This is a genomic window from Undibacterium sp. Di27W (assembly GCF_049340345.1).
In the GTDB taxonomy this organism is placed as follows: Bacteria; Pseudomonadota; Gammaproteobacteria; order Burkholderiales; family Burkholderiaceae_D; genus Undibacterium.
In genome coordinates, this window is sequence record NZ_JBMPOS010000002.1 from 576716 (window position 1) to 634072 (window position 57357).

Sequence of the window (57357 nt, forward strand, 5' to 3'; positions counted from 1 at the left end):
CCACTTTTGGCTCATGGAATACCAGAATGCTGGGCGTTCAGCTGGACAGCGGCATCAGCTCTTATTTTGGTGATACCCGCTTCATGTTCAATGGCTCGCGTCTGACCACAGATGGCTATCTGACGTATAGCGGTGTGAATGAAGATAATTATCAATTCAAATTGCAGCGCAGCCTGGGCAAGGATACGACATTGACCGTGTTCTCTACCTTCAACAAGATCACCAGTTATGTCTCTGACAAAGGTGGTGTGACCTTGAGCCAGGCGGCGCAGTTTGGCAAAAACTATGCATTGAATAATGATCCGAAAAGCCAGAATTTCTATGGCTATAACTTCAATAATAAAAACACGGATTTTGACTATATACGCCTGCAGTCGAAACTGGCGGACTGGGCCATCGACAATACCCTCTACACTTACTCCTATACCAATGATACTTATGCCGGTCAGGATACCAGCGGCGCGACTGCCAATGGTACCAAGTCAGGCGCGGCTGGCAATTTGAATGTTCCCGGTTATAACAAGCTCAATGCCTACCGTGTGAATGGCGATATCCTGAAGGCAAGCAGTCAACTCGATGCTGGCTTGTTGCGCGTCGGCATCTGGCTGGAAAATGCCAGTACCAATCGCCATACCTATGATCTTGACTGGACCCTGGGCACAGCCAATCCCAAGGAAGCCACGGCCCCCAAGAATGTCGCTTATGAGCAGGGTTCCAACTGGAGGCAATACCAGCCATTTGTCGAATTTGAATGGGCCGCCACGCCAGAGCTGACGATTACGCCTGGATTGAAATATGTGAGCTTCCAGCGTTCACTCGATGCCAAGGTCAATCAGACTACCCGCATCCCCACGACGACCGAGCAAACCTATACGACTACCTTGCCTTTCCTGACTGCCAATTACAGCGTCAACAAGGAATTATCTGCCTATGCACAAATTGCCCGTGGTTTCCTGGTGCCTGACTTGTCCATGTTCTATGTCAACACGCCCAGCCTGAGCACACCCAAGCCGCAGACTTCCACCAATTATCAATTCGGCGTGGTTCATCAATCCAGAGACCTGAGCCTGGATGCTGATGTGTATTACATAGACTTCAATAACAAGATTGCTTCTACCGGCACTGGCAATGATGTGGTGTATTACAACCAGGGTGGCGTCGTCTATAAAGGCATAGAAGCTGCGGCCACGTATTACCTGGGCAGCGGTTTCTCCCTGCATGCAAATGCTTCACTGAATAGTGCCAAGGCAAAAGATACAGGCTTGCAAGTTGCCAAAGCGCCTGAGTCCACCTCTGCTGTCGGGGTTTTGTACAAGGCAAATGGCTTGTATGGCTCCTTGATTGCAAAAACCACAGGCCAGCAATATGCCAAGGATGGTGAACCAGCTGCCTACAAAATAGCGGCTTACACAACCGCAGATTTGACTATTGGCTATCGCCTCAAAACAGATGGTCTGATGCTGAAAAATGTGAAAACGCAGTTCGGTATCAATAATTTGTTCGATAAGCAAGACGCTACATCCATCGCGCCGAATAGCAAGGGTGCAGCCTTTGATCAATATACTTTTGTACCTGCACGCAGCTGGAGTTTTTCTGTGACAGCGGATTTCTAGAGCTCATTCATCTGCACAGTTTTGGTGATGGCAGGCCTTGATGGCCTGCCATTTTTTCTTTTGCGGTATGAAAATTGTCTGCATTTCGCCACGAAATATGCAAGAAATGGTGAAATGACTTTTTGTAAGTCTGACCATCATCTAACTTGAAAAGACTGGCTGGAATTTCTATTTCTATCAGGCATCTCCTAGGAGCCATCAAAAACTTCGGTATTTTATTGTTATCTGTTTACTTGCTATTGCATCATTGTTTTTTTGATTTCCCTGAGGAAATAGTCTAAGTCTGGCTGTTTAATAAAACTTACAATGAAGAAACTTTCAAGGAGATAGCATGAAATTGAAACCTTTTATCACTTTATTGGCGATGACTTCCGCAGTATCGGCCGCCTGGGCCGAAGACACGTCGAATATCACTGTCAGCGGATTTGGCACTGCCGCACTGACGCGCAGCAATACTTCCGATGCAGAATTTGCCCGCCCCAATCAACTCGCCGGTGTCACCAGCGGTGCCAAAACCGGGGTGGATTCCAATCTCGGTTTGCAGGTGACGGCCAAAATGAATGACTGGTTGTCTTTCACTGGCCAGGGCCTGGTGCGCAAAAACGTCACGGACAATTTTGGTGCAGAACTGGCCTGGGCCTTTGCCAAAGCCAAGGTCTCTGAAAACCTGAACATACGCGTGGGTCGTGTTGGCTTGCCGGTGTACATGATTTCTGATTACCGCAATGTAGGTTATGCCAATACCATGTTGCGCCCTCCGGTAGAAATGTATACTCAGGTCACGCTGGAAAGCCTGGATGGTGCCGATGTACTCTACCAGACCAATCTGGGCGACACCGCATTCACCGCGCAAGTAGCCTATGGTGTGACTGATTCTGACAATCGTGGTGGCTTTACTGCCAAGTTCAAGAAAGTATCGAGCATCAATATCGTTGCTGAAAACGGTCCTTTCACTTTCCGTTTTGGCCGCGTCGATGCCAATGTGACCGTCGACAATTCGACTAACCTGACTACCCTGGTGACCGGCTTGACGAAGTTTGGTTTTGTTTCCGGTGCGAATGCGATTGCCGTGAATGATACCAAGGCCTCGTTCACTTCTGTCGGGTTGGGTGTGGACTGGAAGAGCATGGTCGTGCAGGCTGAATATGGCAAACGTAAATCTGCCAGCCTGTCTATCGCTGATACAACCTCCTGGTACACCATGTTTGGCTACCGTATGGGGGCCTTCCTGCCGTATGTGGTGCATGCTTCAGCCACCCAGGATAGTCCGCGTACTGTGGCTGGTCTGCCAACTGCTGGCCCCTTGCTGCCTTACACCCTGGGTGCAAATTCACTGGCATCCTCTTCACCTATACAAAGCAGTAATAGCATAGGTGTGCGCTGGGATTTCCATAAGTCGGCTGCTCTGAAATTGCAACTCGACAGAATGTCACCTGACAATGGCCCAGGCGTTTTCATTAATGCCAAGCCTGGTTTCAAAGGCCCGGTCACGGTCTTTGCAGCAGCTGTTGATTTTGTATTTTGATGGGGAGGCGTGATGAATAAGCTATTGACACATTTATTATTGGCCGCCACTGTCATGACGGGGGCCAGCATGGCAAATGCCGCGGAACTGGTGGTTATCGTCAATGCAGCAAATCCGGCAACAGCCATGACAGCTGCGCAGGCATCCCAGTTTTTCCTGGGTAAATCCCCCATGTTTACCCCGGTGGACTTGCCAGAAAGTTCTCCTTTACGCGCTGAGTTTTATAAAAAGGTGGCAGACAAAGATTTGTCTGAAGTAAAGACTATCTGGTCCAAGCTGGTGTTTACCGGCAAGGGCACTGCACCAAAAGAAATGCACAATAATGCGGAAGTAAAAAAAGCTGTAGCAGCCAATCCTACTGGCATCGGTTATATAGAACGCACTGCGGTGGATGCCACAGTCAAGGTAGTAACCGTATTACCCTGATTTTTGCCTGAATTGTTACTCCAAAGAAAGCTGCTGCCCAGCTTTCTTTTTTTTTGCCACGCTTTTTCTGCATATATATGAATTACTTGTGAGAAATTTGCAATCTGCAACAAATGCAACTAAAACTAGATATATATTCATAGTACCCCCTCACTATTTGTCTGCCTCCGCAATTCTGTTGTTCCTTTTAATAAAGGACTTACCATGAAATTGTTTTACAACCTGAGGATTTCGGCCAAGCTCTTCGTTGGTTTCATCTTACTGTTATCACTCACTGTATTTCTCGGTGGTTTTTCAGTCTATCAACTATCCAGAGTCAATAGTACTGCACTCGAATTGGGCACCAACTGGATGCCCAGCGTGAATGCTGCCATGGGAATGAAAGAAAGAATATCTCGACTCCGTACCCAGGAAATGCAAATCGTTTTATCTGCCGGCGATGAAGCTGCCCTGAAAAAATATGAAAAACGCTGGCAAGACTATACTGCCGAGCTGAAAAAATATGAGGTCGACTATGTCAAACTCATCAGTACGGAAATAGAAAAAAAGTATTTTGCCGAATACAGCAAACTATGGGAGCTGTATGTAGTCGAGGCAAAAAAACTGACAGCCCAGGCAACTGCCGGCAATATGGAAGAAGCACGCACGACCTTACGTGGCGAGTCATCAAAACTGAATGCCGACATGCTGGCGCTGGCCGACAAGATGGTACAGGTGAACGCCGATGGCGGTATCGCCGAATATCGTATGGGTGAGCAGATCTATGCCAATTCCAGAAATCTGATACTGGGCCTGATCATTGTCACCATCGCCCTGGGCTTGCTCCTGGCCTATTTTATCGCCAGAGTGGTATCCCGTCCTTTGCAAGAAGCCGTCAGGGTTGCAAAGACCGTGGCTTCGGGTGATTTGACCAGCGATATCGAAGTCAATACTTCGGATGAAACGGGTGAACTCCTGCAGGCCCTGAAAGAAATGAATGCCAGCCTGTTATCAGTCGTCAGTGAAGTCAGAACGGGTACAGACTTGATTGCCACGGCATCGACAGAAATTGCCAATGGCAATATGGATTTGTCAGCACGTACGGAAAGCCAGGCAGGTTCGCTGGAAGAAACTGCATCCTCGATGGAAGAGCTGACTTCCACCGTCAAGCACAATAGTGATAATGCACGCCAGGCTAATCAGTTATCGCATTCTGCCTCTGCTGTGGCACAAAAAGGCGGTAGCGTGGTCTCGCAAGTGGTTGATACCATGGGCTCGATCAGCGAATCGTCGAAAAAGATCGTTGATATCATTGCCGTCATCGATGGCATTGCTTTCCAGACCAATATCCTGGCCTTGAATGCAGCGGTAGAAGCGGCGCGTGCTGGTGAGCAGGGACGCGGTTTTGCCGTGGTGGCATCCGAGGTGCGCAATCTGGCGCAGCGCTCCGCCAGTGCTGCCAAAGAAATCAAGGCACTCATCAATGATTCGGTAGAAAAAGTCGATCTCGGTACACGTCTGGTGGATCAGGCGGGTGCCACCATGCAGGAAGTGGTTGAAAGCGTCAAACGTGTCAGCGATATCATCTCTGAAATTACTGCTGCTGGTACTGAACAAAGCTCAGGCATAGACCAGATCAATACCGCCATCATACAGATGGACCATGTCACTCAGCAAAATGCGGCCCTGGTGGAAGAAGCTGCTGCCGCCGCTGGCGCTCTGCAAGAGCAGGCCGCTAATCTGAGTCGTGTGGTGGGTGTGTTCAAGCTGATACATGGACATGCTGCCCCAGTTACAGCCAGTAAACCAGTCAGGACTGTCAGCAAGCAACTGGCCAAACCTGCTGCTACTGGTGCTGGCGCTAATATACGCAAAGCGCCGCCTGCAAAAGCCGCTACCAAAGAACGCGAGCTGAGCAAGGCTACTGATGACTGGGAAGAATTTTAAAACGATGCTTGCCAGGCCAGTTTGAATTTTCGTTTTTGCATTTTGTCAGCCTTTTTCAAGGAACTGTCATGAGAATGTTTTATAACTTAAGAATTTCAGCCAAGCTGTTTGTGGGGTTTGGTTTGCTTTTACTGCTGACGGTTTTCCTGGGTGTGTTTTCCATCACCATGCTGGCCAAGGTCAATCAAAATGCCTATGAACTGGGCACTAACTGGATGCCCAGCGTGAATGCTGCCATGTCAATCAAAGAGCGGGTCTCGCGCATACGTTCACAGGAAGCACAGATGGTATCTGCCGAAAATGTCGAAGAGGCAGATAAATATGCGGGTCGCGTCAAGGAAGCAGTCAAGGGGCTGAAAGAACACGAGGTAGAGTATGCTCGCCTGATTACTGAGTCCGAAGAGAAAAAACTGTTTGATGACTACAATAAATCCATGGCGGAGTATTTGCAGATTAGCGACAAAATGGCGGCGATGTCCCATGACGGTAATGGCAAAGACGCGATGGCAATGATGCGCACAGATTCTTCCAAACTCAATTCCAAAATTCGTGACATGGTCGACAAGATGGTCAAGATCAATGTGGATGGTGGTGTTGATGCCTATACCAAAGGCATGGAGTCTTATCAAACTTCACGTACGCTGATTATTACTATCCTCATCATTAGCATTTCCCTGGGCATGTTGCTGGCCTATACCATTGCCCGTATTGTTTCTGGTCCCCTGCAAGACGCCGTCAAGGTAGCGCAAACCGTGGCTGCTGGTGACTTGACCAGTGATATTCAGTCGAATACCCGTGACGAAACAGGTATGTTATTACAAGCCTTGAAAGAAATGAACCAGAGCCTGTTGCAAGTGGTAACCGAAGTGCGGCAAGGGACGGATGAAATTGCCACCGCCACGAGCGAGATTGCCAATGGGAATATGGACTTGTCCAGACGCACAGAAAACCAGGCCAGCTCGCTGGAAGAAACTGCTTCTTCCATGGAGGAGATCACCGCTACCATCAAGCACAATAGTGACAATGCGCGCCAGGCTAACCAGTTATCTCATTCTGCTTCTGCCGTGGCGCAAAAAGGAGGTGATGTGGTCTCGCAAGTGGTCGATACCATGGGATCTATCAATGAATCTTCCAAAAAGATTGTCGATATCATTGCCGTTATTGATGGTATTGCCTTCCAGACCAATATCCTGGCCCTGAATGCGGCGGTGGAAGCTGCCCGTGCTGGTGAACAGGGCCGCGGCTTTGCTGTAGTGGCATCCGAAGTACGCAACCTGGCGCAACGCTCGGCCAGTGCCGCCAAGGAAATCAAGGAACTCATCAATGATTCTGTGGACAAGGTAGGGCAGGGCACACGCCTGGTTGATCAGGCGGGCGAAACCATGAAGGAAGTGGTCGACAGTGTCAAACGTGTCAGCGACATCATCAGTGAAATCACCGCTGCCGGCACGGAGCAAAGTGCTGGCATAGAGCAGATCAATGTGGCGGTCACGCAGATGGATGAGATGACACAGCAAAATGCTGCTTTGGTAGAAGAGGCTGCGGCGGCTGCGGGCGCTTTGCAGGACCAGGCACAAAATTTGAGCCGTATCGTCAGTGTCTTCAAACTGGACCAGGTTCAGCGTGGCACTAGCAAACCAGTAGCTGCGGCCAGATCAGCACCGGTAAAAAGCGCGCATGAAAAACCGGTAGTACGCAGCTTGCCCAAGCCCGCTGCCAAAACCGTCAAACCTTCAGGAGCGAAAAAAGAGCCAGTGGCAGCAGCTGCCGATGACTGGGAAGAGTTTTAATGTATAAAAAAATGCCACAGTTTGCTGTGGCATTTTTTTTGCTGCAAGCTTGAGCTTTAAAGGCTTAAGATCGTAAATACGTTCTAAGACAGTTCGCTTTGTTTGACAATAATGCGGGAAACCAGGCCATATTCCAGGGCTTCGCTTGCACTCATCCAGTAGTCACGGTCTATATCTGCAGTGACTTTTTCCAGCGTCTGGCCAGATTCTCTGGCGATCAGGGCTGCGATACGCTCACGTATCTTGACGATTTCACGTGCCTGGATAGCGATATCCGATGCCTGGCCACCAAAACCACCGCTAGGCTGATGGATCAAAAAGCGGGTATTTTGCAGGCAGACGCGACGCTCCTTCGGTACTGACAGGAACACGTTCACAGCAGCACTGCCTACCCAGCCCGTGCCAACGATATTCACCGGCGCATCAATGAACTTGATGATGTCATGGATGACATCGCCAGATTCCACATGGCCGCCAGGGGATGAGACCAGGATAGTGATAGGTTCTTTGGACTCTGCCGATAAGGCAATCAGACGCTGGGAGATTTCTGATGCCAGTTTGTCGTTGATCGTGCCAAAAACCAGCACAGTACGGGATTTAAAGGCCTTTTCTTCGAGGAAAGGGCTGCGTGCTGGTGATGCGTTATTGTCTTTTTCGTCGGCCATGAAAGTCTTCTTATCTGATCTGGTTGAATTTTGGTAATTTTTTGGTAAATATGGGGAATGATTCTAAGGCATTCCAGGCTGTCTAGATGGCTGCTCAGGCAGTTTTTTTCAAGTAGGCTTCCGCCAGCCTGACCCAATAAGTTGCGCCTATGGGTAGCAAATCATCATTAAAGTCATAGCTGGGGTTGTGCAAGTTGCAAGGGCCGAGTCCATGACCCATGTCGCGGTGGCCACCGTCGCCATTGCCCAGGAAGGCATAGCAACCCGGTTTGGCTTGCAGCATGAAGGAAAAATCCTCCGCGCCCATGGTGGGCTCTACCTGATCATCGACCTTGTCTGCACCGACCACGCTACGCATGACTTCCGCCGCAAAGGCGGTTTCTTTGGCGTGATTGATCAGGGGTGGGTAATTGCGCTTGAAGCGGAAATCTACCTGGGCATCAAAAGCCGCAGCCGTATGTTCGGCGATGGTACGCATGCGTTTTTCTATGAGGTCTATCATTTGTGTGCTGAAGGCACGTACCGTGCCTATCAGGGTCGCTTCGTCCGGGATGACATTGGTGGCACTACCTGAGTGGATTTGCGTGACCGACAGTACGGCTGACTCCAGCGGGCTGGCATTGCGGCTGACGATGGTTTGCCAACTTTGCGCCATTTGTATTGCCACGATGATAGGGTCTATGCCTTTGTGCGGTTGCGCCGCATGGGCACCCTTGCCTCTGACGATGACTTCAAATTCATTCGACGATGCCATCATGGGCCCTGGCGTAACGCCAAAAGTGCCTACCGCTGCTCCCGGCCAGTTATGCATGCCAAATACCGCATCCATGGGGTATTTCTCAAACATGCCGTCTTCTATCATGCGCCGCGCACCGCCGCCGCCTTCTTCGGCGGGCTGGAAGATCAGGTAAACCGTGCCGTCAAATTCCTTGTATTTGGACAGGTAATGCGCCGCCCCCAGCAACATGGCGGTGTGGCCATCATGGCCGCAGGCATGCATTTTTCCGTCATGCCTGGAGGTATGGGCAAAGGTGTTGATTTCCTGCATGGGCAGGGCATCCATGTCGGCCCGCAAGCCTATGGCCCGTTCGCTGGTGCCATTCTTGAGTACACCGACGATGCCAGTGCCTGCCAGGCCACGGATGATGGGTATGCCCCAGGCTTCCAGCTTTTGCGCAACGACTTCAGAAGTACGGTGTTCTTCAAAGCAAAGCTCCGGGTGGGCATGGATATCACGCCGGATTTGCTGGATCTCAGCCTGGAATTGGACAATAGGGTCGATCAGGTTCATTTTTTGTCTCCGGATTGCTTTGCATCATGGCGCTGGCAATAAGCTACTGGCAGATATGTGCAAGCCATTCTTTTTGGGATGTTATCCTGTTGATAAGAAAAATGGTAGTCAGCATGCTATCTTTACCAAATCAAGCTCAAGACCTGAATGCCAGCTGACGACTTGTTTCTTCAGTATAGAGAAAGATACCAGATTCCGGGCAAACTGGTAGTAGTCAGCCTGTGCCAGGATCGTATATACATACTACAAAAACTGCTTTGACTAAATGCCTGGCCCAGCTTAGCTTACCAGCGCATGCCAGACATGGCACTCATGCCCATGCTATAGATGATCAGCAGACTGAGAACCAGGCCTATGAACCCTGAAACCAGACTGCTGAAGAGACAGGTAGTCGCCAGTGCTTGTTGTTGGCGCTGTTTGGCAATAGCCGCCATGGGCAATGTGATCAAGCCCAGTATGGCTGGTAACAAGGCCACGGTCAGTGGCGTGGAGCGACCACTAGCCTCAAGGATAAAGAAAGAGATAGTCAGCAAGGCGATCAGGTGCAGCCAGATAAAGCGTGCACGTGCGCTCTGCAAACCTGTTACCAGGTAGGAAAAATACGCCGGGTAACTGAGCCCACCGAGCATCAGCATCCCTGGTACAGAGCCCAGCCTAGTATGACTGAGAGTGTCGTAAACCAAAGGTGGCAGTATCAGCACGACTGATATCAGGAAAGCATGCAGGGCAATACGCTTGATGACGGACATGAAAGTTCAGATAAGCCAGGTGATTTGCAGACACAGTCCGCTGATGAGCTAGTGTAGCAGACCAACAGCCTGCACGAGTCCGTGGCAAAGCCTGTAAAATTCGCTGAAACTTCAACAAACCCATGTAAAAGCACGCAATGAAGATACTCATGAAACTTTCATGTTGGAAAACCAGCCGCGGGCCAGCCCAGGCGGATTCCCTGTATCTGCAGATAATCTCAAGGCAGGCCTGATACATGCCAGGGTTCATCTTGCGCCGCCTGCTGCAAAGCCTGGCAGTTTTGCTGCTCATGTCACTGCTGGTATTTGCTGGCGTGTATGCAATAGGCAATCCCATCGATATCCTGATTAGCCCTGAGGCAGATCAGGCGGAGCGCCTGCGTATCATCGCTGCCTTTGGCCTGGACCAGAGCCTGCCGCAGCAATACTGGCTATTCCTCAAAAATGCCCTGGCTGGTGACATGGGGCGCTCCTTTGCGTATGCGACACCGGCACTGGGCTTGATTCTGGAACGCATGCCAGCTACGCTGGAACTGGCGGTATTTGCCATCTTGATTGCGATAGCTCTGGGCATACCGCTGGGTTTGCTGGCTGGATTGCGGCCTGACAGCATTGCTGCAAAAAGCATCATGGCGGTATCGATACTGGGCTTCTCCCTGCCTACTTTCTGGGTAGGGCTGATGCTGATCATGGTGTTTGCCGTGCAACTCGGCTGGTTGCCTTCCAGCGGGCGTGGTGAGACTACACTCTTACTGGGCATACCTGTGAGTTTCTTGAGTACCGATGGCCTCAAGCATTTGCTCTTGCCTGCGTTGAACCTGGCACTTTTCAATATCGCCATGGTGATACGCCTGACACGTTCAGGTGCGCAAGAAGCCCTGCTGCAAGACTATGTGCGTTTTGCCCGTGCCAAGGGTTTGCGCAATAGCCGTATCATCGGCGTGCATGTACTCAAGAATATCCTTATCCCTATCGTCACTGTAATTGCCTTGCAATTTGGTTCCATCATCGCCTTTGCGATTGTCACTGAATCGGTGTTTGCCTGGCCGGGCATGGGCAAGCTCATCATCGATTCGATACGGGTGCTGGACAGGCCGGTCATCGTTGCCTATTTGCTGTTGATCGTCAGCCTGTTTATTCTCATCAACCTGGTGGTGGATGTGGTGTATTCATTGCTGGACCCGCGCGTACGTTTGTCAGAAAGCCGGGGCTGATTTTTATGACCGCGATGACTGAAACGATCACTACAAAAATTGAAACGCCCCTGCAGCGTTTCTTGCGCGACTTCTTTGCCAGCCGCATCGCCAGCCTGGGCAGCGTGATTTTATTGCTACTGATCTTGCTGGCGATATTTGCACCCTTGATCTCGCCACAAAATCCTTACGATCTGATGGCGCTGGATGTCATGGATTCACGTCTGGAACCCGGCAAACTGTCTGCCGATGGCAAGCACAGTTTTTTGCTAGGCACTGATGAGCAGGGCCGCGACATGTTGTCGGCCATCTTCTATGGCTTGCGTATCTCCCTCATCGTCGGTTTTTCCAGCACTGTGATTGCGTTGGCAATCGGCCTCAGTCTGGGGTTACTCGCTGGTTATCTGGGTGGTCGCGCCGAAGCCATCATCATGCGTATTGCCGACATACAGTTATCTTTCCCCGCCATCCTGATCGCCATGATCTTGCTGGCGCTGACAGGGCAGGGCGTGGGCAAGATCATCATCGCACTGGTGCTGGTGCAATGGGCTTACTATGCGCGCACGGCCCGTAGTGCGGCGCTGGTGGAAAGACAAAAGGAATATATAGAAGCGGCAGTCGGCCTGGGCTTGTCACCGGCACGCATAATCTGGCGTCACTTGCTGCCCAACTGTCTGCCGCCGTTGATCGTCATCGCAGCCTTGCAGGTGGCATCGGCGATTTCGCTGGAAGCGACCCTGTCATTTTTGGGACTGGGTCTGCCAGTGACTGAACCCTCACTGGGTTTGCTGATCGCCAATGGCTATCAATACCTGTTGTCCGGTAAGTACTGGATCAGTTTTTACCCCGGCCTGGCCTTGTTGCTGACGGTGGTGTCCATCAACCTGGTGGCTGACCATTTGCGCGATGTGCTTAACCCGCGCTTGCAGACGCAATAGGCAGAATAGGTGGAACAGATATCATGACGATTGCGACTCTGGAAGTACAAAACCTGCAGACTGAATTTGCCAGCCGCGCCGGTACTGTGCGCGCGGTGAATAATGTCAGTTTCAGCGTGCAGCCAGGTCAAATCATGGGCCTGGTGGGTGAATCCGGTTCTGGCAAATCCATGACGGCTTACTCCATCATGGGCCTGATCGATCCTCCCGGCAAAGTCACGGCAGGCAAGGTCTTGTTCAAGGGCCAGGACTTGCGCAGCCTGTCGGCAGAAGCCATGCGGCAAATTCGCGGCAACCGTATCGCCATGATATTCCAGGACCCGATGATGACCTTGAACCCGGTCTTGCGCATAGCTACGCAAATGATGGAAACCATCTTTGCTCATCAGCAGGTCAGCCGTGAAAAAGCACGCGACATGGCACGCACCGCCCTGGTCAAGGTTGGCATATCCTCGCCAGATGAAAGACTGCTGGCTTATCCGCACCAGTTTTCTGGCGGCATGCGACAAAGGGTGGCGATCGCCATTGCTCTCCTGAATGAGCCTGAGCTGATTATCTGCGATGAACCTACTACCGCACTCGACGTGACCATACAAGGCCAGATCCTGTATGAAATGCAAAAGCTTTGCCGCGAATCTGGCACAGCACTGATCTGGATTACCCATGACCTGTCCGTGGTGGCTGGCCTGGCTGATACTGTTGCCGTCATGTATGCCGGCAAGATAGTCGAGAGCGGCAGCGTGCAACAAGTACTGGAACAGGCCTGGCATCCCTACACTCATGGCCTGATCGCTTCATCACCATCACGCAATCTGCATGGGCAAAGCCTGCGCCAGATACCGGGGACTACACCGTCCTTGTTGAACTTGCCGCGAGGTTGCGCATTCCGCCTGCGCTGTGAACGTGCGACCTCTGTTTGTGAACAAGACCCGATGGCAGAAAATCTGCAAGGCCACAGCGTATTGTGTTTCCATCCCATGCAGGCAGTGGCAGAGGTGAGGCATGACTGATATTCACCTGCCAGCCTTGCTGGAATTGCGTCAGGTCAGCAAGCGTTTTGCCAAACCTGTGGCACTGACTGACAAGCTGACGCAGCTATTTGGTGCTGATAGCAAACAGCAAATCGTCCACGCCGTTGATCAAGTCGATGTGAACCTGCAAGCAGGTGAAGTCGTCGGCCTGGTCGGTGAATCAGGCTGCGGCAAATCTACACTAGGGCGCATGGCCGTGGGTCTGCACAGTTTGTCGGATGGTACTCGCTGGTGGCGTGGTGAAAACCTGGCAGACATGGATAATGCCAAACGCAGGCAAATGCAACTGGCCGTACAAATGATATTCCAGGACCCGTATGCCTCACTGAACCCGCGCCTGCGTGTGCAAGACATCGTCGGCGAAGCACCGGTTGTGCATGGCATCATCAAGGCCGCAGAGCAGCAGGAATATGTAGAACACCTGCTGCAAAAAGTAGGGCTGGACCCGGCTGTGCTGAAACGTTTCCCGCACCAGTTTTCTGGCGGCCAGCGAGCCCGTGTCGGCATCGCCAGGGCACTGGCCGTCAAGCCAGAACTGCTGGTGTGCGATGAGGCAGTCGCGGCGCTGGATGTGTCGATACAGGCACAAGTTTTGAACCTGTTTATCAAACTGCGTGATGAACTGAAGCTGACTTACCTGTTCATCAGCCATGACCTTGGTGTGGTCAGGCATGTATCTGACCGCGTACTCATCATGTACCTGGGCCGCGTGGTGGAATCTGCTGCGACTACAGAAATTTTTGAACGGCCTAACCATCCCTATACGCAAGCCTTGCTGGCATCTGCTCCCAGGCTGGAAGTGCGCAAGATGGAGTACATCGCCATCAAGGGTGAAATTCCTTCCCCGCTTAATCCGCCGACCGGCTGCCATTTTCATCCACGCTGCCCGCATGCGATGCCCAGGTGTGTTGCAGAGCAGCCAGTCTTCAAAGAAGTTGCTCCTTTGCACTTTTCAGCTTGCCATTTAAATACTTGATAGTTATCTTGCTACTCTTTAAGCAGTGAATGGAATGCAAGTGAAGCAGCAAAGAATCCTGGGTTACGATCTGGCGCGTGCTCTTGCCATCCTCGGCATGATCATCGTGAATTTCAAAGTCGTCATGCATGCGCAAGCTGCAAAAGAAGGGCAAGAACCGTGGTGGATCAGCATCTTCGCCCATCTCGATGGCCGTGCCTCGGCATTGTTTGTCATACTGGCTGGGGTTGGTATCAGCCTCATGACGAGTACCGCCAGGCTGGCAAGGGATGCGGTCGCTCTGCATCAGCATAGAATAAGCTTGTTGAAACGCGCTGCTTTTTTGTTTGGCTTTGGCTTGCTGTATATCTGGATATGGCCTGCCGATATCCTGCATTATTATGGGCTGTATATCGCATTGGCAGCGGCCTTGCTGACAGTCTCATCCCGCCTGTTATTGATGTTGGCGGCAGCTTTTTGCCTGATTTTCACGGCCCTGTTTTTCAGCTTTAACTATAGCCAGAACTGGAATTGGGATTTGCTGCATTATTCAAATTTCTGGACTGCTCCCGGGTTTTTGTTGAATCTGTTTTTTAATGGTTTCCACCCTTTCTTTCCCTGGGCTGGCTACTTGCTGGTGGGGATGGTGATAGGGCGTCTGGATATGCATGTTCCTGTTGTACGGCAGCGGGTTCTGCTGGCTGGCGCGACAGCGATGATTCTTGCCCAAGTATTGGCCTGGGCCTTGTTTTATTTTCTCGGCAATTGGGAGTTGACTGCCAGTCTGCGCTATCTGTTCAGCAAAACAGATCCCATGCCACCCTTGCCCGTGTATATGATTTCTGCCACTGGCAGTGCCTGTATAGTCATTATCCTGAGCATTTACCTCGCTGAAAAATTTGCGGATACTCTGAGCTTGCGTGCCCTGGTGCATACCGGGCAACTGGCCTTGAGTATTTATCTGGCCCATGTGCTGATAGGCATGGTCGCGCTGGAAGAATTGGGTTATCTGGAAGGCCAGACTTTGGGCATGGCGGTCGCTGCCGCGAGCAGCTTCTTTTTTATTGCGCTAATATGCTCTCACTTATGGCGGCTCAAGTTCCGGCAAGGGCCGCTGGAGCGGCTGCTGCGTCGTCTTAGCAGCAGTAAAAATTAGTGTGGTCTATCTTTATACGGGGTTTATTCATGTCACTACAAAAGCCCGCTGTTTGTCCAGAATGTGGTTTTGGTATTTTTAACCGGCGTTATCCCAAGTGTGAAAAATGTGGCATCGCGCTGCCTGATACCTTGGTCATGCCCAAGCCGGAATTGCTCGCCATCCAGAAGCGCGAGCGTCAGGAAGAGGAATTGACGGCTGAGCTTAAAAAACAGTTGGCCAGACGTGAATCCCGTCCACAAAGTGGTGATAGTGACTACTTTTATTTTGATGGCGGTAGCGCGGCTGGTTCTGCGGATTATGGTTCAGGCGGTGGTGATTGCTCTGCCTGAGACCTCGTTTTTAATCTCATGTTCAATCTCATTTCCAATACTCTGAAGGCGTGACAGTATCGATATAGATTACAGCATCATAGGCTTTTGCGGGGACGATGACTTCCGGGTTCCTGCCCCAGAACCGGGCATTGATGGGGGCAAACATCCAGCTATTTGCTGCACTGGGCTTTGCCTGTGAAAAATCGACAAAGCTCATTTTGAGACCGCCATTGGCCAGTATACTTTCCATGCTGCCTGCGGGTGGCGCATCGATGTCTGAATAGACATCTTTGCCATAGCTACCCAGGGTGCCTCGCCCCATATATAAACCTATGGTGTACATTTCTTTACGGCGTTTCTCTGCCATCCAGACACCCATGGTTTTAGGGCTCTCTTGATCTACCCAGGCATTGGCGATGTGGGTATTGTGTGCCCAAACCATGATTTTCTTTTGTGGATAGATAGTATCAAGCAGGAAATTGAGATTATCTGCCATCGCCAGATCACGGATTTCCATACCTGTTTTATTCATTCCTGGAGTCACCAGTTGCTGGCAGAGTTTCACCCTGGCCCTGGCTTCCTGTATGCTCATCAAGACTTCGGCTTGCTTGCTTGTATCATGGGCCAGGAGTTTTGCACGCTCACTATCGAGTTTGTCAGCCACGGTCTTATAACGCTTCGCCAACTCTTCTGCTGACATACTCATTTTTTTGTTATTGCTTAGATTTTCCAGTTCTTTTTCCATGCCATCAATTTGTCCTGCCAGATCAGTATCTATCAGACTCAGCAAGGATTTGAATCTGGCAGTAATAGCGATGCTGGATTTCCAGCCAGAGTTTTGATTATCAAAGCCCGCCAGTATCAAGCCATGCTTGCCTGCCTGGCTTTGTTTGACATACTCAAACAAGTCCAGGGTTTCCAGCGTGCCTATGGTGGCGAACTGGCTGCTGGTCATGGCCTCGCCCGCTGAAATCTGAGCGACATTTTGATTCATTGCATCCGAGGTCGTCATTGATGCTTCCATGGCGATGACATCAAAGCCCATTTCCTGATGCAGGAACTTGACCAGCCGCACTTTCATCCAGTTGAATTCAGCAATGCCGTGGCCACTTTCACCAAGTTGCACGAGCCGTTTGCCTTTTAATAGCGGTTTCAGAAATTGCAGGTCACTGAAATCTTCACTGAACAGCGAACGCAGGCCATGCACGTCTTGCCGTATACCAGCTTGCCACTCAGTGTTGATGTGCGGTATCAGCTTGGCAGCTAAAGCCATGCTCTGGTCATCATCAAGTTGCATATTTTTTTGTGGTCGCACTGGTCGTTTCACTTCTGGCAGGTCGGCTACTTTAGTGCTTTCATCTACTTCCAGTGTCATGCCATCGAACCAGGCCGTACCTTTACCTTTAAGGCCGATACCAATATGTACAACGGTGGCATTGGCTGCAACCGGCACTCTGATACTAAAACGCTGCCAGTCCTGGTTAGCTCTAGGTGCCAGTTTATTGAGTGAGGACTCTGCTACTGCACTCTTTGCTTTGCTATCAACCTGGAGAAAAATTTCAGCCTGGCCTTTGACATCCTGGGTTTTAATCCATCCAGACAAGATCAGCGGATGGCCGTATATCGTACTGGCGATCAGGGTTTGCGCCAGCGCCGTCGTGCTGTCTTTTGATGTTTGTGCCTGACTTTCAAGCCTGACTGAGCATTTGCCTTCTTTGGCGATTTGGCAATCAGCGCTGACGGTATGCGCAGTCGCTATTACTTTCCAGCCCGTGGGTAGAGTCTGATCTGCTGGCCATTCTTCAAAACCAAGATTTTTGACAGCCAGCTCATGCGCGCAAGCAGGAGATGCAAGACCGTATACAGTCAGCGCCAGGCCACTGTAAAAAAATGGTTTGCAGATTTTCTGAAACCACAAACTTGAAACACGAAACGATCTCGATGACATAGGGGCAGGTTTCCTGAGTGGCGGAAAAATCTTTCATGAAAGAAAAATTTCAATCTTGTCATTGTAAACAGATACGCCCTGCTGCGCATGTAGGGGATGCGTGGGAAGCGAAACCTGCTGTATGCGAAAACAGCAGGGGGAGATATGAAAAGAAGTCAGTGAGAGTTGCAAAGATATGCGTCTTGGTAATAACTGGTATACCAAAAATAAAGGAGATTTATTTGCTGCACTGCGATAAAGTAGCACCTGTCTCCTCCAACACCTCCTAAGGTTTGGATTTAACCCGCAACCGCAAGGTCGCGGGTTTTTTTTTGCCTTCATTCACAATGTTAATGTGATTTCGATATTTATTTTTCTATAAGGAAATATTTTATTGAAATTGATATGTGATTTATGAATAATTGATATGCAAAAATAGATCTTGGTGAATTTGTTGCGCTGCGATATAGTTACACCTGTCTCCTCCAACACCTCCTAAGGTTTGGATTTAAACCCGCAAATTTTGCGGGTTTTTTTTTGCCAGTCTCGGCCAGGCTTATATCAGATCTGCCCTGCCTAAATCCAAACTTCGCTCAGCTTGTAAAAAAAGCTGGTGTGCGTGAATATCTGGCTTTGCTTATTGCCTGGCTACCCGTCTTTATGCGTTTGATAACTAGACCCATTTACCGTACCTGTCTGTTGAGCCTGCTTACTTCTCTTTGCTTTCACGCAAGTGTGATTGCAGGTTCAGGCGAGGCTAGTGTGCCGACGACTATGCATGACTTACAGATCAACAAAGATATGCGGGCTGCTTTGCAGCAGTTTGTCATGCGTTATGCCAGGCATCCCAAAAGTGCGTCGCAGCATATTCATATCGCTAACGTAAAAATGGAGAATGGCGAAATGGCCTTATATGCTTACTGGAAAGAAGACCAATCCATATTATTACTGCAGTTTTTTGAACATCCATCTGATGAACCAGGATTGTCCTGGTTGCATCATAAAGCCAGGATAGATTTAAAGACCGGTGTAGTCGCTACAGAAGAGCAGATGAATGGCAGTAATTATCTGGTGACCCGCGCCTGGGCGCAGCATATAGTCCACAGCTGCATTAGTCTGGGGAAATTATTGGTCTTGAAGGGCGTACCTGGCTTTAAATAAGGCGAGCGCTGTTGAGCATCAATGCAAAAAAACTGCATGCGACATAAGTGAGGTACTGGCGAATTTTGCTCACATGCATATTTGAGTATTTGTTCTAATCATGATTAAAACATTACTGGTATTTAAGTTTCCTGCTTGTGATAGAGGAAGTTAAACGGAGTGGTCTGTATGCTCGATCAGATATTCATGATATGTATACCTGATATTTGCATAATAAAGCATACAGATATGTTGCAGCGCATTAAAGTAACACCTGTCTCCTCCAACACCTCCTAAGGTTTGGATTTAAGCCCGCGAATAGCGGGCTATTTTTTTGCCTGGAAACTTTAAAAAAAGCGCCATGACTTATTCAGCGATATGGATATGCCGCTTGATATGCTTGAGATGGGCAATAATGGTGAAGGTCATGATGACCAGTAAAGACCAGGAACTCCATTTACCCAGATGCACGGTAGACCAGGCACCCAGTTGATTTGGGTAGCGCCAGATACCAAAGAAAGTCCCCATATTTTCTGCCAGCCAGATAAAGAAACCTATCAGCACGAAAGACAGTATTAGCGGCATGCTGCGATCACGGTCCAGCGGGCGGAATATCACGGATGAACGTGCATATAAACCTAAAGCGCAGGCTGCCAGATACCAGCGATAGTCACCAATATAGTGGTGAGTGAAAAAATTCAGATAGATCAGTATACCTATCAGTCCAGCCATCCAGTAAGGCGGATGATGGCGTATGCGCAAATCAAACAGGCGCCATGCCTGGATGATGTAACTGCCTATGCTGGCATACATGAAACCGCTGAACAGCGGCACGCCCCATAACTTGGTATACCCAAATTCAGGATAAGCCCAGCTTTGTATCTGGCCCGATACCTTGAACACTTCCAGCGCAAAACCTACCATGTGGAACAGGGTTACGGCCTTCAATTCATCCATGGTTTCCAGCTTGCTCCACACCATGCCAGCCTGTATCAGCAAGGCAATCAAAAACAGCACATCGTAACGCGGCAAACCAAACAACCCAGCCTTGGGCACGATCAGGATCGATGCAAAAAACAGGCCGACGAACAGGCACGCACGCACTTCCTTGATACCGAAGTACCAGAATTCCAGTAAAAAACGACGAAAACCCGCCAGGTTTTGAGGATGAGGAGGCTGGATGAGAAATTGGTCTATGGATTGCAGGCGCATGGGCTGCATTGTAACAAGCTTGCCGTGCCAGGCGTTACCAAGGTGATACGGTTGCCTTTGTTACAGGGTGCTTACACAGCATTTATTGACCAAACTTCACTTGTTGCGAAAAAGACTATGTTGTTTAATTGATGCGTAATAGAACATATACTAAAAACAGTATATCTATCGTCGAAAAAATGCTGACAATCGTAGACGAATTTGGAAAATGATTTAGCGCAAATGCAAAGGTGGCACGTCACTTGCATTCGCGATCTACTTCAAGCAGAACGATGAAAGCCAGGGCCTGTATGTCCTGAGCAGCATGTACCCGGAGAATAAAAAGTATGACTCAGTCCAACAAGCAATTTAGTGACTACCCGCGCGACCTTATAGGCTATGGCCGCCATGTTCCACATGCGCAATGGCCAGGTCAGGCCAGGATAGCGCTGCAATTTGTCCTGAATTATGAAGAAGGTGGCGAAAACTGTGTATTGCATGGTGACCGTGCGTCCGAGCAGTTTTTATCCGAGATCGTAGGCGCGGCAGCTTATGAAGCGCGCCATATGTCGATGGAATCTATATACGAGTATGGTTCCCGTGCCGGGGTCTGGCGCATCTTGCGTGAATTTGAAAAGCGCCAGTTACCACTGACTGTGTTTGGTGTCGCCATGGCTTTGCAGCGCCATCCCGAGCTGACCCAGGCTTTTGGCGAGCTGGGTCATGAAATCGCCTGCCATGGCTTGCGCTGGATACATTATCAAGGCCTGGATGAAGCCATAGAGCGTGAACACATGCAGCAAGCCGTGCAAATCATGCGCGAGCTGACAGGCAAAGCGCCGCTGGGCTGGTACACCGGGCGCGATTCACCGAATACCCGCAAGCTGGTGGTCGAGCATGGTGGCTTTGCCTATGATGCTGATTATTATGGTGATGACCTGCCGTTCTGGACGCAAGTCACGACCAGCGATGGTCAGCAGCATCCTCATCTGGTGGTGCCCTATACCCTCGACAGCAATGACATGCGCTTTGCCACGCCGCAGGGGTTTAATACCGGTGAGCATTTCTATGATTACCTCAAAGACAGTTTCGACCTGCTGTATGCCGAAGGTGACCCAGAAGGTGACAATGCACCAAAAATGCTGTCCATAGGCATGCATTGCCGCTTGCTGGGGCGACCCGGGCGCTTCCGTGCGTTCCAGCGCTTTCTGGATTATGTGCAATCGCATGACAAGGTCTGGGTCTGCCGCCGCATCGATATCGCAGAACACTGGAAACAAGTCCATCCCTATGTAGTTAAATAAATGCAGCGCCTGCTGATCAGGCTGGGTGCATCCAAACCCTGCCTGCCCAAGATTAAGCTGACAAAGTTTGATTTGCCACCACGCTGAAAAAAATCGTTGTTAAACCTGAGAGAAGGAAAAAAAAGATGAAAATGCAGATGAAATTCATGGTTTTTGCAGTCGCTTCTTGTTTGTGCGCAGGTACTGCGCTGGCGCAATCCAGTGTCACCGTGCAAGGCCTGGTGGATTTGTCGGTAGGCTCGGTCAAAATGAGTGGTGACAAGGCCAGCACGGCGGCCATCACGCCTGGTGGCATGACGACCTCCTGGTTTGGTTTCAAAGGGGTAGAAGATCTTGGTGGTGGCCTTAAGGCAGAATTTGCGCTGACTGCTTTCCTGCGCCCTGATACCGGTGAGTCTGGTCGCTTTGGCGGCGATACCCTGTTTTCTCGCGATGCCAATGTTGCCTTGTCTGGCAGCTTTGGCCGCGTTTCGCTGGGGCGTGACCTGGCACCGAGCTTCTTGCCTGTGGTGATTTTCAATCCCTTTGGTGATTCTTTTGATGTTTCACCTCTGGTGCTGCACTGGTATGTGCCTTCTGGTGGCTTTGCTTCGCGCACCTGGGCCAATTCAGCCGCTGGGGATTCGGGCTGGAGTAATGAAATCATTTACAGCACACCCAATTTCGATGGTTTCAGTGCCAATATGCATTATCAGTTTGGTGAAAAAGCCGGTGATACAGGCACGCGCAACATCGGCTTGAATGCCCTGTACTTCAATGGCCCGCTGGCCCTGAGCGCCTTCTTTCAAAAAGTCCAGGTATCAAATCCTCTTGGTGGTTCTGCAATCGTTGATGCCACATCCGCGCCTGTGAATTTTGCCTCCATCAATAACCAGACCGCTTATTTTGTCGGTGCCAGCTATGACCTGACAGCCGCCAAGTTGTATGCCACTTATACCTCCAGCAAAAATGACAATGCGGCTGGCAAGCAGATGGATGACAAGATTTATAGCCTGGGTGCCAAGATCCCGGCGGGCGGCGGCGATATCCTGCTGGCCTATGCGAATACCAAACGCAATGGCACGTTGACCGCCAACACAGAATACAAACGCGATACCCTGTCTGCTGGCTATGACTACAACCTGTCCAAGCGTACCGACGTCTATGCAGTGCTGATGAGTGACAAAATCAGTACAGCGGATCGTGCGACCAGCGTGATTGCTGGCTTACGTCACAGATTCTGATTGAATTGAGTTTGAAAAAAACCGCAAGTTGAGAAATTTGCGGTTTTTTTCTATCCTGCTGTCACAAATTGACGGGCTGTTTCGTCTTATCATCATGAACTTAGTGGACTGCAACAGTGAAAAACGAAGTGCCTGCCATGTGCGCACCGACCATGGCTGCGTCACAAATACTCGCGATAGGCTTACTATCGCTGCGTTTTGTTCCTTGCCCTGGTTCGCTGGGCACACGTCCTTCACTTCACTTTTCACTATTACAGTCCACTGGACACCACCACGATGAATCGCCTGCAAAGCTTTACTGACCATAGACCCCGCTTGTTTGGCATTGCTTATCGCATGCTGGCTTCGCGCGCCGAAGCAGAAGACCTGGTGCAAAACACTTATCTGCGCTGGCATGCGCTCAGCGATGAAGAGTTACTGCAAATCCGTGAACCCCAGGCCTGGCTGGTGACTGTCATCAGCCGTCTTTGCGTGGACAGACTACGCGTACTCAAGCGCGAGCGCGAAAACTATACCGGCCCCTGGTTGCCAGAACCCATGATAGAAGTCGATGAGCAGACGCCAGAACTGATGGTGGAATTCAGTAGCGATGTCTCGCTGGCGTTTTTGACCATGCTGGAGCGCTTATCGGCAGAAGAACGCGCCGCCTTTCTCTTACACCAGGTATTCGACGTCGATTACCCGGAAGTCGCAGGCATGCTGGGCAAGACCGCAGCAGCCTGCCGCCAACTGGTACATCGTGCAAAGGAAAGGGTACTGCAAGAAAAGCCGCGCTTTGCGGTCAGCCGCGATCATCACAGGCAATTGCTGCAGCGTTTTAGTCTGGCGGCACAAAGCGGCAATTTAAAAGAACTCAGTGCCTTGTTTGCCGACGATGCGCAAATGATAGGCGATGGCGGCGGCAAGATTGCCTCTGTCAACCGCATCCTGCATGGCGCAGCACGCATAGCCCGCCTCTACCATGTCGTCGCCAGAACTTATCCGCAACGCATGCAGTTTGTTGAAGTCAGTATCAATGGCGAACCTGGCTTGCTGCGCTTTATTGACGGCAAGCTGGATGCAACTATCTCCATCGTCAGCGATGGTGAAAAAATCCTTGATCTGTACACCATACGCAATCCAGATAAATTGCGGGCTTATCAGGGCATGAGTATCAAGCTTTTGTAGGAGCGGCTTTAGCCGCGAACAGCAGGCCGTGTCGGTCATCTTGCCAGTGTTGAGGGTTCGCGGCTGAAGCCGCTCCTACAGAGGAGGCAATGAGTAGCAGGATTTTTTTCAATCACCTGTCACAAACCGATTTCCTCCAGCGTCTTATAGATGAAGAAAGCAATTTCGCTGACTCATTCAAAAACTGGAGCATTCTCATGACACTCAAACTCAATTTCCCTGGCCTGGCACCTGCTGCTTATCAAGCCCTTGCTGGCGTGAACACGGTGCTGGATGCCAGCAGCCTTGGCAAATCCCTTATCGACCTGGTGTTCTTGCGGGTATCTCAAATCAATGGCTGTGCCTTTTGCGTAGACAAGCATGCGCATGATTTGCTGGAGCATGGCGATAATTTCCAGCGCCTCAATAGTCTGGTGTGCTGGCGCGAAGCCCCTTGTTTCAGTGAAAAAGAAAGGGTAGCCCTGGCCTGGAGCGAAGCCCTGACCGGCATCGCTGGCAAACATGTTGATGAGGCCTTGCAACAAGAATTGCCTAAGCACTTTAATGAGAAAGAACTGGTAGATCTGGCATTTGTCATCGGTCTCATGAATGCCTGGAACAGGGTGGCGATTGCTTGTGGAAAAAGTTTCAGCATGCGCGGGTGATTTGTCATTGCGCGGTCAGGCAATTGCTCAGTCTGAAGCCGGGGATAAATATTGACATTTTTATAAATTTATTTATCCTTGGCGAGCTTGCGTGTGGCAAGTTATAGCCTGACAGGATGATTTCCCATGACGACTGCGCCTGAGCTGCAATTTCTGCAGATACTGCCTTATCTTTTTCTTTACGCAGCCATTGCGGCGGCCTGGTTACCCAACATCACTGTGTCCGGGCCACTCAAGCTTCTGGTACCCAGCCATTTGCTGGCGGTACTTGCTGGTATATCTGCTTTGCTCAGTGGCCTCATCACACCTGTGGCAATGGCGGTTTTGCTGTTGCTGGCAGTTTTGTTATGGGCAAGCATCAGGAACACACTGCCACTTGCCTTGCGTATATTGACAGGCGTGCTGGCACTGGTGGTGGCCCTGGTGCTGGCTATGCACAAAGCGCCAGGTTTTCACAATATTCTATTGTTAGACAAAGTCAGGTTTAGTGATGATGCCATCCCCTTCACTCTATATGCCAACTTTGATAAGGGCATGGCCGGCTATTTGCTGCTGAGCCTGTTTTGTGCCCGCGCAGCTAGCTTCAGGCAATTTCTGGATGATGGTAAACGCAGCGCACTACCAGCTTTGCTCACTATTGCAGTTCTGATAGGCCTGGGACTATTCACGCATTTCTTTAACTTCCTTCCCAAATTGCCGGAAGCGACTCTGCTCTTCTTCGCAGTCAATCTGTTTTTAACTTGTGTGGCAGAAGAAGCTTTTTTCCGTGGCTTGATACAGGAAGCCATCTACCGCCTGGGCAACAAGCCAGTCTTAGGCTATCTGGCGATAGCCGTATCTGCCGTTTTGTTTGGCCTGGCCCACCTGGGAGGGGGGACGCAGTATGCAGCCCTGGCCACAGTTGCCGGGCTGGGATATGCCATCGTCTATCACCGCACCCGCAGGCTGGAGTGGGTGATACTGACGCATGCAGCTTTTAATTTGTGTCACTTTGTCTTGTTCACTTATCCGCGGCTGGCCTGATTTTTTTGCTGGCCATGACGTGTCAGTACAAATCCGTCGCACTGGTACAAGTATGAATTAATTGTCATGGCTAGACTGCCCCTGTCGCTAATACAGGGAGTCAACGATGGAAGAACTGGAAATACTCAAAGAAGACAATGTTTTGCTGACACGTCTGGATGATGTGAGCAGGCTGATACAAACCAATAGCCTGTGGTATCTGACTTTTGGCCTGGCCTGCTGTGCCGTGGAAATGATACAGGCTGCTGCATCACGTTATGACATGGAAAGATTCGGCATGATACCGCGGGCCAGTCCCAGGCAGGCCGACCTGATGATCGTTGCCGGTACGCTGACCAACAAAATGGCCCCTGCCTTGCGCCGCATCTATGACCAGATGGCAGAACCACGCTATGTCATCTCCATGGGGTCGTGTGCGAATGGTGGTGGCTACTATCACTATTCATATTCAGTGGTGCGCGGCTGTGATCGTATCGTGCCGGTGGATGTCTACATCCCCGGTTGCCCACCAACAGCCGAGGCCCTGATTTACGGCATCATCCAGTTACAAAGAAAAATTCGGACCAACAAGCTGATAGAGCGCTAGCCTGCTTTTCCTGCTACTGGATCATTTTTTTTGAAAGCTCGATGACAATATCACTAACAAGATCAAGCCAACCAGGAAAGTCCAGCCGTAGCGCGTCATGAAAGGGATAGGATTTTTTTCCAGTTTGGACTCAACCTTGGCGGTGTCGAGTTCCCAGCCACGTCGACAAATGTCACAGGCCATATGGTATTTCTTTTCGGTTACCCATCTCAGGTAATACAGATGGGAATACCTGTAATTGAGTAAAAGTTTAAATGGTCGCTCTTTTTCACAGGTGGAACAGTGTTTAAGTTCCATTTGACCAAGATCTTCACTACCACCACCAGAGCCCCAGATTATCATGCAAGTCCTTCATCAATAAAATTTAGCGAACACGTGTCAATTACACACAGTTAAATCCAGCGGATGACCCCGCACGACTTTATTGGATAGTGTGAAATGAAAAGGAGGACTATTTTATCTGATCAATAGAAAAAAGACGACAATTTCTGCTATCGTCTTTCATGTGTGGCTATTTCATGGCAGAAATATGTGTGAATTCCATTTCTACAGTATGCATCGGGCTATAAGTTCTCTCAGCCCATTTCAGCAAAGCTATATTCCTTGCTGCCTGGCTCCCGACTATCTTCCATCACCATACTTACTGCCTGCAACATGGCAAGCAAACGGCGACAGACATTCAGCCGTATTCACTATGCGAGCTATCGCACATAAAATTTTTGATGGATTTATTACAATCTGCAATTTCTCATTGCTCTCTGATGAATGGAATTCTGATTGTAAAACAACTATATAATCAAAATTGAAAGAAATTTGACATTCCCAATCATTCCCGACAGTCACCTGGATACACATAGGGTGCCTGTTTCGGTGTCGTATTCAGGAATGGTAAATCCCCACTGCCGTCAGCATCAATCAGGAAACACATGAGTATTCAAGGACATTGTTTTGCACCCTATGTAGCTAATTTCTTTTCCATTCAAACTCAGGAAAAAGCATGAAGACAGCCGCTGCTCATACTGAACAGGATGATTTCAAGCGCATTCTTTTTCGTAATATTTCGCTTCCCCTGGTTGTAGGCGTCGTCAGTGCTGCCATTTTTGTCGGCATGATTTTCTATCTATTATCTGTGCTGAAATGGGTGGAACATACGGTACAGGTCATTGCCAATATCAATGAGGTGTCGCAATTGTCTGTCAATATGCAAAGCGGCATGCGTGGCTACCTGGTGACTGGTGATGAGAGTGGTTTGGCTACCTATGATGTCGATAAATCCCAGGTGACCAACCGTCTGCGTAGCTTGACAGAACTGGTCGCCGATAATCCTATACAGGTAGACCGCTTCAAACGTATACAAAGCCTGCAGGCAGAGTGGGAAAAGTATTCTCTCGGCATCATAGACATGAAGCGCAACAAGCAGGACTACCTGGCGGCCATAGGCGGGGGGCGTGGCAAGGCCTTGTTTGCACAGATACGCAATGAATTTGATGATGCCATCACCATGGAGAGAAGTTTGTTATGGGAGCGCAATAATGCGTCCAAACAAACGGTGACCATGATCATCGGTATTTATCTGACAGTTTCACTGATACTGGCAGCTTTACTGGCCATGCTGGGCAGACGCGATTTGCTTGGGCTCTCGACTTCCTATGGCAATGCCCTAAAAAAACATGCTGACCATGCGCTGGTATTGCAGCAACAGGCGTGGCTGAAGTCAGGCCAGACTGAACTGACGGAGCAAGTCATAGGGCAACTGGCAGCTTCTGCTGTAGGCGATAAGGTGCTGGAGTTTTTAGCAAAATATCTGAATGTGAGTGTTGCTGCGTTTTATGTCCGCGAAGGCGCGAATGTATTGCACAGGGTTGCATCTTATGGCTTTAGCAATGATGAAAATCTGGGGCGCTCATTCAGTCTGGGGGAGAGCCTGGTCGGGCAGGCAGCCAGTGAGAACCGCATGTTGAGCTTGCATGATGTACCAGATAACTACCTCAAAGTGGCTACTGGCCTGGGCAGTAGCAAGCCCAAAATGCTGGTGTTATTGCCTTTCTCGAATGAAGCGAAAGTAAATGGCGTAGTTGAACTGGGTTTCATGGAAAGTGTGCAAGAACGTGATATCGATTTGCTCAAATTAATCGCAGACAATATAGGCACATCCATAGGTGCGGCCCTGTATCGGCAGCAATTGCAGGACGTGCTGGCAGAAACCCAGCAACTGAATGAAGAACTGCAGGTACAGCAAGAAGAATTGCGTACCGCAAATGAAGAGCTGGAAGAACAGTCACGTGTGCTGGAAGAATCGCAAGCCAATCTGGAAAATCAAAAAGCTGAACTTGAGCAAATCAATGATCAACTGACAGAACAGGCAGGGATACTTGATCGTAAAAATGCTGCCTTGAATACCGCGCAAGTCGAGCTGGAAAAAAATGCCCAGGATTTGCAAAGAGCGAGCAAATACAAATCAGAATTCCTGGCGAATATGTCGCATGAATTGCGCACGCCTTTGAATAGCTCTTTGATACTGGCCAAGCTATTGTCGGATAATAAAAAGGGTAACCTTGATAATGAACAGATCAAGTTTGCCCAAACTATTTATTCTGCTGGCAATGACTTGCTGAATCTGATCAATGACATTCTCGATATTTCCAAGGTAGAGGCTGGCAAGCTGGAACTGAGCCCGCAGCAGATAGTCTTGCGCAGGATGGCAGAAGAATTAAGCAGGACTTTCCAGCCTCTGGCAAATCAGAAAAAATTGACATTCTCAGTTGAAATCGAAGCTGGTGCACCAGAGTTGATCGTCTCTGACCCTGCACGGGTAGATCAGATATTAAAGAACCTGCTATCAAATGCCATCAAGTTCACCGAAACCGGGACCGTGACTTTGCGTATTGCTGCTGATCAGAATCACATGATCAGTTTTGCTGTTTCTGATTCTGGCATAGGCATAGCAGCGGACCAGCATGAAACAATATTTGAGGCATTCCAGCAGGCCGATGGCACGATCAGCCGCCGTTATGGTGGCACTGGTCTGGGCTTGTCGATTTCTCGTGATTTGACGAAATTGCTGGGTGGCAGCATCCGGGTTTGCAGCACGATAGGCAAGGGTAGTACATTTACCCTGTCGCTGCCAGAGCAATGGCAGACTCCGGCAGCGACAGACAATCAAACTGAGCCGCAGCCTGCTTCTGCTCCATTGCAGCTTCCCGCCATCCAGTACTCCTCTTCAGCGGAGAGTAAATCTGAGTCCACAACTGCCATTGCAGTCGCGACTGTAGAATTCCCGGACGACAGGGCTAATTTGTCTATCCATAACCGCACCATCCTGGTTATCGAAGACGAACGGACATTCGCAGGTATCCTGTATGAACTGGCGCATGAAATGCAGTTCAACTGCCTGGTTGCACAAAGCGCGCAAGAGGGGCTGGATTTGACGCGCCAATTTTTGCCAGATGCCATCCTGCTCGATATCCGCCTGCCTGACCGTTCTGGCCTGACAGTTTTGCAGAAGTTGAAAGAAGATTCGCTGACCAGGCATATCCCCATCCACATGGTATCCGGCATGGAGCGCAGTGATGCCGCCATGCATCTGGGAGCGATAGGTTACGCCAACAAACCGGTGACACGCGAGCAGTTGAAAAATGTCTTTCAAAAACTGGAAGAGAAATTTACCCAGGAAATCAAGCGCATCCTGGTTGTCGAAGATGATGAACGGCAAAGGGAAAGCGTGATCCAGTTGCTGGGTGACCTGAATGTGGAAATCACGGCGGTAGAACTGGGCGAACAGGCTTTGCAGTTATTGCGCACAACAGTATTCGATTGCATGATCATCGATCTCAAATTGCCTGACATCCAGGGGCATGAATTACTGCAACGCATGACGCTGGAAAATATCCCGTCCTTCCCGCCTGTGATTGTCTACACTGGCAGGAATTTGACACAGGCAGAAGAAGCCGATCTGATGAAATACTCACGCTCCATCATCCTGAAAGGCGCGCGCTCTCCAGAACGTCTGCTTGATGAAGTGACGCTGTTCCTGCACAAGGTGGAATCGCAACTGCCATCGCAGGCACAGAATATGTTGAAAGTGGTACGCAGCCGTGACCGTATCTTTGAAGGCCGCAAGATCTTGCTGGTAGATGATGATGTGCGCAATATTTTTGCCCTGACCAGCGCACTGGAACAAAAGGGCGTGAATGTACAGATAGGCCGTAACGGTTTTGAAGCCATTGCCAAACTTGATGAAGTGCCTGACATAGACCTGGTCCTGATGGATGTCATGATGCCGGGCATGGATGGGCTGGAAGCCACCCGCCGCATACGGCAGGATGCGCGTTTCCAGAAACTGCCTATCATCGCCATCACGGCAAAAGCCATGAAGGACGATCAGGAACAATGCATGCAGGCTGGTGCTACGGATTACCTGGCCAAGCCCATCGATCTTGACCGTTTGTATGCCTTGTTACGTATTTGGATGCCACACCTGGAGCGCCATGCAGATTAGTATTAATGACATAGAGCTGCGCTTGTTGATGGAAGCTATCTATCTCAAGTACAGCTATGACTTCCGTGATTACGCTGGGTCTTCACAAAGGCGCAGGGTGTCGCACGCCATTCGCCAGCTGGGATGTGCGACTATCTCTGCATTGCAGGAAAAGGTCTTGCATGATCCCAAAGTGTTTTCGCAATTGCTGCAATTCCTGACGATACCTGTTTCATCGATGTTCCGCGATCCGACTTATTTTTTTGGATTGCGTGAGCAGATTTTGCCGTTCTTGAAAACCTACCCTTCTCTCAAAATCTGGATTGCCGGATGCAGTACAGGTGAAGAGGTGTATTCCATGGCTATCATGCTGCGTGAAGAAGGTTTGCTGGAGCGCACACTGATTTATGCGACGGATATCAATCCGCAGTCACTGGAAACTGCCAAGAAGGGTATTTATCCACTGGAAAAAATAGCGGGCTATGCCAGTAATTATCTAAAATCTGGTGGCCAGCATAATCTGTCTGACTACTATACTGCTGCCTATGATACGGCACTGTTTGACCGTAGCCTGACAGAGAACATTACTTTTGCCGACCATAGCCTGGCTACCGACAGTGTGTTTTCAGAAACGCATCTGGTCTGTTGCCGCAATGTGCTGATTTATTTTAATAAGGGCCTGCAAAACCGGGCACTGGGTTTGTTTCATGAATCGCTTTGCCATAAAGGTTTCCTGACACTGGGTAGTAAAGAAAGTCTGGACTTTTCTGCCTACGCAGACAAGTTCACGGCATTGTCGAAGCAAGATCGCTTGTTCCGCAAGCTTTGACTGACCAAGACCATGCCCAGTGCAAACATAAAAAAAGCGATAGTGATAGGGGCCTCGGCTGGGGGTATCAGTGCATTGCAAGAGATATTGGTGGGTTTGCCAGCAGATTATGGCTTACCCATTATTGTCTTGCTACATTTGCCAGAAAACCGGGAAAGCAAACTGGTTGAATTGTTTGCTCATTATGTTAATTTGTCGGTCAGGGAAGCGCGCGATAAGGAGGTCATCAGCGCAGGCACTATTTATTTTGCCGGTGCCGGGTATCACTTGTCAGTAGAAGCAGATTATAGTTTTTCCTTGAGTTGTGAAGCGCCAGTATTTTTTTCACGCCCATCAATTGATGTCTTGATGGAATCTGCCGCCCATGTGTTTGCTAAAGACCTGGTTGGCATTTTGTTGACAGGCGCAAACCAGGATGGGGCTTATGGTTTAACTTGTATTGCTCAACATGGGGGATTAACGGTAGTCCAGGACCCAGGCGAGGCGCAAGTCGCCATCATGCCGAATGCCGCTATAGCGCAAATGCAGCCTGACTTGATACTGCCCTTGCATGAGATTCATCAGTTGTTATTAAGATTGAAAACCACAGTATGAGCACGAATAACATCACAAAACTTTTGATCGTTGATGACAAGCCAGAAAACCTGCAAGCGCTTGAGGCCATCATACGCCATGAGGAACGGCAGATTTTCCAGGCCGCGTCCGGTGACCAGGCGCTGGCATTATTGCTGGAGCATGAATTTGCCCTGGCCATACTGGATGTGCAAATGCCGGACATGAATGGTTTTGAGCTGGCCGAGATGATGCGCAGCACAGAAAAGACGCGGCATATCCCTATCGTCTTTGTCAGCGCTGCGGGCAAGGAACTCAATTACGCATTCAAGGGTTATGAAACCGGTGCGGTGGATTTTCTGCACAAGCCTCTGGATATCCATGCCGTGCAAAGCAAGGTGAATGTGTTTGTCGCCCTGTATCAGCAGCGCAATGAAAGCCGCAGGCAAGTACTGGCGCTGGAAATCAGCCGGGCGCAACAGGAAGTACTCTTGAAAGACCTGCATTTTGCGCAGGAAGAATTACAGCGTGCCGTGCGCATGCGCGATGACTTCATGTCCATGGTTGCCCATGAGTTACGCACGCCCTTGAATACCCTGTTTTTGGAAACACAGTTACGCACGCTGCAACTGGATCGTAGTAACACGGACTTTTTTAATGAGACTAATATGCGCAAAATGGTGGAGCGTGATCGCCGCCAGATTGAGAGCATGGTGCGCCTGATTGATGACATGCTGGATGTATCACGTATCAGGAGCGGCCAGTTATCCATACGCCGTCAAGCTACCGAGCTTACTTCCTTGCTGCAGCGTGTCGTCAATGACCTGAGTGCCCAGGCAGTGTCCAGTGGCAGCAGGATAGAACTGGAAGCGATAGAGCCTGTGACCGGCATGTGGGATCAATTCCGCATAGAGCAAATGCTGATCAATTTGCTGACCAATGCTTTACGCTATGGTGCCCAAAAACCGATTACCGTGTCTAGTGTAGTGAAGGCAGATAGCGTGCATATCCGGGTGCAGGACAGAGGCATAGGTATTTCTGATGAAAACCTGCAACGTATTTTTGCGCCGTTTGAACGCGTATTAAATGCAGATTCTTCTGGCGGCCTGGGCCTGGGCTTGTATATCACGCGACAACTGGCAGAATCACATGGTGGATTTGTCCGGGTGGAAAGCGCTATCGACGAAGGCTCTACTTTCACAGTCGTATTGCCTTTGACAGAAACTTGAAACCATTGTTTATGGAGTCGCAGTGAGCTGAAATTTTTGTATGAGTGGTAGCAGGTAGTCGTAAGCAATACCAGGTGTCACCAGCAACTGCGTCAGGTGCTCATCCTGGTAAATCATGGTGATGGAACTGCCATCCAGGCTAGATTCCCAGATCGACATGTCTTTGCTGAAATTCATGTAATGCCATGCACCATCCGTTTCCGACAAACCATCCCAGATCAATTGGGACAGCCTATCGGCTTCGTTAAAGTCAGCCCAGCTTATGGGTGTATCTCCATTTCTGGGCTTGATTTCCATGACCGTCATCAACCCCGGCTTTGATATACCACTTTATCAAGACTGGCTTCGCCAAAGGCATCGGCATTGCTGAGGTAGTCGTCAAAAGGGCCCAGCTTGCTGATTTCTGCACCATGGCGGAAAACCAGTTGCAAGCCATTTTCTTCATCCCAGTCGCAATCACATTCAACTGAAACATAAACAGTCTTGTCACCGGTCGTACGCTGGCTGACCAGGGCTTCATAGCCATACTGTATGTGCTGCCAGACATCCGCTGGCTGGGCTATCTGCACCACATCGAGTTTTTCAGATTTGCGGTAGTTGGCTATGTCCTGATAATAGGCATAGATATCAGCCTCGGCCTTTTTCAGGACGGCAGGATCAAGCTTGATGAAGTTGGCAATGGCAGTGTGAAAGTCTGTCTTGCTTGCATCGTCGGCTTCATCATAGCCTTCCAGCAGAAATTCATATTCCTGTTCTTGCAAGGTGGGGATGAGTATGGGCTGGCTGATGTACCAGCCGTTTTCTTCATCTTTTTCTACTGGTCCAAGTCCGGGGATGTTCATGGTGGGTTTTCTTTAGTGGATTGGGCAATATTTGCCGTAAGCCCTATTGTCCCACACTCCTTGCCGGAGTTTGCGCTTCCGCTTCCGGATGTTGCTGTACTCCTGTGGTGTCATATAACTGGATTTCATTTAAATGATCCAGGCAGTGGATTTCATCCGCGCTTAAGCCTACCCTGAGTTTTTTGTCGGCACTATTCAATTGCGCATGATTGACCAGCAAACGGGTCTTGGCAATCAGGTCTGCCGTGTGCAGCAAACGGCCCAGCGGGCTCCATTCTATGGCCTTGCTGCCACCTGTCTGCTGTTGCAAAGCCAGGATGACGTGTGCAGGGAATTCCCAGCGCTGGGCGACGCGGTAAGACAGGGTCGCCGCGACCGATGAAAAGATGGGCTGGAAAGCCGGTGAATACTTGAACTTGCCTTGCACGCAAACCTGGTCCAGCAGGCGGAAGGCAATAATGAGACCGACATTTTTCATCAAGCCTGTCAGGAAGGCATGGAAAGGGTCCATGTCACGCGCCAGGGTATGGCAGGCGACTGCGCATTTTTCTGACTGTGCCCAGATATGCGGGGCTGCACGGCGGGTGAACTTGCCTGCATTGAGGTTGATGATGGGACGGAAGGCAACCTTGGAAATCACCAGGCGTAAACCTTCTTCACCTAGCACCATGACCGCTTTTTCCAGGCTATTGATGCGATCCGCCGGGTTGTACAGGGCGCTATTGACAGTATTGATGACCTCACCCACCAGCACCACATCCTTGACGATCTGGTTGGACAATTCTCCGGCAGAAATGGTCTTGCTGCGCAAGCTGTTGAGCAACTGCGGAATGACACTGGGCACGCGCGGCACGATGACAGCATCATTGAGGTCAGAAGCCAGCAGTTTATAAAGGGCTTGCAAGGCATGCTGTTCATTATCTATGAGGCTGCTGCCCTCACCTGGGTAACCCATGATCCAGTCGAAGAACAGGCTTTCGACCGGGAGTGCCGGTTTCCATGCACTGAGTTTTTCTGCTTCTGCGGCAATACTTGCTGGCGCGTCTGGCGTAACGACAACGGCAGGCGGCACCTGGGGTGCTGCAGCAACGGGCGTTGGCCTCGCAACGGCGACTGGTTCAGGCACTTTTGGTGCTGTCACGATGTCAGGCAAGGGGACCGGCGCCAGTGCAGATGCTGATTTGGCTTGGTCGCTGACAGGCAGGCTTTGCTCAGCACCGAACAGGCGGTTGAAGAATTTGCTCAGGGTATTCGCCACGGCTTCCCTTTCGGTTCAAACTGCGGTTGCGCCTCGGAATGCGCCAATTGCAACTAGGCTTTCAGTTTGTATATTTGCCGTGGGCATGTCAATCCCATTCTGCGCATGGCTGAACTTGTGCTGCATTTTTAACCTAAATTGTCATTCCCCAGAGGCAAGCTGGGCATTCAGTATGGCAATTTCTGCCATGATTTCTGTAGGAAATTCTTCCCTGGCCCATTCCCGGTATTCACCACGGGCATACGCCAGACCATTCTTGTAATACATATAGGCATTCAGGCGGTTGCGCACATAATTGTTTTGTGTGCGTATAACTTTGCCCGGTGTGCCCATGACGATGGAATTGTCTGGGATCACCGTGCCTTCTTTCAGGAAAGTATGCCCGGCGATAATGCAGTTATTGCCTATCACGCAGCCATCCATGATGGTGGAATTGATACCTATCAGGCAGTTGTCGCCTATAGTGCAGCCATGGATGGTGCAGTGGTGGGTGATGGAGCAATGGCTGCCTATGATGGTAGGCGTCTGGTCACCGATATGCAGCATGACGAAATCCTGGATATTGGTATAGGCGCCAATGATGATTTCCTTGTGTTCTGACCGCGCCACGACATTCATCCAGATCGAGGCATTTTGCCCCACGCTGATCTTGCCATACAGTTGCGCCGTGTCATGGATGTACGCAGGCTTGTTGAGTTTGACGTCTGGACCTATGAATGCCATTTGATCTCCTTTGATTTTTTATCAGCATACTGCCTTTTACTGGCACTTACTCACCAGCAGTTCACGAAACCATTTCATGGCCGGGTCACGGTGGCGGCTTTCATGCCAGATCAGGCAATAGTCAAAAGCTAGTTCTGCGATATCCAGCGAGATGACACTGATCGCGTGATTGGCTTGCCAGGCGCGGGCAGCCCGTTCAGGGACTACGGCCACCACATTGCCATATTCTGCCGCGAAATTGCCCACATAGAAGTACGGTGCCTCCAGCGTGATGAAAGGCCTGGCCAGGCCAAGCTCGGTATAAACATCATCGGTGGCATAGCCATGTCGCAAGGGATAGCGGGCGGCAAACTGCGGGTAGCTGGTGGCCTGCTCCAGCAGCGCCCTTGCAGGCAAGCTGGCATGTTGCAGCAAAGGGTGGTTCGCTGCGCACACCAGCGCATAGCCGTCCGTAAACAGCTTGCGTCTGTGGAAATCTGGCGGCAAGTCGCTGCCTACGTAGAGGGCGGCATCCAGTTCGCCTCTTTCCATTCTTTCCAGTGTCTGGCTACCCCAGGCATCGACACGCAATGACAGTTGCGGCCCCTGTTGCTGGAGGTGAGGGATCAAGCCCAGCAAAATGGCGCTCATGCCATAGTCGGTAGTCGCCATCTGGAAAGTGCGTCTGGCACTGGCAGGATTAAACTGCACTTGCTCGAACAGGGCATCTGTCCTGCCCAGGATATCCCGTAACTGCGGCAAGAGCTGTATCGCCATCGGCGTCAGCAAATAGCCGCGGCCACTGCGTACGAGCAAAGGATCATCGAATTGCGAGCGCAGCCTGGCCGTGGCACGTGATGCGGCTGGCTGGCTCATCCCCAGTTGCTCACCTGCCCGCGTGACGCTGGCTTGCTCCAGCAAGGCACGCAAGAAATGCAACTGGTTCAAGTCGCGCTGATCGTGAAGAGGAAGATTTTTAGTATCCACTTTTTGCATGTTAATCATTCTCGTACATGCATTCCCTGAATGCAAGCCTGACTGCATACTGCTTTCCATCGCAACTCATCCACACCCAAGGAGAACACCATGTATGCAATAACAGGCGCTTTTGGCCAAACTGGCCGTATTGTGAGTCAGACTTTGCTCGATGCCGGGCAGGCAGTCAGAATGATAGTCAGGCGTGACGATGCCGAGGCAGCCGCCTGGCGCGCCAAAGGTGCAGAAGTCGTCTGCGCTGACGTACACGACTTGCCCGCGCTGACAGCCGCCTTGCGTGGTGCGCAGGCAGCGTATTTGCTGAACCCGCCCAATTACATGGTGGATGACATGTTTGCTGTAGCCCGCCAGGTGCATGGCAAGCTGGTGGCTGCAGCGAATGACGCGGGTTTGCCACACATCGTCGCCTTGTCTTCAGTCGGTGCCCAGCATGGGCAAGGCACGGGCAATATCCTGACTACCCATGATTTTGAGCAGCAACTGGCTGGCTTCAAGGGCATACGCACTATATTGCGTGCTGCCAATTTTATGGAGAACTGGGCCTGGTCCATGCAGCCAGTCGCTGGCCAGGGCATCTTGCCATCCATGTTCCTGCCTGTTGACAAGGCTTTGCCCATGGTATCTGCCAGAGACATAGGTGCAACGGCGGCAGCCTTGTTGATGGACAATCCAGCCAGCAATCGCCTGATCGCCCTGCATGGCCCGGTAGATGTATCGCCTGCCGACGCCGCCACCGCCCTGGCGCATCTACTGGGGCGTTCAGTTGAGGCTATTGCCGTACCGCGTGAACAATGGCGGGATATCTTCCTTGGCAAGGGTTTCCCCGCGACCAGTGCTGACGCTTTTTGTGAAATGTTTGATGGCTTCAATAGCGGCCACATCATCTTTGATGGCGAGCTGGAAATCCGTCGCGGCAGCACCAGTCTGGAAGCTGCCTTGAGAGCTGTGCTGGCAGCACACGCGAGCACTCATTAAGAAGTCGCTGGCCGACGTTTTTTTAGACGTCGGCCTCACTACTCACTATTAAAGAGGTAGATGCTGAAAGATTCCGACAGCGATCATCCAGCACACCGCCATACCAGCCAAATACATGATGGCACGCCAGGGTTGCAGGCCGCGCAGATAAACGATGGTGTGCAAGTAACGCAGCAGTACATAGCTGCCAAACAACCAGTTGGCGCTGGATTTTTCGCCTCCCAGCAGGGTGTAAGTCAGTGCCAGGGCCAGGAAGAGTGGCAGGTTTTCTACATCATTGCGCCAGATGAGGGAGCAGCGCTGCACTATGTCAGTCTCTGTCTCTGCCTGGCGCACGCCTATCATGCCTGCATCTTCCGGCAAGATAAAGCGGCGGCTGCGCAGCCGGCTGATGATCTGTATGCCACTCAGCAAGCTGCTTTTAAGAAAGAGCGCCAACAAGGCAAGCGCAAAACTGGAGAGGGCAGGATAGTTCATCATGCTGCAAACTCAGTAGATTGCCCGCCGGTCTGCGCGTTTCTGCTGGCTGCAAATTGCATGATTTGCTGGCTTGACGGGCGCAAGCCACTTATGGACCAGCTTTCCGCCTCGCTCTCCTGGATATTGATCCAGACAGATTTCTTGAATTCCGGATTGCCGCCGCCTTCAATTTCCACCATGACATCCGCAATTTTTTCCAGCAAACGCTGTTTTTGATCCATGTTTAACATTCCTTTTATCGTATTAATTTGAACGTAGGGCATGCCACACTCCTGTGATTGCTGGTAAGGGACTTCATTGTGCCGTCTGCAGAAAAGAAGTACCATTGGCTGAATCGACAAAAAAATGGGTGAATTAGCCAGATGACGATACGCGATAAAATTATCCGCATAGGCGTGCTAGTCTACCCCGGCTGCCTGCGCAGCGGGGCAGTCATGCCGCTGGATGTATTTACTATTGCCAATACCCTGGCAGGCATACGGCCTGCGAGTGCTCAGCCTGTGCAATTTGAGGCCTTTTGGGTCAGTGCTCGTGGCGATATCTTGCAAGAAGTAGATGGCCTGCATTTTCAGGCGCGAGATGTATACGCACAAATTCATCAACAACAGCTCGATGCACTCATGGTGCCGGGCATAGATCACAGGGACAGCAGTCAGCTCGACGGCTTGCTCGATGCACTGGCACCGGAGCAAACCTTGATGGAAACTTGCTTGCAGCAGGATAGTCTGCTGATCTCCAGTTGTTCCAGCACCAGCTTACTGGCACGTACCGGCAAGCTTGATGGTCGTCGTGCCACGACCAGCTGGTGGCTCAGTGCTTATTTCCGCAAGAATTTCCCGCAGGTGTTACTGGAAGCAGAAGAGCTGATTGTGCAGGATGGTCAACTGGTGTCATCCGGCGGCGTGACTTCGTATATCGATCTCTCGCTATGGCTGGTGGCCCATTTTGCTGGGGAAGAATTGCGTCAGATGACGGCTAAGATACTGGTGGTCGATGCCAATAGAAATAGCCAGGCACCCTATGTCGCCAAGGCCATCATGCAGGATCAGGGTCATGCAGTCATAGAACGTGCAAGGCGCTGGCTGAACAAGCGTCTTGATCAACAATGGGCCATGGCTGACCTGGCCAGCTATTGCAATGTCAGCCAGCGGACTTTGCTCAGGCGTTTCCAGGAATCCATGAAACTCAGCCCTATCCACTATGTGCAACAATTAAGAGTAGAGCGCGCCAAGGCCTTGCTGGAAACCACGCGTCTGTCACTGGAAGATATTACGGCGCGCTGTGGTTATGAAGATGTCTCCAGCTTCAGTAAAATCTTCAAGCAATGGGCGCAAGTGACGCCCAAGGATTACCGGCGCAGGTTTGGATTGAGATTCTGAGGATAACCATGGATAACAGGCATATCGTGATCGTAGGCGGTGGCGTCATAGGCAGTGCAGTAGCTTATTTTCTGGCCGTGCATCCGCGCTTCCAGGGCAGGGTCACGGTGCTCGAACGCGACCCCACTTATACTCAGGCTTCATCTGCCTTGTCTGCCAGTTCCATACGCCAGCAATTCAGTACGCCACTGAATATACAGATGTCGCAATTTGGCATCGCCTTCCTGCGTGACCTGCATCAGCACCTAGCAGTTGACGGCGAGTTGCCGGAACTGGGTCTCAGCGAACATGGCTACCTATATCTTGCCAGCGATGCTGGTGCTGCCACTTTGCGTGAAAATCATGAGATACAAAAACATGAAAATGTTGATGTCGCACTGCTTGATCAAGCTACGCTGAAGCAAAAATTCCCCTGGCTGAATGTCGATGACCTGGCACTGGGTTCGCTGGGGCTCAGTGGTGAAGGCTGGTTTGATGGTTATGCCTTGCTGATGGCCTTTCGCCGCAAGGCACGCAGTCTGGGTGTCAGTTATCTGCAAGCGGATGCGCAAGGCTTTGAGCAGGAGCATGGCAGGGTAACTGGCGTACGTTTGCAGGATGGTTCTGTCATCAAATGTGATGTCGCCGTCAATGCAGCCGGTGCCTGGGCGCGGCCTTTATTGGCGGGAACAGGTTTTGATTTGCCTGTGGTTGGCCGCAAGCGCACGGTGTTTGTGGTATCCAGCCCGGCGCAGACGCCGGCCTGCCCGCTCATCATTGATCCATCCGGCTTATGGTTGCGGCCAGAAGGCCAGCAGTGGATATGTGGCTTACCACCAGAAGATGATCCCGATGATGCACCGCTGGAAGCAGACTACGAGCAGTTCGATACTGTCTGGCAAATCATGGCGAATCGCGTTCCCGCTTTTGAAGCCCTGCGCATGCAAAGAGCCTGGGCTGGTTATTATGAATACCATGTGTTTGACCAGAATGCAGTCATCGGTGCGCATCCGCAATTAGCCAACCTGATACTGGCGAATGGTTTCAGTGGCCATGGCATGCAACACGCACCCGCTACCGGGCGTGGTATTGCCGAGTTACTGGTGGATGGTGCTTACAGCAGTCTGGACCTGTCTCCCCTGTCTGCGCAACGCGTGTTATTGAACCAGCCTTTGCTGGAAAAGAATGTGATCTGAGCCTACGCTTGCAAGGCGGCTTCAGCCAGCTGTTTTCATCGCCTCCCTGGCGAAATGCGTAGGCGGCATACCAACATGGCGGGTGAAGGCCACACTGAATGCGCTGGCGGAGCCATAACCCACATGCTCTGCAATTTCCGTGATACTGGCTTCTTGCTGCGCCAGCATTTTCTTGGCCTTTGCCATGCGCCAGGTTTGCAGGTATTCCATAGGAGTGATACCCACAGTGCGGCTGAAGCGCTCGAAAAAAGTCGAACGTGACAGGGCCGCCTGCCTGGCCAGTTGCGCCACCGTCCAGGGCTGCTGGATATTTTCATGCATGGAGCGCAGCGCGATCGCCAGTCTTTCGTCTGCCAGTCCGCGTAACAGGCCAGGCGATGCATTACTCCCTGCCGTTGAGCGCAGGGCTTCGATAAGCAATACTTCCAGCAGATGCGCGAGTATGACTTCCCGCGCTGGCCTTTGTGCTCGCGATTCTTCGCTGATCAACTGCACCAGCGCGCTCAATCTGTGTTCACCACGTATATGCACTAGTTGCGGCAGCAACGATACCAGCAAGGCAGCGTCTGGCGCAGCAAAGCTGCAATGCCCTACCAGCAGTATCACCTCAGGCGGCCCGCTTTGCCTGCCCAGCCTGAATTCACCATGCAGCAAGGCGACTGGTTCGGTATCGGCATCTTCCTCGGCCAGTGCTTCCATGCTGGACATGCTAAAGCCCTGGGTGGCGGGAATGAGTACAAAGTCACCCTGTTGCAGCAGCACAGGGGCCTGCCCTGCCGCTGTCAAATAGCTGCTACCTTCAAGCATAAGGCAGTAAAAGCTTTGCCCCGATTCATTGCGGCGCACCCGCCAGGAGCCTGCAGCCTTGACGATTTTTGAATACCTGGCCTGCGGCTGGAGCAGGCTGACTACTTCGGCAAGAGGATCTGTGTTCATGAAATTCCTGGACTAATGCTAATGAGAGATGGACTATTGATTATGGATAGTCCGATCAAAGCTGATTATAGTCTGATTTTCAAAAACCACTTTCGGGTATCATCATGAAAACTGTACTCATCACTGGATGCTCATCCGGTTTCGGCCTTGTCACGGCACAATACTTTCTTGAGCGCGGCTGGAAAGTCATCGCCACCATGCGTACACCGCGTGAAGACCTGCTGCTACGCTCAGAACACTTGCGTGTACTGGCCCTGGATGTCAGCAATGCAGACAGCATACGCGCAGCAGTTGCTGCGGCAGGAGATATTGACGTGCTGGTCAATAATGCTGGCATAGGCATGCTGGGGGCGCTGGAAGGGACAGAGATGACAACGGCGCGTGCAGTCTTCGAGACCAATACTCTGGGAACCATCGCCATGACACAAGCCATGCTGCCGCAGTTCAGGCTGCGCAAGCAGGGCGTCATCATCAACGTCACGTCCAGCGTGACCCTGAAAGCCTTGCCTCTGCTGGCTGTGTATACCGCCAGCAAGGCAGCAGTGAATGCCTTTACTGAATCGCTGGCGCTGGAACTACAGCAATTCAATGTGAGTGTGAAACTGGTGCTGCCAGGGCGTGCGCCAGAGACGCGCTTTGGTGACAATGCCAGGCCACGCATGCAGACAAGTATCCCACCCGCTTATGCCGAGCTGGCGCAGGCCGTGTTTGCCGGATGGGCAGAATCACCGTCGCTGCTGACCCATGCGAGCGATGTGGTAGAGGCAGTATGGTATGCCGCGACCGATGCATCCAGCCCCATGCGCATTGCGGCAGGGGCAGATGCCCAGGCATTGATGGATGTGAATTAAAGCGAGGCTTGCTTGGCATTCCTGCCCCGGCTTCTACCGTGACAGGAATGCCCTATGTTTGATGGCACTCAGTTTTGCTTTGCGTATGCTTCCAGCTCATCCAGCCAGATCTGCTTTTGTTCAGGCGTGACAAAAGATGCCTCAAAGGCATTGCGTGCCAGCTGTACTAATTCTTCCTTGCCCAGCTCCAGCGCATCGGCGGTGGCGATGTAATTCGCATTCATATAGCCACCAAAATAAGCCGGGTCATCTGAGTTGATGGTCACGCACAAACCTGCCCGCAACATGCGCGCCAGATTATGCTCGCGCATATCCTTGACCACGCACAGCTTCAGATTCGATAGCGGGCATACGGTCAGCGGCATGCGGCTTTGCTGCAATCTGGCCATCAGGGCTGGATCTTCTTCTGCGCGCACGCCATGATCTATGCGTTCGACTTGCAAGACATCCAGGGCGCTATGGATATAGGCTGGCGGGCCTTCTTCACCAGCATGCGCGACCAGGCGAAAACCCATGGCTTGCGCAATCGTGAAGACATGGGCGAATTTTTCTGGCGGGTTGCCCACTTCGGCAGAATCCAGGCCCACGCCCGTCCACAGGTCAGCATACTCATCGCGCAAGGGCAGGGCTGCTTCCAGCGTGGCAATCGCATCTTCTTCACTGAGGTGACGCAGGAAGCACAAGATCATGGCGCCAGAAAAACCGTGTTTGGCACGTGCCTCACGCAAGGCGCGGGCGATGCCGGAGAACACCGTCGTGATATGTATCCCGCGCGCAGTATGGGTTTGCGGATCAAAGAACAATTCCACATGGCGCACATTGTCGGCCAGGGCGCGTTCTATATAGGCATGCGTGAGGTCAAAAAAGTCCTGTTCGGTTTGCAGCACCGCAGCCCCGGCATAATACAGGTCCAGGAAAGACTGCAAATCGGCAAAGTCATAGGCTGCGCGTACTTCTTCCACGCTGGCATAGGGTAATTGCACACCGTTTTTTTGGGCGAGCGCAAACATCAGCTCTGGCTCCAGTGAACCTTCTATATGCAAATGTAATTCTGCCTTGGGCAGGCCACGGATAAAGTCGTGCAATTGAGTACTCATGATCTTGAACCTGAAAAGGGGGTAAGTGCCGGATAAAAGTATGGCAATGATACGCTGAAGATATCACTGCACCCTTTTCAGGATATCAAAACCAGATGATGTTCTGTATAGATGGCCGCATATTGATACTGGCCAGTGCCTGATGGTGGGGGATTTGTGCCGCACGTATGTGGACAGACGCGAAGCAGTACAGACGACAGTCATCGTCCTTACCTGGCTTCGCGCCGCTTTCATAGTCTGTTGGTGATGCCTATACCTGTTGCCTGCAGATTAATGCAATAAAACGCTTTGACCCATATAGCCATCAAACTGGCCAAGGAAATCATCGATTTCTTCTATGCTGGGTTCGCTGGCGATGAGGTCAGTTACGTCTTTACGGAAATTGATTGCCAGGGGGCCGCCAATAAACCATTCACGACGTACTGCCTTGTCAGTGATTTCATAACCGCCAAAGCGCAGGGCTTCATGGTCGGTATCTGCGCCATATTCTATGACGCTATATTGATCGCTGTTATAGATGATGTTCATTTTATGCATCCTTTCTGGCGGGAGGAATACTTCCTCTGGTTGTCCGTTCATGGTGCTTACATGATGTTGCATACAGCGAATTTCAAGCAATTGCTCCAGTTCAAGCTACTGCACTGCGCTTATTTGGGGGCTCTTACTCTCGTAACACTTAGTACATAGGGCTATTCCGTGCTGCTATGAAGTATTACGGCATGGCAACGTCGCTACTTTAGCGACTTAACATTGGTTCACAAGCTAGTGTCTTGAATTATTGGTTCGCTGAAAAATAAATTTGGCGAAATCGGTGCGAGACAAGGAGCAAAGCACAGCAAGGCTGGTGCCTTGCGCGCATTTGCGACGCTGTATCGCATTGATTCTCGCCGGATTTATTCAGCGAATTAATAACTCAGGACACTTGTACTATTAAGCTCAAGCAAGTTAGTGTAGGTGGGGTCCTGGAGTGTCAGCAGGAGTTTATCCAGATGGGCATCGCTGGCAATGCCTAGGTATATATTAGCTGGTTTTTGCCGGAGTGCGCGGTTCAGGGTGACGCGCAGGCTGAGGTTGCCTATACAACAAAAGCAACCAGGGGCAATACGACTGATATGTAAAAAGTCGGTGGGATGCAGGATATCTTGCCCATCTGGCAAGCCTTCGAGAATGACGACATTCTTGTTGGTGTTAGCGCTGTTACCAGCGCTGTGACCAGGTAAACGGGTAAGGGAGGCTGCGATTGCTGCCTCCCTTTGGGTATAACTCGCGCCGTGTATCAGGTGTAATTGCGCTTTGGCTATGTTCACTCTGCTACTGATACTTAAGGATTACTCGCCACGTTTCGCGTATTTCATGGACTCGACGCCCAATTGCTTGAGTTTGCGATACAGATGTGTGCGTTCCAGGCCAGTTTTTTCTGCCACCCTGGTCATGCTGCCGCCTTCGCGGTTCAAGTGGTATTCAAAGTAGATGCGTTCGAAAGCATCCCTGGCTTCGCGCAGGGGCAAGTCAAATGACAGGCTGGCGAATTGATTATTGGGTGCAGCAGCAACCGGCTGGGCAGCAGAAAAATGCCTGGCTTCATAGGCTGGTGCAGCACTGCCAAAATTGCCGGAGATATTGGCGCTGGCAGGGTTGTCATTGCTGATCACGCGCAAGGCTGGCGCAGCAGGTTTTGCTGGCTCGGTGCTGCGGGTCAGGCCTTGCTGTACTGCTTTCAGCAGTTTTTGCAGGGCGATGGGTTTTTCCAGGAAATTCAAGGCACCTATCCGGGTCGCTTCGACCGCTGTATCTATCGTGGCATGACCTGACATCATAATCACGGGCATGGTCAGCAAGCCGTCCCGCTGCCATTCTTTTAACAAGGTGACACCGTCTGTATCAGGCATCCAGATGTCAAGCAAGACCAGGTCTGGCCTGGCTTCTTGCCTGGCGAGACGTGCCTGCTGTGCATTTTCAGCAAGTTGAACTACATGTCCTTCGTCCCCGAGAATTTCAGACAACAATTCACGGATACCCATTTCATCATCTACGACCAATATGTTTGCCATAAATCTACCCTATTACCGCCTCTATGTTTTTTTGGGTGCTTCTTACCGTTCGATGTTCACGCTGGCCTATCGTCTTCTTCAGACTAGCTGCTGAAAACCATATGCATTTGCTGAATAAAAAATTTCAAAACGCCCCTACTGCTTTTTTATCTGCATTCCTCTGTTGGGAACATCAGACTAATACCCGTCTGCAAATATGGCAAACTTACACCGTATTTGTATCCGGTGCTAACTTTAACAGCAAAATCGCTACTTTTGCACCGTTTGTATCGCTGCGATTTTGAATATCTATCCTGCCACCATGTTCATCGATGATTTTCTTCACCATCGCCAGACCCAGGCCGGTACCACGTGGTTTGGAAGTGGCATAGGGCTCAAATGCGCGTGCCAGGATTTTGCTGGAAAATCCCGGGCCGTTATCGATAATTGACAGGCGTACTGCAGAGTGAGCTATCTGGTCAGTTCCCGTGTAGCGCACGACATCAGTAATGACATCAATGCGCGGTACAAAACCAGGAGTGGTATTGTCGGCCACCGCATCTTGTGCATTTTGTAAAAGATTGTGAATTACCTGCCGCATCTGGGTAGCGTCCCCCATGACCTTGGGCAAATCAGCAGCCATGGTCAGCTTGATGGCATCACGGCCATCGCCAGCGATATACAGGTGCAAGACTTCATCGATCAAACCTGCCAGATTCAAAGGCATGAGAACTGCTGGTGGTGTCCGTGCATAGTCACGGAAATCATCGACCATGCGCTTCATTGATGTCACCTGGTTGACGATGGTGGTGGTGCTCTTATTGAGTATCAGGACATCGGTTTCGCTGAGCTTGTCCTGCAACTTCATTTGCAGGCGCTCGGCAGACAATTGGATAGGAGTCAGTGGGTTCTTGATTTCATGTGCCAGTCGGCGTGCTACTTCACCCCAGGCGATGGAGCGCTGCGCAGAAATGATATTGCTGATGTCATCGAACACCACCACATAGCCGCTGCCGGATGCTACCGGCAAATGTGAACCACGGGCCAGCAGGGTAATGCTTTGTTCATCTTCGGCTACCACCACTTCACCCGGCGCTGCTGGTGACGCCGCTTTTTTACCTTTATCGGGGCGTGGTACTTCGATTTGCTGTTGCCAGTGTTGCTCGCGTTCGTTTTCGCCACCGGCGGCTGACTGTGCATGCTGCTCAGAAAAAGCCTTGGAAATAGCAAAGGCAAAGGCCTGCATGCCATCAATATCGGCCAGCGGTTTATTGATTTCGCTTTCCAGCCTGCGCTGCAGGATGCGTTCTACCGATTCATTGCAGGTCACCAGATTGCCACTCTGATCCAGCACCATCACACCGGCAGACATATTTGCCAATACGGATTCCAGATAAGCCTTGGCGTTTTCCAGCTCATTGCGGTTTTTTTCTACCGTAGCGCGGGCATCGAATAATTGCCTGGTCATGGTATTAAAGGACTTGGTCAGGCTGCCCAGTTCATCCGTGCTGGTGACGATAGGACGGGGTGAGAAATTACCCTCGGTCACGGCCTTGGTGCCTTCTGCCAGTAGCAGCAGTGGCCTGGCCAGTTCACCCGAAATCAGGAAGGCGCTGGTGATGGCGGCGACAATCGCAAGCAAGAGCGTCAGCGTCAGGGTGATGATGTACATCTTTTTCAGGTTGACCCGGCCTATCGAGCGCACCTGGTATTCACGCGAGGCATTGCTCAGGGCTTCGGCATGCATGGCCAGATTGATGGGGACGGGTTGTATCAATTGCAGATACAGGGCTTCGTTTTGCAGGGAAATCCAGCCGGTGCTCATGCGTAAAGGCACGACCACACGGGAGCGCAGGATGCGGGCAGGTTCTGGCGCCAGTGCCGGGCGGGTTGCGCCACGGGTTTCAGTGCTTACGCTGGTGCTGCTAGCTGCATTGGCTGTACTTGCTGTACTTGTTGTAATGGCAGAAGCAGCGGCCGGGTCGTCATCACTGCCTGGAGTCGGCACGAGTTTTTCATCCCTGGCGGCATAAAAGCGCGATAATTTGACTTGCCTGAGCATCTCCTGTGTCGGCAACTCAGGTAGCAGGCTGTTGACGTTTTCATTGGCAGAAGCAATCAGGCGGCCCTTGCTGTTGACGATGGTAGCTTCCTGTACCTGCATACGTTCACGCAGGCGTGACAGGTGGATGGACATCGAGCTTTCAGAGGGGTCAGACAATTCCGAAGCCATGTCCTTGGCTTTGGATTGCAAGTCCGCCAGCAAGAAATCGAGTGCAGTCAGGCCCATGTTTTTGCCAGAATCGAGGGCAGATTCCACCTTGACGTCAAACCAGGATTCGATGGAACGCGAGACGAATTGCACCGACACCACATAAATCACCGTGCCTGGCAAGATACCTACCAGGGCAAACAAGACCACCAGCCTGGTCATCAGTTTCGAGCCAAACTCACGCGCCCGGAAACGGCGGAATAGTCGCAATACCAGGGTCAGTACCAGGATCAGCAGGGCCAGGGCGACGACGGCATTGGCATCCAGCAGCCATTCATAATAACGCTCAAAGCGCGAAGAATTCTCGGAAACCGTGGTCAGGAAAAACAGCAGGATGCTCATCAGAGCACCACCGATAATCAGGGCATACCGCAAAAATCTTGTCACTTGTCTTCAGCCTTGAAGGAAAAACGCTTCCACTCGGTTTTCTGACTCCAGTGACTGTCGTTGAAGCTGGGTATCTGCAAATGCATGGGGATCTTGCTCAGGCCCATGCGTAATTGCACTGAGGCGTTATAGTTGGCACCGGTGGATAGCTGGGATTTGTCAGCGATCAGCCAGCGATTTGGCCGTGTGACCAGATTCAGGGCGCTATCAAGGGAAGCAAAATTTTGCTGCAAGCCACTATTAATCGTGACGTTATATTGCTGCGTCCATTCATTGTAGGCAATCTTGACAGTGTATTCGCTGCGCACCACCTTTTCGTCGACCCAGTACCAGCGTGAACGGGTCAGCTCTACTTCGGTGGTAAACGAGACCGGTATGCCATCCCGTATGGCCTTGCGCAAGCTGTCGCTGAGTTCCAGGGAAAAAGTGGCAGCCAGGCGATATCCCTCATCGCTGGTTTCTATCCTGGCGGTTTTGACTTCCACATCGGCGGCCTGGGCCGCAGGTGCTACTGCCATTGCCAGCAGCGCCAACATCAAAGTCAGCGATAACTGGCGCAGCAGGGAAGCGAAACGTCTGAACATGCAATCAATACGAAATCAAAAGTCTGCTAATGATAGCTTGAACTTGTTGGCATTCGTTAATTTTGCAGTGGTTTTTGAAACAATGCATAGAACAAACCGTCATGTTCGTTGTTGCTTTCGGACGTAGTTGCCATGCTTGGCAGTAATTGGCCTGGCGCATCCAGGCGCTCAGCACCATTGCGGGTGGCAAAAGCCGCCGCCTGGGCTTCGGATTCCAGCGGCCAGATCGAGCAGGTGACCATCAGCATCTTGCCACCCGGTTTCAGCATGCGCCACAGATTATCAAGGATACGGGCTGACAGGGCTGCCAGCTGGGCAGCATCGGTTTTGCGGCGCAGCCAGCGGCTATCGGGATGACGCCTGACCACACCAGAAGCTGTGCATGGCACGTCCGCCAGGATACGGTCATACGGCTGGCTATCCCACCAGTTGTTACGACAGGCATCACCTTCCTTGATGGTAGCAAACAGTTTCAGGCGCGCCAGGTTTTCATGGATGCGCTGGATACGGGCCGGGTCAGTGTCGACGGCGGTCAGTTCTATATCCGCCAGTTCCAGCAAATGGCCAGTCTTGCCGCCGGGGGCAGCGCAGGCATCCAGCACACGCATGCCTGCCTGTACATCCAGCAAAGGCGCGGCCAACTGGGCCGCGGCGTCCTGTACTGACACCACGCCCGCTTCAAAACCAGGTATGTTAAGCACCGGCGTGGGGCGGTCCAGACGTACGGCAAGCGGGCCTATCTGGCGGGCACCAATTTGCTGGCTAGCCAGTAATTCCAGATAATCAGCTACCGTGCTGGCACGCTGATTGACGCGCAAAGTCAGAGGCGGAGCATGGTTGCCACAACTCAAGATGGCTTGCCAGTCTTGTGGATACGCTGCCTTGCACTGATCTACCCACCATTGTGGATAATTCCAGGCCGCAGCCGGTTGTTTCATGACCAGCTTTAATAATTCATCTTTTTCCCGCAGATAGCGCCGCAGCACGGCATTTACCATGCCCTTGGCAAATACCATATGCTGGCTGGAGGTTGCCGCAGTCACTGCCTGGTCCACCACCACAAATTCCTCATAAGCCTTTTCATCATCACCATCATTACCAACCAGTAAAGTCAGGGCGCAGCATAGCAGGCTATATAACAAGGCCGGTTCCGGTGTCTTGTTAGTCATGATCTTCAACAAGGCATCTACCCGGCCTACCTGGCGCATGGTGCGGTAGGCAATATCCTGGATTGCGCCGCGGGCCTGTGGCAATGCATTGGTTTGCGTAAATACCCTGGTCAATGCCTGTGGCAGCGCTGTACCTTCCAGCACATAGGCCACGGCTTGCGCTGCCCCGACCAGGCTGAAAGCCAGAGAATCTGCCTTGACTTCTATGGTTTCAAACTCGACCTGCGGTTTGCTGAAGCCAGGGCTGACGCTGCCCGTGCTGGCACTGCGGGCTGGTTTGGCGGGGCGACCCAGGGTTTTTCTTGGTTGATCTTGCATATTTTTATTGGATAAATTCACAAATTGCAATAAATTGCCTTTGTGGCAATTTAACATAAGTAAGCCGATCAGCACATCTTGCCAATACAATTGACAACACAGATCAAGGCGAAAGGGCGCTAGTGTAACAGTCTTGTCGCCTGTATCCGCTTTCTGTGGTTCGATGGTAAGCCAGACACCACTACCTTCATATCACCAAGGTCTGAACCGACATCAGAAAATCCACCAGATCAAGCAGCTTGTTGTATCTGTTCCAAAGGGGTAAATTGCTGGGCTTCCAGCCAGGTGCGTAAGTCGTCGAATACCCTGGTGGCATCCAGTTCATTAAATATCTCGTGATAGAAATCAGCGTAAAAATGTTCTTTGAACTGAGATTCGTCCAGCTTTTCCAGAAAGCGCCGGCTACCGGCAGGATCAACCAGGTGGTCGTCCTCTGCCACCATCATCAGTAAGGGTACGCTTAATTCAGCTGCGTGAACATGGCAATATTCCATGGACTGCAACATGCTGGTCAGCAGGCGTGCGCTCAGGCGCTTATGCACCAGGGCGTCATTTTGATAGGCGAGTACTACTTCACCATCATGGGATAAATAGCGGGTTTGCAAGCCATTCGGCAAACCGACACCGGGGATCAGGCTGGAAGCCACTTTCAGCAAGCCATGTTGCAGGCTGGACATGCGTATGGCCAGTGCCGGAGAAGACAAAATCAGGGCGCGCAGGGGCGTCAGTTGTTCCAGAGCATAGCGGGCAGCGAACAGGCCGCCCATGCTATGCCCCAGTAATATAGGTGGGCCAGCCAGTTGCTGGCTAAAGTCGCTGATGACCATTTGGGCATCACGCAGGATACACATGGAATCAGGCACATCACCGCTGCCACCGTCTGACTGACCATGGCCACGGTGATCGTAAGTACGCACGACAAAACCCAGGGTATTAAAGAATCTGGCGACATGGGCATAGCGACCACAATGCTCACCCAGGCCATGCATGATGACCAGCCCTTGCCGGGGCAGGCCATCGCTGTTCTCTGCCAGTGGCCAGTCGCGCACAAAAATCGCCTTGCCATCGGCGCTCTGGAGTTCGAATTCCCTGGTATTGTCTACGTGGGAAGTCATGGCTTTATACGCCCCACATCACTTCGCGCTGCATCTTGTTGGCGGCGTGCAGCATTTCCAGTACAGGAAATGCGCGCGTGGCAAAGCTCACAGGCTCAGGTGTTTCATGCTCGTTATCATCACCATTTTCATTGTGATGGGCATTGACGTCACGGCTGACTTCTTCAGAAATCGAATGGGCCTTGCTCTCGGCAACAGCAGCTTCAATTTTTTGTATTGCCTGTGGTAATTCCGGCGGCGTAATGATGCCGCGTTCTACATCTTTGTGTAGCAGATCCAGGATGCGACGCGCATGTTCCTTATACATGGTGATTTCTGTAGCAGCTTTGGATTTGAACGTGATCAGCATGGACGTTTTCCTTTTTCTAAGACATGTGAAGATAAAGCTGCCCAATACCTGTGCTGCGCTGGCAGCGCCAGGCTGGCTGCACTCGCCAATATAATAATCCCAAATTGCCCGCTTGTCGTTTCAGATTGTTGCTTCAGTTGGATTTGAATGATGTCATATAAGTGTCTATGACATCCTGTTTCATGTCTTTTTCCTGCCCCAGCATGACAATTTGATAGACCCAGGGGCCGCGTACCAGGAAGCGGCCAACCATCATGATGGGTTGGCCGTTGCGTAATTTGCCACGTACTTCCAGCATGTCCGGTCCTGTGGACCGTGTGGTTTCCGGTGTCCCCTGGACATTTCTGATCATGCCTTTTTTCATGGCTTCCATCACCAGGCTGGTCTGTCCTGCGTCTTCGACCTTGCTGCTGCCCACTGCAAAACTGATGCCACCAACTTCCGTCGCTTGCATACTCATTTTTAAATGGATACCCTCCAGTTGCAAGTCCTTGCTATCGCTCAAAGCCTTGCCTGGCATTAATATCGAATAAGGTGCATCGCTGCCACGCGTGTCGCGCCAGTCAAATTTGGGACTGCAGGCAGTACATAGCACCAGGCTGCTGAGCAAGATGGCACGGTGGATGGCAAATTTCATGGCTTTGCTTCTTTCAGATTGCGGGGGCATACATGTTGATGGCTTTCTTGCCGTCAACAACAGGTTTCAGCCCAGGGATAAGCGCAACATGATAATTCCTTTGACTGGATTTCGTCCGGTTTTGCGCGGGAATAGCGTCTTGCCCGTAAAATTAAAGGGTGTTTCCCTCTCTGTCCTCTGCAACAGGTAGTTCTGTACTGGCTTACACTGGGTTATCATAAGCAAAATTACATGCTGTTTCATTCAATTCTTTTGGTGCTGTGATGTCAATTTCCAAGTCTTCCGGAATTTTCTTGCTGATGCTGACATCGCTGACGGCTTGCGACCGCCTCGGTTTGCCTGACCCGGTCAGGGATGCCGCCATACGCGAGTCCGATGCCCGTGCTACTGGCAGTGCCTGCCGTCATGCTGGCCGGGCGATAGAAGACTGTTATGCCCTTAACCCTGATGCATCCAGGGCAGCCGTGTATGCAGGCTGGAAAGACATGAATGACTATATGCGTGAGAACAAGATAGATATCGTCAAACCGGAACTGGCAAAGTCCGATGCTTCAGCCAAAGAAGAGGCCAGCACCAGTGCCAGTGCCAAGGCTGAAAAACCTAAATAGCAGAATGAAGCCACAGAATACAGTCAGCAAGACAGGAAATGAATGACCGTGTTGTTGCGTAATATGCAGGCAAAAGATCTGGCTGCTGTTTATCAGATACAGAGTCTGGCTTATCCGGCTGAAATGCTTGAGGCACCGGTATTGCTGGCCAGTCGCCTGGCTGCTGCACCTGCTTGTGCCTGGGTTGCAGAACAAGATCACCGTATAGTCGCTTATCTGGCTGCCTATCCCTCCGTCAAAGGGAAAATTTCTGCTTTAGGCCAGGATTTTCAAGTTGCAGCCCCCGCCAATGCGCTGTATTTACATGATATGGCAGTCACGCCCGAGCAGGTGGGCAAGGGCTTGGCCCGCGCTATACTGGAATGCGCTCTTGCTCATGCCAGATGCCAGGGCTGGCAATATGCCAGTCTGGTATCGGTACAAAATACCCGGTCGTATTGGGGAAAACTGGGTTTCCAGGAGCAGACGGCGCTGAATGCAGAGCAAGTCGCAAAGCTGGCGACTTATATGGGGCCCGCATATTACATGCTGAGGGCATTGTAGGCAGCGGAGACACCTGGAGCTGAGGCTAGACAACTCCGCTATTTGGGCAAGAATGTGGGGCCGGACTTATTCTTCAGCTTTACTACTCGCCTTTTCTTTCTTGTAGATGATTTTTTTCTTGCCGCCTTCGCAATAACCAACTACCCGGTTCTTGGTTTCCGTGTCTTTGGAAACGACTTGCAAGCTATAGTTATTCACCCCCTTGCGTTCCAGCTTGGCAGCCACCTTGTCCTTGATGGTTTCACAAGGGGTGATTTCGGCCCATGCCGGGGTGCTACTGAGCAACAAACTGATTACCAGACCCTTGACCGAAGCGCTTTTTCTCATTTTGCTTGCTCCCTTTCTGTATTTGGTTTGTGGTGAACGCATATGGAAGAAGCTCAGGCGATGCATGATCCTGGTCTGCAATCTGCTCGCGCAAGCCCCCCATTGTGCCAATTTTTTGTTTTTCCAAGCTGCTTGAGCTTCATAAAACCGTAACATTTCCCGGTTGTTTTTGGTAGAAATAAATAGTTTCTTCCGTGAAAGCGTGGTAAATCGTCTGCAAATTGATTGTTATGACGGGAATCAGTGAGGTTTAGCTTATATTCTTTGATGTGCGGGCGCGCAGCGCGATTTTTATCTGGAATGGTGGCTGCAGCGTACTGGGATAGAATATGTTTTTTGTTTGCTTTACTTTATCAATCTGGTAAGTTTGTCATATCTGATAATACGACGGTAAATTCGGGCAAGCGGCAGGTGCAATTCACTTGCCAGACTTGAGCACAAGGATCAGCTTTGAGCATGACCGGACGACATGAAATGAAGCCAGCAACACTGCCAACCAGCCGTCTAGCGATTGCGCTGGCGGCCAGCTTGGTGCTGGCCATCGTGATCGGTGCCGCCACGGCAGTCTGGATGCTGCGCATACAAGAAACCGGCAAGTGGGAAAAACAGACTGAAACCTTCAGCATCGTGCTGGCAGAAACCGTCAGCCAGCAAATGGACTTTGCCTATACTGCCCTGGACAGTATTTCTGAACGCATACAAGACCGCTGGAGTGTCAGTGCAGAATATCTGGTAGGCAAACTATCTACCCATGATTTTCACCAGTTTTTGCGTGAAAAGGCAGCCCTGTCACCCGCAGTCGAAGTGATTTCCGTGCTGGATGTGAATGGCAATGTGATTAACACTTCGCGCAATTTTCCTGCGCCTACTTATAGCCTGGCAGACCGCGACTATTTTATGATGCAGCGCGATAATCCTGTGCAAGGTATTTTCCTGAGTTCCTCCGTACGCAGCAAGACCACCGGCAAGTGGATGTTTTTCTTGAGCCACAGATTAACCGGTAGCGATGGCGAATTCATTGGTGTTGTCATCCTTGGCATGTCGCCCTCCTTTTATTCCCAGTTTTATGAAAAACTCAGTGCGGATGGTCATGCCTCCATAGGCTTGCTGAGAAATGACTTTACCTACCTGGCGCGCTGGCCTGAACGTGGTGAAGTCATGGGCAGCAAGAATTTTACTGGTAGTACTTATGAAATGGTTCATAAGCAAAATAAGAAATCTGGTGTCATCATCAGCAATACTCCGCGTATTGCCGAGGGGGGTAAGCCAATTACTCGCATGGCGGCGATACAGTCGCTGGAAAAATATCCACTGATTATCAATTTTTCTGTCGATGAAGACTTGTACCTGGCCGACTGGCGCAAAATCAGCACCGGCATCGTGGTCATTGCCATGAGTGGCATCCTGGCCATCGTCGCCGCTTTTAGCGTCCTGGTGAATTTGCTGGAAAGAAGAGAGCAGGATCTGGCCGTGACCACCGAGCTCAAGCAGCAAGCCGAAGTGATCAACCGCAACCAGGCCCATTTGCTGAAAAACCTGACTGAGCAGCAAATTGCCCTGAAAGATTCATCCGACCGTTTGCAGGCGATCTTCCAGAATGCGGCAGATGGCATCATCATGGTAGATGACACTGGCAAAATCGAAGCACTGAACCCGGCTGCCGTAGCGATCTACGGCCATCCGGCGAATGAAGTGGTGGGTAAAAATGGCAAGTTTTTCTCGCCGCCAGGACAGCCTGATTTACTGAGCCTGGCCATGAGCCGTCGGGAATTCCTGGAAACTGGTTGCCTGCGCACAGAAACCGAGCGCATGCGCAAGGATGGCAGCCTGTTCCCGGCCGAGCTGGCGATTACCGAGTATTACCACGGTGGCAGGCGCAAACTCATCGTCATCGTGCGTGATATTTCTGAACGCCGCAGGATGGAACGCATGAAGAGTGAATTCATTTCCACAGTCAGCCATGAATTGCGCACTCCCCTGACCGCTATCCGTGGGGCGCTGGGTCTGGTGGTCGGCGGTGCCATGGGTCTGGTGCCAGAAAAAATTGCCGCTTTACTTGGCATGGCGCATAAGAACAGTGAAAGCCTGACCAGGCTGATCAATGATTTGCTGGATATCCAGAAAATAGAAGCTGGCAAGATGGATTTTGTTTTTGAATCCCTGAGTCTGCAAAGCCTGTTGCAAACGGCAGTCAATAATACTCAGGGTTTTGCTCAAAGCATGGAAACAGAAATCGTGCTCGGTAACCTGGCAGAGTCAGCCGTAGTCATGGTGGATGCCGGACGTTTCCAGCAAGTCATGGCCAATCTCTTGTCGAATGCCTGCAAATACAGCCCCGAAGGCGCACAGGTGCGCGTACTTGCCATCGCCAGGGACGACAATATGATACGTATTGAAGTCATCGATCAAGGCAGCGGCATACCAGAAAATTTCCGTGAACGCCTGTTCCAGAAATTTTCACAAGCCGATTCTTCAGATACCCGGGCCAAAGGCGGCACGGGTCTGGGGCTGGCAATATCTCAGGCCATCATCCGTCAAATGCATGGCGACATAGGTTATTACATGAGTGAAGACACTAGCCAGCCCGGCACGCATTTCTATATAGACTTACCTCTGCATAAAGAGGGCATGACGGGCCTGGAAGCAATTACAGCAAAGCCAGATCACGTGCTTTGACACCGGCAAATACCTGTTCGATCTGGCCAGCATTCAAACCATACAGACGACTGAACAAACCACCGAGCACAGCACGATACTCATTGAGTACAGGATAATCACGGTTCTGGAATAATTTGCCCGCTTCAAGGGCAACTTGTTCACCGGCGATCTGGCCACCCTTGATGCCACCGCCAAGTACCCAGTACACGCTGCCATGGCCATGGTCAGTGCCACGTTTGCCATTTTCACGGAAAGTGCGGCCAAATTCGCTGATGACGACGACTGTGGTATTGCGCCACATCGCCCCCATTTCTGCACGGTAAGCTGCCAGACCGCGGCCCAGTTCTTCAAACTTGACTGCCAGTGTCCCTGTTGCGGCACCCTGGTTGACATGGGTGTCCCAGCCACCGACATCGATGAAACCCAGCGCATATTTATCGCGCATGAGTTTGGCAATGCGCTGCGCTTCCAGCTCAAAGCCCTTGGTCGAGATGGCATTGCGATTTGCGCTATTCATTTCTTCCTGCATTTCACGGGCCACTTCATCCCGCATGGCAAAACCATCTTTGACAGTTTGTGACAGGCTGGTATCAGCATACATCTGCAAGATCATGTCGCGCTGGCGCTGGTCGAGATTGGCCTTGCTGACATTGCGCAAGGCTGTATTGGCGATGTGTGCCTGACCCTGCATGGCCAGCGGTAACTGGTCAGTAAAAGACATGGCGCTGACTTTGCCATTGTTGCCCAATACCTTGGCCAGACGGTTCAAAAATCCAGAATGAAAATCACGGCTGCCACTCAGGGG

General features: G+C 51.1%; 54 protein-coding genes and 1 pseudogene (2 of these 55 only partly in view). 29 read left to right on the forward strand and 26 right to left on the reverse strand.

What is annotated here, in order from left to right:
* The 5 genes from ACO0LF_RS07250 to ACO0LF_RS07270 form a co-directional block, all read left to right on the forward strand.
* On the forward strand, window positions 1–1613 hold the 3' portion of the coding sequence (locus ACO0LF_RS07250; protein WP_423013332.1) for a TonB-dependent receptor. It extends 607 nt beyond the left edge of the window; the window shows 1613 of its 2220 coding nt (coding positions 608–2220); its start codon lies beyond the left edge, outside the window; the stop codon is at window positions 1611–1613.
* Between the two features lie 331 nt (window positions 1614–1944).
* Window positions 1945–3138, forward strand: coding sequence for a hypothetical protein (locus ACO0LF_RS07255; RefSeq protein ID WP_423013334.1), 1194 nt, complete (start codon window positions 1945–1947; stop codon window positions 3136–3138).
* Between the two features lie 12 nt (window positions 3139–3150).
* A complete protein-coding gene (locus ACO0LF_RS07260) occupies window positions 3151–3564 on the forward strand; it encodes a hypothetical protein (RefSeq protein ID WP_423013335.1) in 414 nt (137 codons plus the stop codon).
* Window positions 3565–3768: 204 nt separating this feature from the next.
* Complete coding sequence (locus ACO0LF_RS07265) at window positions 3769–5490, forward strand: methyl-accepting chemotaxis protein (protein WP_423013337.1); 1722 nt, start codon at window positions 3769–3771, stop codon at window positions 5488–5490.
* Between the two features lie 68 nt (window positions 5491–5558).
* Entirely contained in the window at window positions 5559–7280 is a 1722-nt protein-coding gene (locus ACO0LF_RS07270) for a methyl-accepting chemotaxis protein (RefSeq protein ID WP_423013339.1), read from the forward strand.
* An 83-nt stretch (window positions 7281–7363) separates the two neighbouring features.
* On the opposite strand, the pseudogene ACO0LF_RS07275 reads toward ACO0LF_RS07270, so the two are convergent.
* The 3 genes and pseudogenes from ACO0LF_RS07275 to ACO0LF_RS07285 form a co-directional block, all read right to left on the reverse strand.
* Window positions 7364–7957 (reverse strand): annotated as a pseudogene (locus ACO0LF_RS07275) (ATP-dependent Clp protease proteolytic subunit); the annotation flags it as partial.
* A gap of 82 nt (window positions 7958–8039) precedes the next feature.
* Window positions 8040–9236, reverse strand: coding sequence for a M20 aminoacylase family protein (locus tag ACO0LF_RS07280; protein WP_423013341.1), 1197 nt, complete (start codon window positions 9234–9236; stop codon window positions 8040–8042).
* Between the two features lie 284 nt (window positions 9237–9520).
* Entirely contained in the window at window positions 9521–9985 is a 465-nt protein-coding gene (locus tag ACO0LF_RS07285) for a hypothetical protein (protein ID WP_423013343.1), read from the reverse strand.
* A 236-nt stretch (window positions 9986–10221) separates the two neighbouring features.
* Between ACO0LF_RS07285 and ACO0LF_RS07290 the strand changes: the two genes are divergently transcribed.
* The 6 genes from ACO0LF_RS07290 to ACO0LF_RS07315 are packed head-to-tail and all read left to right on the forward strand — an operon-like array spanning window position 10222 to window position 15590.
* Window positions 10222–11199 carry an ABC transporter permease gene (locus ACO0LF_RS07290; protein ID WP_423013345.1) on the forward strand — a complete coding sequence of 326 codons (978 nt, stop codon included), beginning with the start codon at window positions 10222–10224 and terminating at the stop codon, window positions 11197–11199.
* 5 nt (window positions 11200–11204) lie between these two features.
* Entirely contained in the window at window positions 11205–12116 is a 912-nt protein-coding gene (locus ACO0LF_RS07295; protein WP_423013347.1) for an ABC transporter permease, read from the forward strand.
* Between the two features lie 23 nt (window positions 12117–12139).
* Complete coding sequence (locus tag ACO0LF_RS07300; RefSeq protein ID WP_423013349.1) at window positions 12140–13126, forward strand: ABC transporter ATP-binding protein; 987 nt, start codon at window positions 12140–12142, stop codon at window positions 13124–13126.
* Window positions 13119–14123 (forward strand): ABC transporter ATP-binding protein, encoded by a 1005-nt coding sequence (locus tag ACO0LF_RS07305; RefSeq protein ID WP_423013351.1) that lies wholly within the window; start codon window positions 13119–13121, stop codon window positions 14121–14123. Before ACO0LF_RS07300 ends, ACO0LF_RS07305 begins: the two co-directional genes overlap by 8 nt.
* A 40-nt stretch (window positions 14124–14163) precedes the next feature.
* Window positions 14164–15258, forward strand: a complete 1095-nt coding sequence (locus ACO0LF_RS07310; protein ID WP_423013353.1) for a DUF418 domain-containing protein — start codon at window positions 14164–14166, stop codon at window positions 15256–15258.
* Window positions 15259–15287: 29 nt separating this feature from the next.
* Window positions 15288–15590, forward strand: a complete 303-nt coding sequence (locus ACO0LF_RS07315; protein ID WP_423013355.1) for a hypothetical protein — start codon at window positions 15288–15290, stop codon at window positions 15588–15590.
* A 28-nt stretch (window positions 15591–15618) separates the two neighbouring features.
* On the opposite strand, the gene ACO0LF_RS07320 is transcribed toward ACO0LF_RS07315, so the two are convergent.
* Entirely contained in the window at window positions 15619–17520 is a 1902-nt protein-coding gene (locus ACO0LF_RS07320) for an erythromycin esterase family protein (protein WP_423013357.1), read from the reverse strand.
* A 753-nt stretch (window positions 17521–18273) separates the two neighbouring features.
* Between ACO0LF_RS07320 and ACO0LF_RS07325 the strand changes: the two genes are divergently transcribed.
* Window positions 18274–18660: a hypothetical protein gene (locus ACO0LF_RS07325; RefSeq protein WP_423013359.1), complete on the forward strand. Its 387-nt coding sequence runs from the start codon at window positions 18274–18276 to the stop codon at window positions 18658–18660.
* Window positions 18661–19005: 345 nt separating this feature from the next.
* Here the strand turns inward: ACO0LF_RS07325 and ACO0LF_RS07330 are convergent, their stop codons facing one another.
* Window positions 19006–19851 carry a DUF817 domain-containing protein gene (locus ACO0LF_RS07330; RefSeq protein ID WP_423013361.1) on the reverse strand — a complete coding sequence of 282 codons (846 nt, stop codon included), beginning with the start codon at window positions 19849–19851 and terminating at the stop codon, window positions 19006–19008.
* Between the two features lie 326 nt (window positions 19852–20177).
* On the opposite strand from ACO0LF_RS07330, the gene puuE reads away from it, so the two are divergent.
* The 6 genes from puuE (at window position 20178) to ACO0LF_RS07360 (ending at window position 25777) form a co-directional block, all read left to right on the forward strand.
* Window positions 20178–21134, forward strand: coding sequence for an allantoinase PuuE (gene puuE / locus ACO0LF_RS07335; protein ID WP_423013363.1), 957 nt, complete (start codon window positions 20178–20180; stop codon window positions 21132–21134).
* Between the two features lie 131 nt (window positions 21135–21265).
* On the forward strand, window positions 21266–22357 hold the full coding sequence (locus ACO0LF_RS07340) for a porin (protein ID WP_423013488.1): 1092 nt from the start codon (window positions 21266–21268) through the stop codon (window positions 22355–22357).
* A 276-nt stretch (window positions 22358–22633) separates the two neighbouring features.
* Window positions 22634–23524 (forward strand): RNA polymerase sigma factor SigJ, encoded by an 891-nt coding sequence (sigJ, locus tag ACO0LF_RS07345; protein WP_423013365.1) that lies wholly within the window; start codon window positions 22634–22636, stop codon window positions 23522–23524.
* A gap of 197 nt (window positions 23525–23721) precedes the next feature.
* Entirely contained in the window at window positions 23722–24168 is a 447-nt protein-coding gene (locus ACO0LF_RS07350; protein WP_423013367.1) for a carboxymuconolactone decarboxylase family protein, read from the forward strand.
* Window positions 24169–24294: 126 nt separating this feature from the next.
* A complete protein-coding gene (locus tag ACO0LF_RS07355; RefSeq protein WP_423013369.1) occupies window positions 24295–25191 on the forward strand; it encodes a lysostaphin resistance A-like protein in 897 nt (298 codons plus the stop codon).
* Window positions 25192–25297: 106 nt separating this feature from the next.
* Window positions 25298–25777, forward strand: a complete 480-nt coding sequence (locus tag ACO0LF_RS07360) for a NuoB/complex I 20 kDa subunit family protein (RefSeq protein WP_423013371.1) — start codon at window positions 25298–25300, stop codon at window positions 25775–25777.
* A gap of 21 nt (window positions 25778–25798) precedes the next feature.
* Here the strand turns inward: ACO0LF_RS07360 and ACO0LF_RS07365 are convergent, their stop codons facing one another.
* On the reverse strand, window positions 25799–26119 hold the full coding sequence (locus ACO0LF_RS07365) for a hypothetical protein (protein WP_423013373.1): 321 nt from the start codon (window positions 26117–26119) through the stop codon (window positions 25799–25801).
* A gap of 655 nt (window positions 26120–26774) precedes the next feature.
* Between ACO0LF_RS07365 and ACO0LF_RS07370 the strand changes: the two genes are divergently transcribed.
* Genes ACO0LF_RS07370 through ACO0LF_RS07385 form a run of 4 tightly spaced genes read left to right on the forward strand, consistent with a single transcriptional unit; the run spans window position 26775 to window position 32864 of the window.
* The gene (locus ACO0LF_RS07370) at window positions 26775–30275 is read left to right on the forward strand and encodes a response regulator (protein ID WP_423013375.1); all 3501 of its coding nucleotides are present in this window, start codon (window positions 26775–26777) and stop codon (window positions 30273–30275) included.
* Window positions 30265–31083 carry a CheR family methyltransferase gene (locus tag ACO0LF_RS07375; RefSeq protein WP_423013377.1) on the forward strand — a complete coding sequence of 273 codons (819 nt, stop codon included), beginning with the start codon at window positions 30265–30267 and terminating at the stop codon, window positions 31081–31083. Before ACO0LF_RS07370 ends, ACO0LF_RS07375 begins: the two co-directional genes overlap by 11 nt.
* A 12-nt stretch (window positions 31084–31095) precedes the next feature.
* A complete protein-coding gene (locus ACO0LF_RS07380) occupies window positions 31096–31677 on the forward strand; it encodes a chemotaxis protein CheB (RefSeq protein WP_423013379.1) in 582 nt (193 codons plus the stop codon).
* On the forward strand, window positions 31674–32864 hold the full coding sequence (locus ACO0LF_RS07385) for a hybrid sensor histidine kinase/response regulator (RefSeq protein ID WP_423013381.1): 1191 nt from the start codon (window positions 31674–31676) through the stop codon (window positions 32862–32864). Before ACO0LF_RS07380 ends, ACO0LF_RS07385 begins: the two co-directional genes overlap by 4 nt.
* A gap of 9 nt (window positions 32865–32873) precedes the next feature.
* Here ACO0LF_RS07385 and ACO0LF_RS07390 read toward each other — a convergent pair whose 3' ends face one another.
* The 5 genes from ACO0LF_RS07390 to ACO0LF_RS07410 all read right to left on the reverse strand — a co-directional run bounded on the left by ACO0LF_RS07390 (window position 32874) and on the right by ACO0LF_RS07410 (window position 36662).
* The gene (locus ACO0LF_RS07390; RefSeq protein WP_423013383.1) at window positions 32874–33161 is read right to left on the reverse strand and encodes a hypothetical protein; all 288 of its coding nucleotides are present in this window, start codon (window positions 33159–33161) and stop codon (window positions 32874–32876) included.
* Window positions 33162–33169: 8 nt separating this feature from the next.
* Window positions 33170–33706, reverse strand: coding sequence for a DUF6985 domain-containing protein (locus ACO0LF_RS07395; RefSeq protein WP_423013385.1), 537 nt, complete (start codon window positions 33704–33706; stop codon window positions 33170–33172).
* A 43-nt stretch (window positions 33707–33749) separates the two neighbouring features.
* Window positions 33750–34964, reverse strand: coding sequence for an HDOD domain-containing protein (locus ACO0LF_RS07400; RefSeq protein WP_423013387.1), 1215 nt, complete (start codon window positions 34962–34964; stop codon window positions 33750–33752).
* 141 nt (window positions 34965–35105) lie between these two features.
* A complete protein-coding gene (locus ACO0LF_RS07405; protein ID WP_423013389.1) occupies window positions 35106–35687 on the reverse strand; it encodes a gamma carbonic anhydrase family protein in 582 nt (193 codons plus the stop codon).
* Between the two features lie 36 nt (window positions 35688–35723).
* A complete protein-coding gene (locus tag ACO0LF_RS07410; RefSeq protein WP_423013391.1) occupies window positions 35724–36662 on the reverse strand; it encodes a LysR family transcriptional regulator in 939 nt (312 codons plus the stop codon).
* Window positions 36663–36752: 90 nt separating this feature from the next.
* Between ACO0LF_RS07410 and ACO0LF_RS07415 the strand changes: the two genes are divergently transcribed.
* Entirely contained in the window at window positions 36753–37637 is an 885-nt protein-coding gene (locus ACO0LF_RS07415; RefSeq protein WP_423013393.1) for an NmrA family NAD(P)-binding protein, read from the forward strand.
* Between the two features lie 48 nt (window positions 37638–37685).
* Here ACO0LF_RS07415 and ACO0LF_RS07420 read toward each other — a convergent pair whose 3' ends face one another.
* Both ACO0LF_RS07420 and ACO0LF_RS07425 read right to left on the reverse strand, forming a co-directional pair.
* Window positions 37686–38117, reverse strand: coding sequence for an MAPEG family protein (locus ACO0LF_RS07420; protein WP_423013395.1), 432 nt, complete (start codon window positions 38115–38117; stop codon window positions 37686–37688).
* Window positions 38114–38443, reverse strand: coding sequence for a tautomerase family protein (locus ACO0LF_RS07425; RefSeq protein WP_423013490.1), 330 nt, complete (start codon window positions 38441–38443; stop codon window positions 38114–38116). Before ACO0LF_RS07425 ends, ACO0LF_RS07420 begins: the two co-directional genes overlap by 4 nt.
* Window positions 38444–38479: 36 nt before the next feature.
* On the opposite strand from ACO0LF_RS07425, the gene ACO0LF_RS07430 reads away from it, so the two are divergent.
* Window positions 38480–39496, forward strand: coding sequence for a GlxA family transcriptional regulator (locus tag ACO0LF_RS07430; RefSeq protein WP_423013397.1), 1017 nt, complete (start codon window positions 38480–38482; stop codon window positions 39494–39496).
* 8 nt (window positions 39497–39504) lie between these two features.
* Window positions 39505–40671, forward strand: a complete 1167-nt coding sequence (locus tag ACO0LF_RS07435; RefSeq protein ID WP_423013399.1) for an NAD(P)/FAD-dependent oxidoreductase — start codon at window positions 39505–39507, stop codon at window positions 40669–40671.
* 21 nt (window positions 40672–40692) lie between these two features.
* Here ACO0LF_RS07435 and ACO0LF_RS07440 read toward each other — a convergent pair whose 3' ends face one another.
* Window positions 40693–41607, reverse strand: a complete 915-nt coding sequence (locus ACO0LF_RS07440) for an AraC family transcriptional regulator (RefSeq protein ID WP_423013401.1) — start codon at window positions 41605–41607, stop codon at window positions 40693–40695.
* A gap of 104 nt (window positions 41608–41711) precedes the next feature.
* Here ACO0LF_RS07440 and ACO0LF_RS07445 point away from each other — a divergent pair, with 104 nt between their 5' ends.
* Window positions 41712–42458 carry an SDR family oxidoreductase gene (locus ACO0LF_RS07445; protein ID WP_423013403.1) on the forward strand — a complete coding sequence of 249 codons (747 nt, stop codon included), beginning with the start codon at window positions 41712–41714 and terminating at the stop codon, window positions 42456–42458.
* Window positions 42459–42526: 68 nt separating this feature from the next.
* Here the strand turns inward: ACO0LF_RS07445 and ACO0LF_RS07450 are convergent, their stop codons facing one another.
* The 10 genes from ACO0LF_RS07450 to ACO0LF_RS07495 form a co-directional block, all read right to left on the reverse strand.
* Window positions 42527–43555 carry an adenosine deaminase gene (locus ACO0LF_RS07450; RefSeq protein ID WP_423013405.1) on the reverse strand — a complete coding sequence of 343 codons (1029 nt, stop codon included), beginning with the start codon at window positions 43553–43555 and terminating at the stop codon, window positions 42527–42529.
* A 270-nt stretch (window positions 43556–43825) separates the two neighbouring features.
* Window positions 43826–44083: a BTH_I0359 family protein gene (locus ACO0LF_RS07455; RefSeq protein WP_110255008.1), complete on the reverse strand. Its 258-nt coding sequence runs from the start codon at window positions 44081–44083 to the stop codon at window positions 43826–43828.
* A 377-nt stretch (window positions 44084–44460) separates the two neighbouring features.
* Entirely contained in the window at window positions 44461–44862 is a 402-nt protein-coding gene (locus ACO0LF_RS07460) for a GTPase (protein WP_423013407.1), read from the reverse strand.
* A gap of 21 nt (window positions 44863–44883) precedes the next feature.
* Entirely contained in the window at window positions 44884–45606 is a 723-nt protein-coding gene (locus ACO0LF_RS07465; RefSeq protein ID WP_423008111.1) for a response regulator, read from the reverse strand.
* 205 nt (window positions 45607–45811) lie between these two features.
* A complete protein-coding gene (locus ACO0LF_RS07470; RefSeq protein ID WP_423013409.1) occupies window positions 45812–48244 on the reverse strand; it encodes an ATP-binding protein in 2433 nt (810 codons plus the stop codon).
* Window positions 48241–48828 (reverse strand): DUF4390 domain-containing protein, encoded by a 588-nt coding sequence (locus ACO0LF_RS07475; RefSeq protein WP_423013411.1) that lies wholly within the window; start codon window positions 48826–48828, stop codon window positions 48241–48243. The genes ACO0LF_RS07470 and ACO0LF_RS07475 overlap by 4 nt, the downstream gene beginning before the upstream one ends.
* Window positions 48829–48884: 56 nt before the next feature.
* On the reverse strand, window positions 48885–50315 hold the full coding sequence (rsmB, locus tag ACO0LF_RS07480; protein WP_423013413.1) for a 16S rRNA (cytosine(967)-C(5))-methyltransferase RsmB: 1431 nt from the start codon (window positions 50313–50315) through the stop codon (window positions 48885–48887).
* Between the two features lie 230 nt (window positions 50316–50545).
* Window positions 50546–51430, reverse strand: coding sequence for a lysophospholipase (locus ACO0LF_RS07485; protein WP_423013415.1), 885 nt, complete (start codon window positions 51428–51430; stop codon window positions 50546–50548).
* A 4-nt stretch (window positions 51431–51434) separates the two neighbouring features.
* Window positions 51435–51779, reverse strand: coding sequence for a DUF1840 domain-containing protein (locus tag ACO0LF_RS07490; protein WP_423008121.1), 345 nt, complete (start codon window positions 51777–51779; stop codon window positions 51435–51437).
* A 133-nt stretch (window positions 51780–51912) separates the two neighbouring features.
* Window positions 51913–52416, reverse strand: coding sequence for a hypothetical protein (locus ACO0LF_RS07495; protein WP_423013417.1), 504 nt, complete (start codon window positions 52414–52416; stop codon window positions 51913–51915).
* A 263-nt stretch (window positions 52417–52679) separates the two neighbouring features.
* Here ACO0LF_RS07495 and ACO0LF_RS07500 point away from each other — a divergent pair, with 263 nt between their 5' ends.
* Both ACO0LF_RS07500 and ACO0LF_RS07505 read left to right on the forward strand, forming a co-directional pair.
* A complete protein-coding gene (locus ACO0LF_RS07500; protein WP_423013419.1) occupies window positions 52680–53024 on the forward strand; it encodes a hypothetical protein in 345 nt (114 codons plus the stop codon).
* Window positions 53025–53066: 42 nt separating this feature from the next.
* The gene (locus ACO0LF_RS07505; protein WP_423013421.1) at window positions 53067–53567 is read left to right on the forward strand and encodes a GNAT family N-acetyltransferase; all 501 of its coding nucleotides are present in this window, start codon (window positions 53067–53069) and stop codon (window positions 53565–53567) included.
* Window positions 53568–53633: 66 nt separating this feature from the next.
* Here ACO0LF_RS07505 and ACO0LF_RS07510 read toward each other — a convergent pair whose 3' ends face one another.
* Window positions 53634–53894, reverse strand: a complete 261-nt coding sequence (locus tag ACO0LF_RS07510) for a DUF1161 domain-containing protein (protein ID WP_423013423.1) — start codon at window positions 53892–53894, stop codon at window positions 53634–53636.
* A 456-nt stretch (window positions 53895–54350) separates the two neighbouring features.
* Here ACO0LF_RS07510 and ACO0LF_RS07515 point away from each other — a divergent pair, with 456 nt between their 5' ends.
* Window positions 54351–56570, forward strand: coding sequence for an ATP-binding protein (locus ACO0LF_RS07515; protein ID WP_423013425.1), 2220 nt, complete (start codon window positions 54351–54353; stop codon window positions 56568–56570).
* Here ACO0LF_RS07515 and ACO0LF_RS07520 read toward each other — a convergent pair.
* Window positions 56542–57357: the 3' portion of a DUF1501 domain-containing protein gene (locus ACO0LF_RS07520; protein WP_423013427.1), read on the reverse strand. It continues 387 nt past the right edge of the window; 816 of the gene's 1203 nt are visible here — the last part of the coding sequence; its start codon lies off the right edge, out of view; the stop codon is at window positions 56542–56544. The two genes, ACO0LF_RS07515 and ACO0LF_RS07520, sit on opposite strands and share 29 nt — an antisense overlap.

Excerpts from the sequence above, each read along its gene's own strand:
- ACO0LF_RS07255 (WP_423013334.1), top strand. The coding sequence starts at position 1,945 with ATGAAATTGAAACCTTTTATCACTTTATTGGCGATGACTTCCGCAGTA.
- ACO0LF_RS07260 (WP_423013335.1), top strand. The coding sequence starts at position 3,151 with ATGAATAAGCTATTGACACATTTATTATTGGCCGCCACTGTCATGACG.
- ACO0LF_RS07265 (WP_423013337.1), top strand. The coding sequence starts at position 3,769 with ATGAAATTGTTTTACAACCTGAGGATTTCGGCCAAGCTCTTCGTTGGT.
- ACO0LF_RS07270 (WP_423013339.1), top strand. The coding sequence starts at position 5,559 with ATGAGAATGTTTTATAACTTAAGAATTTCAGCCAAGCTGTTTGTGGGG.
- ACO0LF_RS07280 (WP_423013341.1), bottom strand. The coding sequence starts at position 9,236 with ATGAACCTGATCGACCCTATTGTCCAATTCCAGGCTGAGATCCAGCAA.
- ACO0LF_RS07285 (WP_423013343.1), bottom strand. The coding sequence starts at position 9,985 with ATGTCCGTCATCAAGCGTATTGCCCTGCATGCTTTCCTGATATCAGTC.
- ACO0LF_RS07290 (WP_423013345.1), top strand. The coding sequence starts at position 10,222 with ATGCCAGGGTTCATCTTGCGCCGCCTGCTGCAAAGCCTGGCAGTTTTG.
- ACO0LF_RS07295 (WP_423013347.1), top strand. The coding sequence starts at position 11,205 with ATGACCGCGATGACTGAAACGATCACTACAAAAATTGAAACGCCCCTG.
- ACO0LF_RS07300 (WP_423013349.1), top strand. The coding sequence starts at position 12,140 with ATGACGATTGCGACTCTGGAAGTACAAAACCTGCAGACTGAATTTGCC.
- ACO0LF_RS07305 (WP_423013351.1), top strand. The coding sequence starts at position 13,119 with ATGACTGATATTCACCTGCCAGCCTTGCTGGAATTGCGTCAGGTCAGC.
- ACO0LF_RS07315 (WP_423013355.1), top strand. The coding sequence starts at position 15,288 with ATGTCACTACAAAAGCCCGCTGTTTGTCCAGAATGTGGTTTTGGTATT.
- ACO0LF_RS07320 (WP_423013357.1), bottom strand. The coding sequence starts at position 17,520 with ATGTCATCGAGATCGTTTCGTGTTTCAAGTTTGTGGTTTCAGAAAATC.
- ACO0LF_RS07325 (WP_423013359.1), top strand. The coding sequence starts at position 18,274 with ATGCATGACTTACAGATCAACAAAGATATGCGGGCTGCTTTGCAGCAG.
- ACO0LF_RS07330 (WP_423013361.1), bottom strand. The coding sequence starts at position 19,851 with ATGCGCCTGCAATCCATAGACCAATTTCTCATCCAGCCTCCTCATCCT.
- puuE (WP_423013363.1), top strand. The coding sequence starts at position 20,178 with ATGACTCAGTCCAACAAGCAATTTAGTGACTACCCGCGCGACCTTATA.
- ACO0LF_RS07340 (WP_423013488.1), top strand. The coding sequence starts at position 21,266 with ATGCAGATGAAATTCATGGTTTTTGCAGTCGCTTCTTGTTTGTGCGCA.
- sigJ (WP_423013365.1), top strand. The coding sequence starts at position 22,634 with ATGAATCGCCTGCAAAGCTTTACTGACCATAGACCCCGCTTGTTTGGC.
- ACO0LF_RS07350 (WP_423013367.1), top strand. The coding sequence starts at position 23,722 with ATGACACTCAAACTCAATTTCCCTGGCCTGGCACCTGCTGCTTATCAA.
- ACO0LF_RS07355 (WP_423013369.1), top strand. The coding sequence starts at position 24,295 with ATGACGACTGCGCCTGAGCTGCAATTTCTGCAGATACTGCCTTATCTT.
- ACO0LF_RS07360 (WP_423013371.1), top strand. The coding sequence starts at position 25,298 with ATGGAAGAACTGGAAATACTCAAAGAAGACAATGTTTTGCTGACACGT.
- ACO0LF_RS07365 (WP_423013373.1), bottom strand. The coding sequence starts at position 26,119 with ATGATAATCTGGGGCTCTGGTGGTGGTAGTGAAGATCTTGGTCAAATG.
- ACO0LF_RS07370 (WP_423013375.1), top strand. The coding sequence starts at position 26,775 with ATGAAGACAGCCGCTGCTCATACTGAACAGGATGATTTCAAGCGCATT.
- ACO0LF_RS07375 (WP_423013377.1), top strand. The coding sequence starts at position 30,265 with ATGCAGATTAGTATTAATGACATAGAGCTGCGCTTGTTGATGGAAGCT.
- ACO0LF_RS07380 (WP_423013379.1), top strand. The coding sequence starts at position 31,096 with ATGCCCAGTGCAAACATAAAAAAAGCGATAGTGATAGGGGCCTCGGCT.
- ACO0LF_RS07385 (WP_423013381.1), top strand. The coding sequence starts at position 31,674 with ATGAGCACGAATAACATCACAAAACTTTTGATCGTTGATGACAAGCCA.
- ACO0LF_RS07390 (WP_423013383.1), bottom strand. The coding sequence starts at position 33,161 with ATGGAAATCAAGCCCAGAAATGGAGATACACCCATAAGCTGGGCTGAC.
- ACO0LF_RS07395 (WP_423013385.1), bottom strand. The coding sequence starts at position 33,706 with ATGAACATCCCCGGACTTGGACCAGTAGAAAAAGATGAAGAAAACGGC.
- ACO0LF_RS07405 (WP_423013389.1), bottom strand. The coding sequence starts at position 35,687 with ATGGCATTCATAGGTCCAGACGTCAAACTCAACAAGCCTGCGTACATC.
- ACO0LF_RS07410 (WP_423013391.1), bottom strand. The coding sequence starts at position 36,662 with ATGCAAAAAGTGGATACTAAAAATCTTCCTCTTCACGATCAGCGCGAC.
- ACO0LF_RS07415 (WP_423013393.1), top strand. The coding sequence starts at position 36,753 with ATGTATGCAATAACAGGCGCTTTTGGCCAAACTGGCCGTATTGTGAGT.
- ACO0LF_RS07420 (WP_423013395.1), bottom strand. The coding sequence starts at position 38,117 with ATGATGAACTATCCTGCCCTCTCCAGTTTTGCGCTTGCCTTGTTGGCG.
- ACO0LF_RS07425 (WP_423013490.1), bottom strand. The coding sequence starts at position 38,443 with ATGGTACTTCTTTTCTGCAGACGGCACAATGAAGTCCCTTACCAGCAA.
- ACO0LF_RS07430 (WP_423013397.1), top strand. The coding sequence starts at position 38,480 with ATGACGATACGCGATAAAATTATCCGCATAGGCGTGCTAGTCTACCCC.
- ACO0LF_RS07435 (WP_423013399.1), top strand. The coding sequence starts at position 39,505 with ATGGATAACAGGCATATCGTGATCGTAGGCGGTGGCGTCATAGGCAGT.
- ACO0LF_RS07440 (WP_423013401.1), bottom strand. The coding sequence starts at position 41,607 with ATGAACACAGATCCTCTTGCCGAAGTAGTCAGCCTGCTCCAGCCGCAG.
- ACO0LF_RS07445 (WP_423013403.1), top strand. The coding sequence starts at position 41,712 with ATGAAAACTGTACTCATCACTGGATGCTCATCCGGTTTCGGCCTTGTC.
- ACO0LF_RS07450 (WP_423013405.1), bottom strand. The coding sequence starts at position 43,555 with ATGAGTACTCAATTGCACGACTTTATCCGTGGCCTGCCCAAGGCAGAA.
- ACO0LF_RS07455 (WP_110255008.1), bottom strand. The coding sequence starts at position 44,083 with ATGAACATCATCTATAACAGCGATCAATATAGCGTCATAGAATATGGC.
- ACO0LF_RS07465 (WP_423008111.1), bottom strand. The coding sequence starts at position 45,606 with ATGGCAAACATATTGGTCGTAGATGATGAAATGGGTATCCGTGAATTG.
- ACO0LF_RS07475 (WP_423013411.1), bottom strand. The coding sequence starts at position 48,828 with ATGTTCAGACGTTTCGCTTCCCTGCTGCGCCAGTTATCGCTGACTTTG.
- rsmB (WP_423013413.1), bottom strand. The coding sequence starts at position 50,315 with ATGCAAGATCAACCAAGAAAAACCCTGGGTCGCCCCGCCAAACCAGCC.
- ACO0LF_RS07485 (WP_423013415.1), bottom strand. The coding sequence starts at position 51,430 with ATGACTTCCCACGTAGACAATACCAGGGAATTCGAACTCCAGAGCGCC.
- ACO0LF_RS07490 (WP_423008121.1), bottom strand. The coding sequence starts at position 51,779 with ATGCTGATCACGTTCAAATCCAAAGCTGCTACAGAAATCACCATGTAT.
- ACO0LF_RS07495 (WP_423013417.1), bottom strand. The coding sequence starts at position 52,416 with ATGAAATTTGCCATCCACCGTGCCATCTTGCTCAGCAGCCTGGTGCTA.
- ACO0LF_RS07500 (WP_423013419.1), top strand. The coding sequence starts at position 52,680 with ATGTCAATTTCCAAGTCTTCCGGAATTTTCTTGCTGATGCTGACATCG.
- ACO0LF_RS07505 (WP_423013421.1), top strand. The coding sequence starts at position 53,067 with ATGACCGTGTTGTTGCGTAATATGCAGGCAAAAGATCTGGCTGCTGTT.
- ACO0LF_RS07510 (WP_423013423.1), bottom strand. The coding sequence starts at position 53,894 with ATGAGAAAAAGCGCTTCGGTCAAGGGTCTGGTAATCAGTTTGTTGCTC.
- ACO0LF_RS07515 (WP_423013425.1), top strand. The coding sequence starts at position 54,351 with ATGACCGGACGACATGAAATGAAGCCAGCAACACTGCCAACCAGCCGT.